Consider the following 56552-nt stretch of genomic DNA (forward strand, 5'->3'; position numbering starts at 1 on the left):
ACTCGCGCACGCGCGCGATCGTGGCCGAGGCCCTGCGCCGCACCGGCGCCCGCTTCGACGTCGTCGCCGAGTCCGGCCAGCCCGAGGTGCTCGCCGCGATGGTGCGCCTGGGCGTCGGCTGGAGCGTCCTGCCCGTCGCGCAGGCGCAGCGCGGCCCGGAGCCGCTGACGCCGCTCCCGGGCGAGGCGCTCGCCCGCCGCACGCTCGCGGCGGTCCAGCGGGCCGGGCACGCGACCACCCCCGCGGCGCAGGCGCTGCTGGCCGGGCTGACGGACACGTAGGGGGCCGGCCGGGGCGCGGGCGTCAGTCCATGGCCGGGACGCTCAGCGCCGCAGCACGACCGTGGTGCTGACGTCGGCGCCGGCGACCGTCAGCGGGACGCGGCGCATGCGGGAGAGGCGACGGGCGGCCGCCCGCGTGAACCGCAGCCGCACCGTCAGGGCACCGGCGGCCGACGCGCGGCCGCTCCCGATCGCCACCGTCCGCCGTCCCTGGAGCGCCCGGAGCGTGACGCGTGCCCCCGGGGTCGTGCGCGTCACGCGGACCACGAGCCCGCGCCGCAGCGCCTGCCGCAGACCGGTACCGGCGACCCGCAGGGCGACGGCCGCCGGACGCGACGGCGCAGGCACCGGGCCCGGGGCGCCGACCGCGCCGCCACCGGTCCCGCCTGCTGCGCCGTTCCCGCCCGCAGGCGGGCTCGGGAGCGGGACGTCGGCGGGTCCCCAGTCGGGCTCCGAGCCTCCCGGGATCAGCAGCCGCGACAGCGACGCACCGGTCTGGGTGCAGCCTGCGGCGAAGCTCGGGACGTCGACGACGTGGATGCCGTCGCCCGCCGCGAACGCGAGCCGTGCGCCGTCCGGGGAGAACGTCGGCCCCCGGAAGCGGCCACCGACCGCGTCGCCGTAGCGATAGCAGACGTCCGGGCGTGAGTCCGCGGGCGCCTCTCCGTCCTTGAACGTCGTCGGGAAGCGGCCCACCCGGTAGACGGTCAGGGTGGTTCCGTCCTGGCCGGTCACGAGCGCGAGCTTGTCCTTGGCGCGGGTGAGATCGCCCGCCCCGACGCCGGGGTTGCCCCCGAGCTGGTCGGTGAACCAGTTCTGCACGAGGAACGCGGCCTCGGTCCGACTGCCGGGCTGGTCGACGACGACGTCCGCGTTCGGCAGGTGGGTGGGATCGGTGAGGACCGTGGTCGCGTCATCGGCCCAGATCGGGTTGCGCCAGCCACTGTGCTTGCGGAAGCCCGGCTCGTCCCAGGAGGTCTGGCGATCGGCGCGGGAGTAGCCGGTGCCGCCCTCGTTGACGGCGACCGTGCACTCGGGCGGGTAGCAGTTCGGGTTCTGCGTCTGTGTCGTGTAGAACCAGGTGTAGGCCACCTTGCTGCCGTCCGGGGAGAGCGCCGGATCGAACGGGCCCCAGAACACCTTCGAGCCCGGGGGACGCGTGTCGCTGACGGGCGTGTCGAAGTCCGCGAGGACGCGGCCCTCGCGGTCCAGGCGGCGCAGCCGCACGCCGTGCAGGGCGATCATCGTGCCGTCGTCGGCCTGCGACACGTCGGCGTAGCCACCGGTCGTCGTGACGCGGTGCTGGCGGCTGCCGTCCGCCGTCGAGAGCCAGACGTCCGCGTCCTTGATGTACGCGATCGAGTCGGCGTGGGCGGCGGGGGCGCCGAGCGCGCTCAGCGCCAGCGCCGCGACTGCCGCCGGGGCGGCGCGATGCCGGAATGCCATGGTGGTTGCTCCTGTCCGTGGGATCCGCACGCCGGATGGGTGCGGTGGATGGAGCTTGCGCGGCGCGCACCGCCGCCACATCGGGGACACCCCCAGACGGGACCCTGATCCTGTCCGGGGCGCGCCACCCCGCCGTCGCCCGACGGTCGGGAACCCCCTTGACCACGACATGACACTCTCGTCGCCGCTGCGGCATGTCCGCACCACCGTCACCGTCGACGACATCCGACCCGTCCCAGAACGCCGCGTGGTTGCGGGCGTGGTCGTCGGTGTTGCCGCACCTGGAACACGTGACCTCGGCCACCCCGTCACCGAGCGCGCCCCCGCACCTGCAGGTTGCGCTGCTGCTGCACGAGGACGCGTCCGTCGGGGCCCCGGTCCGTGAGACCCTTCCCGCTGGCCTAGCATCCCGCCGGTGCCCGCCCCGCGCAATCCCGGCCGCACCCGCGAGCAGATCCTCGACGCCGCGCTCGGGGTGATCGCGGACCGGGGCCACGCGGGCACCACGATGCAGCGGGTCGCAGACACGGCCGGCGTCGACAAGGCGCTCCTGCACTACTACTTCACGAGCAAGGCCGGATTGCTTGCGGCGGCGATCGTCCACCTCGGCGACCGGCTGCTCGCGGACGTCGAGGCGGCGGTCGCGGGGCTCGACGATCCGGCGGAGGTCGTGGAGGTCGGGTTCGGGACCATGTGGGACCACGTGGTCGGCGACCCCCGGCTGCACGCCGCGTGGCTGAGCTTGTACGCCGCCGCCATCACCGATCCGGCGCTCGCCGAGCCGGTGAGGAAGGTGCGTGCTCGCTACCGCGAGATGGTGCGCGCGCGGCTCTCGGCGATGCTCGCCGCAGGGTGGCGCGCGTCGCTGCCGGACGCGGCGATGGTGACGCTCGTGCTCGCGTCGATCGACGGCTTCACGGTCGCCCTGCTCGAGGACGGCCGTACGCCCGCGCTGGACGAGGCGATCGCCGCGACCCAGGAGATGGTGCGCGCACTCTTCGGCCGCGCGTAGCTTGACACCCCGTCAGGTCTTCTTCACCATCTGGTGAATGAGGAGGGGCACGGTCCTGTGGGCGCGCTGAGCGGGCTGGCGCTTCGCCGGCCGCGACTCGTGCTCGTCGTGTGGCTCGTGCTGACCGCCGCGCTCGCCTACAACGGGACGCAGCTCGAGTCGCACATCGCCCCGACGTCCATCGAGGTCCCGGGGACGCGCGCACAGGCCGCGCAGGATCTGGCCGACGCGGAGATCGGCAGCCGCGGGCAGGCGCCGGTCCTGCTCCAAGGGCCGGCGCCGGCCGTCCGCGCGCAGACCGCGCGGCTGGCGGCGCGACTGCGAGCGGATCCGCGCAACACGGTGCTGTCCGCCTTCGACAAGGGGGCGCCGCCGCAGCTGCGGCCGGCCGGCGGGGCGGTGGTCCTCGTGGAGCGCCCGACCGACGAGACGTTCGGCCCGGAGGTCGCCGACGCGGTGCAGCCCGTCGTCGACGCGGTCGTGCGGCCGCCGGTGCGCGCATCGGTGACCGGCTTCTCGGCCATCGGAAGCGCGATCTCCGACGCGTCCGTCGAGCAGGCCCACGAGGCGGAGAAGCTCGCAGTCCCGATCCTGCTGCTCGTCCTGCTGCTCGTGTTCCGCTCGCCGCTCGGCGCGGCGATCCCCGCGGTCCTCGGCGGGGCGACGGTCGCGAGCGCGCTCGGCGTCGCCGACCTCGTCGCCCGCACCCGCGACATCACCGACGTCTGCACGCCCATCGCCTCGATGATGGGGCTCGCGCTCGGCGTCGACTACTCGCTGCTGATGGTCTCGCGGTTCCGCGAGGCGCGCCGCGACGGCGCCAGCGTGGACGCGGCGGCGGCGACGGCGGCCCAGACCGCCGGCCGGACGGTCGTCGTCGCGGGCGCGACGATCCTGGTGACGATGGGCGTGGCGATCCTGCTCGCCCCGGGCACGTTCCTGCAGTCGGCCGCGGTCGGTGCGGCCGCGGCGGCCGTCGTCGGCGTCCTCTCCGCGCTCACCGCCGTCCCGGCCGCCCTCGTCCTCGTCGGCGGGCACCTCGAGCGGCTGCGGTTCGGCCGGGCGCCGGCAGACGGCGGCGGCCTCTGGGGCGGGCTCGCCGCCGGGCTGCTCCGGCGACCGGTGCTCACCGCACTGCCGGCGGTCGCCGTGCTCGGGGCGCTCGCCGTCCCAGGGGTCGGACTCGACGCCGGGCCGCCCGATGTCCGCGTCCTGCCGCCCGACGCACCCGTCCGCACCGACGCCGAGCGGGTCGTCCGCGCGCTGGGTCCCGGCTGGAGCGCGCCGCTCGAGGTGATCGCCGTCGACCGCCGCGCCACCCTCGACACCCCGGCCGGCCGGCGCGCGCTCGGCGTCCTCCGCGCCGGACTCGTGGACGACCGCGACGTCGCGCTCGTCCTCGGCCCCCGGCCAGTCGGCCGCTCGACGCTGCTGACCGTCGTCCCCCGCTCGGGCCCGAACGATCCCGCCACCGCCGGCCTCTACGACCGCGTCCGCCGCGCGGCCGACCGGCTGCACGCGAGCACGGGGGCGGACGCCCGCGTCGGCGGCGTCGCCGCGCAGTTGACCGACTACCGGCGCGCGTTCAACGCGCGCCTGCCGTGGCTCGTCGCCGCGCTGAGTGCCGTCGCCTTCGTCGCGCTCGTCCTCGTCCTCCGGGCGCTGCTGCTGCCGCTGGTCGCGGTCCTGCTGAACGCGCTCGTCGTGGCGGGGTCCTTCGGCGTGCTGTCGCTGCTCTCCACCGGGTCCGACCCGCTCCTCGGCGGGGCCGGCTTCGCCGACGCCCTCTCGCTCCTCGCACTGCTGTCACTCATCTTCGGGCTCTCGCTCGACTACCAGGTCTTCATCCTCACGCGGCTGCGCGAGAACTGGCTGCGGTCAGGCGACGTCGGCACCGCGATCCGCTCGGCCATCGTCCGGACCGGGCCCGTCATCATGGGCGCGGCGGCGATCATGTCCGGCGTCTTCCTCGCCTTCATGACGCCCGACCTGCAGACGATCCGCCAGACCGGCGCCGGCCTGGTCGCCACCGTCCTGCTCGCCGCGTCCGCCGTCTGCCTCATCGCGCTCCCCGCCGCCCTGCGCCTCGCCGGCCCGGCCGCCTTCTGGATCCCCGCGTGGCTCGACCGGCTGCTCCCGGTGGTCGACCTCGAGGGGGACGGGGCGGCCGCCGACCCGGCCGCCGGCGTGTCCGCGCCCCGCCCCACCGCCACGGGTGCGGCGGACGCCGCCGGCCGCTGGTCCGGCCAGCTGCTCGTCGGCCCCGAGCACGAGGGCCCGCCCGGCCGCGCCGACGGCACCATCCTCCCCTCGGCCCTGCACCACATCTTCCTTGAGCTCGCCGCCGACCACGGCCACGGGCAGGCGATCGACGTCGAGACCCGCATCACCCACCGCGCCCCGCTGCGCATCGACCGCGACGTCCACATCGAAGCCTGGTGCTCCCGCCACGACGGGCCCTGGCGCACGCTCGAGGCGACCGTCCGCGACGGGCCCGTCACGATCGCGCACGCGGAGACCACCGTCTACGTCCTGAACGGCGGCGCCGGGCACTCGAGCCGCGACGCCTGATCGCGGAGCCGCCTCGCGCGCCCGCGCGGCAATCGACGGCGCGCCGCGGTGCCGGCGGCGACGCGCCCCGCGACGAGTCATGACGAGCTCCGCCGACGTACCTGCGACGGTCGCGACATCAGCCGGACGGCTGCTGCCCGTCCGATGCGATCGTCCCGTCACCGCGGCAGCGAGTCTTGCCGGTCGAGCAGTGGTCGCGGTAGGTCAGGTGGTGCTGGCGAGCAGTCGGCGGAGGGTCACAGCGTTGGCGTAGCCGACGCGGTGCGCGATCTGATCCATCGAGAGGTCGGTGGTGCGGCGGAGGTGCTTGGCGCGCTCGGCGCGCAGGCGTCGGACCAGCTGGTTGGGGGTCGCTCCGGTCCGTAGGCGAACGTGGCGCTCGAGCGTGCGCCTGGTGACGCCGAGCGCGTCGGCGAGGTCGGTCACGGAGAGGTCGTCCGAGATGCGGCGTCGGACCTCGTCCTCGAGCCGTGTGACGAGCGTGTCGGTGACGGCGAGGTGTGCGTGTACCGCTTCCATCGATCGCGCGGGTCGCTCATCGATGAGGAGGTGGTGGACGACGGTCTCCGCGAGCCGCGGGGAGGTTTCGGAGACGAGGCTGACGGCGAGGTCGATGTGCGCGAAGGCCGCGCCTGCGGTCAGGACGCTGCTGCTCCGTACGACCATCCGCGAGGTGTCCAGATCGACCTTCGGGTATCGACGTCGGAAGGTCTCGCTGAGCCACCAGCTCGTGGCCGCCGTCACGCCGTCGAGCCGGCCGGCCTCGGCGAGCAGGAACGTCCCGGTGCACGCGCCCGCCAGGCGCGGCAGTTCGGCCTCCGGGCGGTCGTGCAGGACGGCGCGGAGCCGGCGTATCTCCGGCAGGGCGAGCGCATCTTCCACGGCCGGCGCAGACAGCGCCCCGAGGGCGGGAACCACAAGGACGTCATAGTCGTCGAGGCCGTCGTCGAGCGCGCGGTCGGCCTCGACGATCAGCCCGCCGGCGGTTCTCACGGACGGGCGCAGGCCGACGACCGTCGTTTCGAGCGGCGGGATGTCGCGGTCCACCGAGGGGCGCAGCATCTCGGCGACTCGCAGGATGTCGAGCACGCTGGTGAACGCCGAGTCGAAGGTACCGGGGATCGCGACGACGCCGATGCGCATGGCGCAAACGATACGTACAGCGTCGCGTTGGGTGCAGGCGGGTGCGGCACCGTCGGTGCCCCACTACCGAAGGAGCACCCTCATGGCCCGTCCCGGACTCGTCATCCAGTTCAAGACCAAGCCCGACACCGCCGAGCAGTTCAGCGACATCCTCGTCGCGGCGCTGGAGCACGTCGAGGCGGAGGCCGGCACCCGTCCGTGGCTGACGTTGCGAGCCGAGCAGGAGCCGACCGTCTTCTATCTCGTCGACCTCTTCGACGACGAGGACGCCCGCAACATCCACCTGAACGGCGCCGCCGCCGAGCTGATCCTCGGCACCGGAGGGGCGTTGCTCGCCGAGCAGCCGAGCCCGGTCCCGGTGACGCTCGTGATCGGCAAGGCCGTGTGACCGCGGGCGAGCGACGCATCGGCGACCGGGTCGCATGGTCCGTTCGGCAGTGTCCGGCGTGGCGGTACGCCGGTCGGGAACCACCGATGGGCTCAGCCGCTCGCTCGTCGTCGGGGAGGTGCGCGTCGGTGCCGGCAGGTCAGCGGCACGCCCTCCGCGTCGTCGCAGCCGAGAATCGACGGAAAGGAGCTCCGTTTGCTCCTTGCGGCTGCTACTCGCGGCGCGCGCGTTCTCCCTGCAAGCGAGCCCCGAAACGACAGAAGCCCAGCGCGTGCAGGGCTTCTTTTGTGACGGGAGCGACGGGACTCGAACCCGCGACCTCCGGCGTGACAGGCCGGCGCTCTAACCAACTGAGCTACGCCCCCAAACGGGACCGCAGTATGGCACGAAGTCGCGAAACGTGGCGTGCCGTGTGGCGACCGGCGCAACTCCCGGGCAGACTGGCGGTTGGAACCGTCGCCCGTGACCCGTCCGCGCTCCCGCATCCTCGCCGTCCTCGCGCTCCTCGCCGCCCTGCCCGCGGTGGCGTTCGCGACCGGGATCGAGGGCACGCCGCGCGACGACCTGCTCCGTGGCTCCCAGCAGGCGGACACGCTCACGGGCCTCGAGGGCGACGACGAGCTGCGCGCCTTCGACGGCGACGACACGCTCGACGGCGGACCGGGTGACGACCGCCTGCTCGCCGGCCGCGGGGCGGACACGCTGCTGGGCGGCCCCGGGGCCGACCGGCTGACCGCCGGCCCGGGACGGGACGTCCTGCGCGGCGGGCCGGGCAGCGACGTGCTGAACGCGCGCGACGGCGAGCCGGACACGATCCACTGCGGCCCGGGCGGCCGCGACCGCGCGACGCTCGACCTCGTCGACGTCATCGCCGACGCCACGCCGCAGCGGCCCGACGGGGCGTGCGAGCTGGTCGACCGCGCCCCGCCGAAGACCGGCTGACCGCCGGGCCGCCGGCGCGCGAGCTCAGAGCCCGGACGGCGCCTGGTCGGGGCGGGCGTGCCCCTCCTCCAGCGCGGCGGCGTGCACGGCCTCCGCCACGCGCGTGTGCACGGCGGCCTCCAGCGCGTCGGGCACGAGGTCGTCGCCCTCGGTCAGCTCGCTGATCGCGCGGGCGGCGGCGAGCTTCATCCCGGAGGTGATGCGGTCGGCGCCCGCCAGCAGCGCCCCGCGGAAGATGCCCGGGTAGCCGATCACGTTGTTGACCGAGCGCCCGTCGGCGGCGAAGCCCGCGCCCGCGGCGAGCGCGGCGTCCGGGTCGATCTCCGCGATCGGGTTCGTCAGCGCGAGGATCGCCTGGCCCGGCCGGACCATCGACGGGGTGATGAGGCCGGGACGACCGGTGGTGGCGACGACGATGTCCGCGCGCGCGAACACGTCGTCCATCGTCGTGACCTCGATGCCCGCCTCGCGCGCGCGACCGTGTGAGTCCTCGTTGGGGTCGAACGCGACGACCGCCGCGGCCCCGGCCTCGGCCACGAGCGCGGCGATGCCGTAGCCGGCGGCGCCGAGGCCGAGCTGGCCGACGGTCACCTCCCCGAGGTCGCGGCCGAGCGCGCGGCAGACCGTCAGCACGGCGGCGACCGACACGACCGCGGTGCCGTGGACGTCGTCGTGCATGACCGGCACGCCGAGCCGCTCGATCAGGCGCCGCTCGATCTCGAAGCACTCGGGCGCGCTGATGTCCTCGAGGTGGATGCCCCCGAACGACGGGGCGATCCGCACGACGGTCTCGACGAACTCGTCGACGTCCTTCGTGTCCACGAGCACCGGCACCGCGCTGATCCCCGCGAACTGCGAGTAGAAGACCGCCTTGCCCTCCATCACGGGCATCGAGGCGACCGGGCCGATGTCGCCGAGCCCGAGCACGCGCGAGCCGTTCGTGCAGATCGCGACGGTCCGCCCGATCGACGTGAACTTCGCGGCCAGCTGCGGGTTCTCCGCGATCGCGCTGCAGACGCGCGCCACCCCCGGGGTGTAGACGTCGCGCATCTCCTGCGGCGTGCGCACCGGGGTGACCGCCTCGGTGCGGAGCTTGCCGCCCTCGTGGCGCAGGAACGCGCGGTCGTGGTGCCAGACCAGCCGCACGCCCTCCAGGCCGGAGAGCGACGCGGCGAGCTCGGCGCCGTGCTGCGGGTCGCGGACCTCGACCGTGATCTCGCGGTCGGTCAGCTCGCGGCCGAGGTGGATCGTGACGATGTCGCCGATCAGCCCCTTGTGATCGGCGATGACCGCCGCGACCTTCTGGAGCTGGCCGGGCTTGTGCGGGACCTGCAGCTTGTACGTGACGTCGAGCGGCATAGGCGGCGAACGGTACGCCAGAACCCACCCCGGACCCCGACTGGCCAGCTGGCCAGTCGACGGGATAGGCTGGCGCCCATGTCGCTCGCGGGTCCCCGTCCCCTCGGTCCGATGGAGCGCACGCCGTTCGGGCGGATGGCGCTCGACCTGCGCTCCGAGGCCCGCACGCGCCGCGCGGGCGCGATCCCCTTCCCGCCCGGGGACACGCGCCCCAGCGCCCGCCGCACGCGCCGCTTCGCCACCGACCCGCTGCACGTCCTGCTCGACGGCTACGACCGCCACGGGCCGGTGTTCACGCAGCGGGTCTTCCACGGCAACGTCGTCTTCGTCCTCGGCCCGCAGGCCAACCACCACGTGCTCGTCTCCGGTGCCGCGAACTTCTCGTGGCGCAAGGGGCACTTCAGCGACCTCGTGCCGCTGCTGGGCGACGGGCTGCTGACCATCGACGGGGACTTCCACCGCCGCTCCCGGCGGATCATGCTCCCCGCCTTCCACAAGGAGCGCATCCGCGCCTCGGTCACCACGATGCAGCAGGAGACCGACCGCGCGGTCGCCGGCCTGCGCGCCGGCACGACGATCGACCTCGACCACTGGACGCGCGAGCTCGCGCTGCGGATCGCGATGCGCGCCCTGTTCGGCCTGGACCCGGACGCGGCCGCCCGCGACCTCGACGCCGCCCGCGAGTTCGAGCACGCCCTCGGCTTCTACGCGCGCGACTACACGCTGCAGATCCTGCGCGGCCCGCGCACGCCGTGGGCGCGGATGCAGCAGGCCCGCCGCCGCCTGGACGGCCTGATCCTCGGGGAGATCCAGCGGCGACGGCGCAGCGGCGAGCGCGGCCCGGACATCCTCTCGATGCTGCTCGACGCGCAGGACGAGGACGGCTCGCGACTGTCGGACCAGCACGTCCGCGACGAGGTCATGACGCTCCTGTTCGCCGGGCACGACACGACGACCTCGACCGTCTCGTTCCTCTTCCACGAGCTGTCACGCACCCCGCAGGCGCGCGAGCGGCTGCGCGCGAAGCTCGACGACGGGGACGGCGAGCTCGAGCGCGTGCTCGACGAGACGCTGCGCCTGTACCCGCCCGCGTGGATCGGGCCGCGCCGCTCGATCGAGCCGTTCGAGCTGTGCGGGCACCGCATCCCCGGGGACGTGCCCGTGAACTACTGCTCGTGGGCGAGCCACCGGCTGCCCGACGTGTGGGACGAGCCCGACACGTTCCGGCCCGACCGGTTCCTGCCCGGCGGCGAGGTCAGCCGGCTGCCCAAGGGCGCGTACGTGCCGTTCGGGGGCGGCTCGCGCACGTGCATCGGGATGCGGTTCGGCCAGGCGGAGATCGCGATCATCGTCCGCGAGCTCGTGCGGCGGTTCGACCTCGACCTGCCGCCCGGCTTCCGGCTGCGGATCCGGCAGATGCCGACGATCAGCCCGGCCGACGGGATGCCGATGACGCTGCGGGCCGTCTGACCCGCAGCGCCCCGGCGGTCCCTCCTACCGCTTCTTCTTCTTCGCGCTGACGACGACGTTCAGCAGCGGCGACCCGTCGCCGGCGCTGTCGAAGTCGCCCGCCCACTGGGCGACGAACAGGTTCGCGCCGCGCGTGACCGTCCAGCTCGTGGTGAACGCGCCGTTGGCCGCGACCTTGACGGTCTGGGCGATCCAGCGCGCGCTGCCCTCGGGACGCCGCGACACGGTCACCCGCTCGGTGCCCGTCGCGGGCGTGAGCTTGCCGGTGACGGTGATCTTCGTGACCTTCGTGTACCGCTTCTGCTTCGTCGTGATGCTCAGCGTCGACGCCGCGCCGGAGACGCCGCCCTTCGTCGTGGCGAAGAGGTCGGCGACGCCGGCCAGGAGGAAGTCGCTGCCGCCGCCGGGGGCGACGAGCCCGGTCGGCCCGATGACCGTCGGCGAGACGACCTGCGGCGCGAAGGTCTTCCCGCCGTCGGTCGTGCGGTAGAGGATGCCCGCCGACGGGACGTCCCCGAAGCCGCCCTGCGCGACGAGGTAGCCGCTGGTCGCGGAGGAGAACTGCAGGCCGTCGAAGCGGTTGGTGCCCGTGCCGGGCAGCTCCGTCCAGGTCCGGCCGCCGTTGGCGGTGCGCCACAGCCGCGAGGTCCCGTCCTGCACGTAGCCGACGCGCTGGTCGACGAAGTCGACGCGACCGACGACCAGGCGGTTGCGCAGCTTGCCCTTGACCCGCTTGTAGGTGCCGGGCTTGCGGATCGCCGTCCAGGTGCGGCCGCCGTCGGTGGTGCGCACGATGTCCTGACGGCCCCAGGCGACCACCGCCGACCCGGCGCGCTCGGCGTCGGTCAGCGCGGTGCGCGCGACCGCGTCGCTGCGGACGGCGTCGAAGACGTTGCCGCCGTCGGCGGAGCGGCGGACCCCGGTCGGGCCGAGCACCAGCACGGTGTCCGGGCTCGTCGCGACGACCGCGTTGGGCCGGGCGGTCGTGCCGGTGTCCAGCGTCTTCCAGGTCGCGCCGCCGTCCGCGGTGCGGAACAGGCCGCCCTGCACGTCGAGCGCGTAGCCGACCGTCGCGGTGGGGAACGCGACGTCCAGGACGTCCTCGCTGGTCGCGACGTTCGCGCGCGTCCAGGTCCTGCCGCCGTCGGTGGTCTTGCCGAGGGCGCCGTCGGCGCCCGGGGCGAACGCGGTGCCGGGCTGCAGGCCCGCCCGCAGCCGCGAGAACGTGCCGGTGAGGCGGCCGCCGACGGGCGCGAACGTCGTGCCGGCGTCGTCGCTGACGACGGTCGTGCCGCGCTCGCCGGCGGCGACGAGCCGCGTGGCCGAGGCGAACGAGGCGGCGAGGATCTTGTCGGTCGACGGCGTCAGCGCGTTCGCGGTGTCGCCGCCGTCGGTCGTGCGGACCACCACGTCGCCCTCGGCGGTCGAGACGACGCACTGCAGTGCCGTGGAGCACCGCACCCCGGTGTAGTTGCGGGCGACGCCGAGGTCCTTCGGCGTCCACGTCACGCCGCTGTCGGTGGTGCGCAGGAAGAGGCCGCCGTCCCCGACGGCGTAGCCGGTCGTCGCGTCGAAGAACGTGACGTCGCGGACGGCGCGGTTGGTGTCGCTCACGAGCTTCCACGAGTTGCCCGCGTCGACGGTGGAGAAGATCTTGCCGCCGGTCGTCGCGGCGAAGCCGGTGGTCGGGGAGGTGAACCACAGGGCGGTCGGCGTGTCGCGCCCGCCCGGCGCGCGGGTGCCGGGGATCGCGCTCTTCTGCGCGAACGCGGTGCCCCCGTCGGCGGTCTGCAGCACGGTCCCGTCGGCGAGCGCGAGGAACCCGACGGTCTTCTGCGGGAAGCTCAGCGCCGCGAGCGGCTCCTTGCAGCTGTTCTCCACCGGGGTGAAGGCGATCCGCGAGAACGTGCGGCCGCCGTCGTCGGAGCGCCGGGCGACGCAGCCGCCACCGGCGACGAGCGTCGTGTCGTCGACGGCCTGGACCTCGGTGAGGTTCGTGAACGTGCCGGTCTGCAGGCCGGCCCAGGTGAGACCGCCGTCGCTGCTCTTCAGCAGCGTGCCGAAGTCGCCGACGGCGTAGCCGGTGGCGCCGCGGAAGTCGGTCGCGCGCAGCGTGTTGCCCTGCGGCTGGGGGTTGCCCCACTCCCAGGCGGAGCTGCCGACCTGGACGTTCGCGCCGGCCGGCGCGGCGGCCGCGGCCGCGAGACCGGCCGCCGCGACTGCGACGGTGATCGTGGTTCTGGTGCTGCGCATGACTCCACCTCGGGGTCGTTCGGAGGGTGCTGCCGACGAGAACGACGGCCCGGACGGAAGGTTGCGCGGCTTGCTCGGATACGGTGCGCGTCGTGCCGTCCGCCCGTCCTGCCGTCGACGTCGTCGCACCGGTGGCGGGGGACGCCGCGCTCGTGCGCGCGGTCCTCGCGCGGCTGCGCGGGCTGGAGCGTCGCGACGGCGACACCGTGACCGTCGTGGACAACCGCGGGGTCGGCGTGGAGGACCCGGACGTGCTCGTGGCGACCGCGGTGCGGACCTCCTACCACGCGCGCAACCGTGGGGCGGCGCGCGGCACGGCGCCGTGGCTGCTGTTCCTCGACGCCGACGTGGACCCGCCCGCGGACCTCCTGGACCGCCTCTTCTCCCCCGTCCCCGGCGAGCACGTCGGGGTCCTCGCGGGCGCCGTGCGCGACAGCGACCCCGGGCCGCGCGGCACGGCGGCGGAGCGCTACGCCCACCTGAAGTCGTCGATGAGCCAGGAGACGACGCTCGCCCGGGACCGCGGGCGGTTCGCGTTCGCGCAGACCGCGAACGCCGCGGTGCGCCGGTCCGCGTTCGTCGTGGTCGGCGGGTTCCGCGAGGAGGTCCGCTCGGGCGGTGACGCCGACCTCTGCTTCCGCCTCGCCGCCGCCGGCTGGGCGCTGGAGCGCCGCCCCGACGCGGCGGTCGTGCACCGCAACCGCACGACGGTCCGCGCGATGCTCGGGCAGCGGTTCCGGCACGGGACCGGCGCCGCGTGGCTGGCCGCCGAGCACCCGGGGGCGCTGCCCGCCCGGCGCTGGCCGGGCCTGCTGGCGTGGGGCGTCCGTCGCGCCGGGGCGGGCGTGCGCGCGGGCCTGCGCGGCGACCGGGACGCGGCGCTCGTCGGCCTGCTCGACGGGCCTGCGGTGTGGGCGTTCGAGCTCGGCCGTCGGGTGCCCAACCGCGAGCTGCCCGCGGCCGGGCGCGCGCGGCGCGGCGGCCCGTCCGCCCCCGGCGGGCCCGGCGCGGCGCACCGCTCCGACGGGCCGCCGGACGCCCGGGACGGCGACGGCCCGCCCCTCGACCCCGGCCCGGACGGTCAGTAGGCGGGACCGCGCCCGACCCGGGCCCGCACGCCCGGCAGCGCAAGCGCCAGACGCCGCGCCCGCTCGCGCGCGGTGAGCGGGCGCTGACGGGCCACGCGCGCCCACGCCGCGCGCGCCGCGCGCGGGTCACCGGCGCGGGCCAAGCCGTCGGCGAGCGCCGCGAGGTCCGCGGCGCGCGCCCGGGCGACCGCGTCGGGCCCGGCGGCGAGTGCGGCGTGCCGCTCGCGGACCTCGAGCTGCGCGCGGGCGAGCGCGGCTACGTCGGCGGTCAGCCCGCCCGGGTGGCGGCGGTAGCGCACGACCGCGTCGGGCACGCAGAGCGCGTCGTGGCCCGCGGCGCACAGGCGCAGCCACAGCTCCCAGTCCTCGGCGACCCGCACCGGCGCGGCGAAGCCGCCGACCGCCGCCAGCGCCTCGCGGCGCAGCACGACGCTCGAGGTCGGCACCGGGTTGGCGGCGTGGAGCGCGCGGCCCAGCGCCGCGGCGTCGTGCCGGCCGGGCGCGGGCTCGTCCCAGCGCTCCCCGGTCGGCCGCCCGTCGACCCCGACGACGCGGGAGCGCCCGAAGCTCCAGCCCGCCCCCGGCGACGCGGCGTGCGCCCGCAGGTGCGCGGCGAGCGCGCCCGGCTCCCACGTGTCGTCGGCGTCGCAGAGCGCCACGAACGTCACCGCGGGGTCGAGCGCGCGCAGGCCCGTGTCGCGCGCGGCGGCCGGCCCGCCGGCGGTGGCCCGGCGCACGCGCCGCACGCCCGCGGCGAGGTGGTCCGGGTGCAGCGCGACCGGGACGGGGGAGCCGTCGTCGACCACGACGACCACGTCCGGCGGCGGGTCCTGGGCGAGGACCGCGTCGATCGCCTCGGCGAGGAACGGCGCGAAGCCGTGGACCGGGAGCAGCACGCCGACCGTCACGCCCCGCAACCTACCGGCCGTCGCGGCCCGTCCACGACGTGACGCGGCCCCGTGCGGGCGCTACCCTGCAGGGTCCCGCCCCGACGAGGAAGGCCTGCTCCTGCCGCATCTCCACACGCCGTTGACCGCCCTGGGACTCCGCCCGCGCACCGCCCGTGCGCTGCAGAAGCTGGAGCTCGGCGGCACGGCGAAGGCCGCGCGGGTCGTCTCCGTGGATCGCGGCCGCCTCCTCATGGTCGACGACGGCACGGGCCCGATCCCCGCCGTCGTCTCGGGCACCGTCCGTCACCGCGGTCGCGAGGCGACCGCGTTCCCCGTCACCGGCGACTGGGTCGCGCTCGACGGCGACCGCGTCCTCGCCGTGCTGCCGCGCGTCGGCCTGCTGCAGCGGCCCACCCCGACCGGCCCGGAGCCGCTCGTCGCGCACGTCGACCTCGTCCTCGTCGCCCACGCGCTGGCCGAGGACCGGGCCGTGGACCGGCTGCCGCGCTTCACCGCGCTGGCCGCCGCCGCGGGCGTCCCGGTCGTCGTGCTGCTGACGAAGGCCGACCTGCTCGACGACGTCGAGGCGGAGAAGGCGCAGCTGTCGTTCGAGCTGGGCGGCGCGAAGGTGCTCGCGGTCAGCTCCGCCACCGGCCTGGGCCTCGACGCGGTCCGGGCGCTGATCCCGATCGGCACGACCGCCGCGGTGCTCGGCGCGTCCGGCGCGGGCAAGTCGACGCTCGCCAACGCGCTGCTCGGCGAGGACCGCCAGAAGACCGGGGCCGTGCGCGAGGACGACGGTCGTGGCCGGCACATCACCGTCCGCCGCGACCTCCTGGCCCTGCCCGACGGTGGCCTGCTGATCGACACGCCGGGCCTGCGGACGGTCGGGGTGCGCGGCGACGTGCGCGCCGCGTTCCAGGACATCGCCGCGCTGGCGGGCGAGTGCCGGTTCGCGGACTGCGCGCACGAGCAGGAGCCCGGGTGCGCGGTGCAGGAGGCGATCGGGGACGGCCGTCTGGCCGCGTCGCGGTTCGCGACGTTCCTGAGCCTCGACGCGGAGGCCGCGAGCGTCGCGGCGCGCGAGACCGCCGGGCGGCGCAAGGCCGGCAGCGGCCGGCGCCCGCGCGACGGCGCCCCGGCGGGCGGCTGGCGCCACGCCGACTGACGGGCGCGCGCGTCAACGCGCGTCGTGCAGCTGGTCCACCGGCGCGTCGTCGTCGGTGAGGACGTCGGCCCCGGCGGCGAAGCGCACGACCGCGGGCCGGTCGAGCGTCCGTGCGCCCTGCGCGCTGGACCGCGCGGTCGCGGGCAGCGGCCGGTCGGAGGCGAGCAGCACCGCGTTGGCGCTGCCCGCCGTGCCCGGGGCGGCACGGACGAGCCGCACGTCGGCGAAGCGGTCGAGCACCGTCGCGGTGACCGCGCGCAGCAGGCCGAGGTCGCCGCGGTCGATGACGTTCAGCGCGTAGATCCCGCCGGGTCGCAGCACGCGACGCACGTCGTCGTGCCACTCCCGGGTCGTGAGGTGCCACGGCACCGCGACCTGCCCGAACGCGTCGCCGACGAGCACGTCGGCGGAGTCCGCCGGGCGGCCGCGCAGCGTCACGCGCGCGTCGCCGACGTCCACGCGCAGCGCGGCGGACCGGCGCAGCCCGAGCCGCTCGCGCGCGAGCTCCACGACCTTGCCGTCGACCTCCAGCACGCGGGCGCGCGAGCCGGGCCGGGTGGCGAGCAGGTAGCGGGGCAGCGTGAACCCGCCGCCGCCGACGAACACCGCGTCGAGCGGCCGGGCCGCGGGCGCCGCGGCGTCGAGCGCGTCCCCGATCCAGCGCGTGTACGCGAACGCGAGGCGCTGCGGGTCGTCGAGATCCACGTAGCTGTGCTGCAGGTCGTCGAGCAGGAGGATCCGGCCGGAGGCGCGCTGGGGGTCGATCTCCACGCGCGCGCAGTGGTAGGTCGACTCGACGTCGCACGGCGAGCCGGAGGCGAGCGCCAGCAGCGCGAGCACCGTCGCGCCCGCGGCGGGCCCGGCGGCCGCCCGCCGCGAGGAGGTGCGGGCGCGGACCGCGGCGAGCAGGCCGCACGCCACGAGCGCGCCGCCGACGAGCACGACCGCCGTGCTGACCGGGACGAGCGGCACGACGACGAATCCGGTGACGAACGTGCCGGCGAGGGCGCCCGCGGTCGCCCAGCCGGACAGCCGCCCGTACACGGTGCCGGTGCTCGCGAGGTCGGCGAGCTGCAGCCGCGCGACGGCGGGGGTGATCGCCGACAGCACGGTGGCGGCGGGCAGCAGCGCCACGGTGGTGAGCGCGAGCGCCCCGCCCCCGCCGGAGGAGGACGGACCGAGCCCGCGGACGATCGGCACGGTCAGCAGGGCGAGCACGCCGCCGGACGTGAGCAGCAGCGCGACGAGCCCGCGCGGGTCGGTGCGGTCGGCGAGGCGGCCGCCGACCGCGGAGCCCGCGGCGATCCCGCCGAGCACGACGCCGATGATCGACGTCGTCGTCTCCAGCGTCAGCCCGACGTAGGGGGCGAGCAGCCGCACCCCGAGGATCTCCAGCACGAGCACCGCGCCCGACGCCCCGGCCACCAGCGCGGCGGCGAGCGCCGGGGGCAGCGGCCGGGCGCGGTCGGCGGGCGGAGGGGACGCGTCGCCGGTCACCCTCCGCACGATAGTCAGCCGGACTCGCCGTCCTGCCGGGCCAGGCGCGACGGCCACCACACGCGGCGGCCGAGGTCGTGGATGAGGGCCGGGACGAGCACGGACCGCACGAGCGTGGCGTCGAGCAGGACGCCGAACGCGACGACCGTGCCGATCTGCGTGAGCAGGACGAGCGGCAGGACCGCGAGGACGGAGAACGTCCCCGCGAGCACGACGCCCGCGGCCGTGATGACCCCGCCGGTGACCGCGAGGGCGGCGAGGACGCCGCGCCGGGTGCCGATGCGCTCCGCCTCCTCCCGCGCGCGGGACGCGAGGAAGATGTTGTAGTCGACGCCGAGCGCGACGAGGAACACGAACGCCAGCAGCGGCAGCGTCGGGTCGGCCGCCGGGAAGCCGAACAGGACGTCCCAGGCGACGGTCGCGACGCCGAGCGACGCGAGGAACGACACCACGACCGTGGCCAGCAGCAGCAGCGACGCGGCGATCGAGCGCAGCAGCACGACGAGCACGAGCGCGACGACGAGCAGCGCGATCGGCGGCACCACGAGGTTGTCGCGCTCGGCGGCGTCCCGGAGGTCGTAGGCCTCGGCGGTGGCCCCGCCGACGAGCGCCTGCGGGTCGGCGGACCGCACGACGCGCCGGAGCTCCGGGACCGCGGCGACCGCCGCCTCCCCGTACGGATCGCGGGCGAGCACGACCGACAGCCGGTTCGGGTCGCCGGTCGGGCGCGCGGACGCGACGAGGTCGTCGGCGCGGCCGAGCGCGGCCTGCACGGCCTCGGCGCGACCGGGGTCGCCGAGCACGACGTCGGCGGGCGCGGTGAGCCCGGGCGGGAAGCTCTCGCTGAGCAGCTTCTGCCCCTCGACCGCCTCGACCGTCGAGGTGAACTGGTCCTGCTGGGTGAGCGTCGTGTCGAGGCCGAGCGTGCCGGCCGCGAGGACGACGAGCACCGCGGTCGCCCCGACCCAGGCGCGGCGCGGGCGCCGCGCGATGCGGTCCCCGAGGCGCTCCCAGACGCTGCGCCGCGCGGCGACCTCCTCGCCGGGCCGCGGGATGAACGGCCAGAACGCCCGGCGGCCGACGACGGCCAGCGAGGCGGGCAGCAGCGTGAGCGACAGCACCATCGCGAGCGCGACGCCGGCGGCGCCCAGCGGGCCGATCGCGCGTGTGGAGCCGACGTCGGCGAGCAGCAGGGTCAGCAGGCCGACGACGACGGTGCCGCCGCTGGCGAGGATCGCGGGCGCGGCGCCGCGCAGCGCGGCGCGCATGGCGTCGTGCACGTCGTCGTGGGCGCGCAGCTCCTCCCGGTAGCGGGCCACGAGCAGCAGGGCGTAGTCGGTCGCGGCGCCGAAGACGAGGACGGAGAGGATGCCGCTGGACTGGCCGGTGACGGTCAGCCCGGCCTCCCCGAGCAGGGCGCCCGCACCGCGGCTCGCGCCCTCGGCGAAGATCACGGTCACGAACGGCACGAGCCAGAAGATCGGCGACCGGTAGATCAGGATCAGCAGGAGCAGCACGAGCGATCCGGTGATCGCCAGCAGGCGTCCGTCGAGCCCGTCGAAGACCGCGCTGAGGTCGGCGCTGAACGCGGCGCCGCCGGTGACCTGGACGTCGAGCCCGTCGCGCTCGCGCAGCGGCGCGAGCCGGTCGCGGAGGGTCTCGACGGTCTCGTTGAAAGCCTCCTCGTCGCCGTTGTCGGTGATCGGGACGGCGAGGACGGCCGCCGCCCCGCCGGGCGCCTGCTCGGGCTCGCGCAGGGCGCGGGTGTCGACGAGCCCGGGCGGCTGCCGGCGCAGGTCGGCGACGACGTCGCGCAGGGCGTCGAGGTCGCCGTCGCGCAGGCCGCCGTCGCGGGCGACCACGACGACGGCGGGCACGTCGCGCTCGGTCGGGTCGGCGACGGGCCGCTGGGCGACGTCGCGCGACTCCGAGCCGGACGGCAGCGACGCGACGGGGTCGTTGTCGACGACACCCTCGAGCTTGCCGGCCTGGGAGGCGAGCCCGCCGGCGGCGAGGATCGCGAGGACGAGGACGAGGACCTTCGAGCGGCGGCCGGCGGCGAGGAGGAGCGCGGTCATGTGGGAGCGGGGGGTCGGGGTCGAAAGCGGAAGAAACTGCCTGCGCGGCACATACTGCCACATCGGCGGGATCTGCTTTGCCAGGAGATACGATCGGGGCATGGCAACCGGTTCCCGACCCTCCGTGCGCGAGCGCAACCGGGAGCGCGTCCGGGACGAGATCGGCAGCGCCGCGCGGCGCCTCTTCCTCCGCCAGGGCTACGCGGCCACGACGATCGAGGAGGTCGCCGAGGAGGCCGGCGTCTCCCCCGCACCGTCTACCGGCAGTTCCCCCGCAAGGAGGACCTCCCCTTCCACCGCCACGAGACGATCGCCCGCCGCCTCGCCGAGCTGCTCGACGAGGACGACGGCGAGCGGCACGCCCTCGACGTCCTCGCCGACGCCCTCTGGCGCGCGATCGACGTCGAGCAGCCGCCCGCCGGACCCACCGACCCCGACGCCGGGACGTTCCTCGAGCTGCTCGCGCGCGAGCCCGAGCTGCGCCGCCACGAGGCGTCGCTCATGGGCGAGAACCACGAGACCGTCCGGCGCTTCCTGGACCGCCGCCTCCGCGCCGCCGGGGACCCCGCGCCCGAGATCCGCGCCGAGATCCTCGCGGGCGCCTTCCTCGGGACGATGATGGCCGCGCGCACCCTCGTCCCCAGCCTCGGCGACGCCCCGCCCTCCACCGCCATCCGCCGGGCCGTCGAGGAGCTGCGCCCGCTCGCCTGGCCGTAGCCCGCCACGCCGACGCGCCCGGGCCTCGCGGCCGGGGCCCTGCCCGGCGTAGGATCCGTCCATGAGCGAGGACCGCGTCCGCATCGACATCGCCGACCACGTCGCCACCGTGACGATGGTCCGCACCGACAAGCACAACGCGCTCGACGAGCACATGGTCCGCGCGCTGCACGCCGCCGCCGACCAGCTCGCGACCGACGGCACCGTCCGCGCCGTCGTCCTGCGCGGTGAGGGCAAGAGCTTCTGCTCCGGCCTCGACGTCCCGAGCTTCTACGCGGAGGGCGCGATGCCGATGGAGCAGGTCCTCGAGCGGGACGCCGACCGGCTCGCGAACTTCGCCCAGCGCGTCGCCACCGACTGGCAGGACCTGCCCGTCCCCGTCATCGCCGCGCTGCACGGCAACGTCTTCGGCGGCGGCGCGCAGATCGCGCTCGGCGCCGACATCCGGATCGCCGCACCCGACATCCGCATGTCGATCATGGAGATCAAGTGGGGCCTCATCCCCGACATGGGGATCACGCAGTCGCTCCCGCGGCTCGTGCCGATCGACGTCGCCAAGGAGCTCACCTACACCGGCCGGATCGTCGACGGCGCCGCGGCCAAGGAGTACGGCCTCGTCACGCGCGTCGACGCCGACCCGCACGGCGCGGCCGACGCGCTCGCCCGCGAGATCGCGTCGAAGTCCCCGGACGCCACGCGGCGCACCAAGGCGCTCTACAACGCCGCCTGGGAGGGCGGGCTCTCGCCGCGCGACGGGCTCGTGCTCGAGACCGAGCTGCAGCGCGAGATCATCATGAAGCCCAACCAGATGGCGGCGATCCAGGCCGGCTTCACCGGCGAGCCCGCGACGTTCGCCGACGCCACGCCCTCGACGTTCTCGCTCGCCGAGAGCTGAGCGGCCACCACCGGGGACCACCGTGACCGAGATCCCGCAGCACCTGATCGACCAGATCACCGCCGGCCGCTGCGTCGCGTTCGTCGGGGCGGGCTTCTCCGCCCCCGCGGTGCCCGCGTGGAAGGCCCTGCTCGACGGGCTCGCCGAGAAGGCGGCGCTCGACGCCGACCAGGCCGCCTGGCTGGACCAGCTCATCCACCAGGGCGGCCACCGCGACCTCGAGGCCGCCGCCCAGGTGCTCCAGGTCGCGATGGGCGACCAGTTCGACCCGGCGCTGGCCGAGGTCCTCGTCGAGCGCGGCCACCCGGAGCGGATCGCCGAGCGCCGCCGGCTGCTCGCCGGGATCCCGTTCGACGCGATCCTCACCACGAACTTCGACCACTTCCTGATCGGGGACGTGCCCGGGCCGCAGGCCTACCAGCGGATCCTGCGCGACCCGCCGCACCGCTGGTGGGAGCCGCGCTTCTGGGAGGGCGAGGAGGGCGCCCCGGTCATCAAGCTCCACGGCGAGGTCGGCCCGATCGGGGACGCCGTCGTCTTCACGCAGCGCGACTACCGCGAGCGGCTCTACTCGAGCCCCGCCTACATGACGTTCCTGCGGTCGCTGTTCGCGACGAACACGGTCCTCTACATCGGCGTGTCGTTCACGGACGCCTACCTCAACGAGCTGCGCAGCGAGGTGCTCGCGATGCTCGACCACGAGGCCGACGACGACCCGGTCGCCTACGCGCTGCTCGCCGACGTGCAGCCCCACCAGGAGCGCTACCTGCGCAGCCACGAGGGCCTCGGGGTCCTGGGCTTCGACACCGCGGGGATGACCGACTGGAGCGGGTTCGAGGACCACCTGCGCGCGATCCACGCCGCGACGAACCCGCGGGCGATCCTCGGTCGAGCCCTCGCCGACCGCACGATCCTGTGGGTCGACGGCGAGCCCGACGACACCTCCTACGGGGCGGCGCTCCTGCGCGACGCGGCCGCGGACGCGGGCGGCCGCACGACGATCGAGTCGGTGCGCACGGTCGACGAGGCGCTCGCGCGGATGCGGGCGGCGGTGCCGGACCTCGTGCTGCTCGACGGCCCGCTCGCGGAGGCGACGCTGACGGCGATGCGCGCGGAGGACCTGCGCGCCCCCGCGGTCGTGTTCTCGCGGACCGGCGGCACGGGCGGGATCGTCGACCGGCGCGCGGCGATGGCGCTCGGCGCCACCGACGCGCTGACCGAGTGGGGCGACCTCTTCCGCGAGGTCGCCCGGATCCTCAGCTGACGGCGTACCGCTCGGCGACCTCGGACGGCACGGGCGCCGACGGCGGGTAGACGATCGTCCCCTGGTCGTGGCCGAGCTCGGCGTACAGCTCGCGCGGGGTCGGCACGTCGTGGCGGCGGAACGTCTCCTGCGGCGTGAGGATCTCGGTGCTGCGCGGCGGCAGGCCGAGCAGCACCGGGCCGACGACGGGCACGGTCGACGGCGACAGCGCCGCGACGATCGCCAGCTGGACGCGGGGCGAGCGGGCGACGATCCGCATGCCCAGGCGCATGATCGGGGTGACGAGCGCGTCGACGACCTTCGGCTGGCGGAGGTTGGCGAGGTCGCGCTGGTACTGCGGCAGCGTCGCGATCACCGCGGCGCGGAACAGCTTGGCGTACGCCCAGAGGGCGGGCCGCGCGACGGCGGGCACCGGCGGGTACAGGCCGTCCGGGTCCATCAGGTGGCTCATCGCCTCCTGGGTCGCCTCGCTAGCGGCGAGCCGCGGGCGCATGAGACGGAAGTACTCGCGGACCTCGTCGCGGGAGCGCGGGACGCGGTCCGGGTCGATCGTCTGGGCCTGCGCGGCGATCGCGCACTCCGCCCAGTAGCGGGTCTCCTCCTCGGCGGTCAGCCGGCCGGGGCCGAACTGCTCGTAGGTGTAGAGGATCGAGTGCCAGGCGGTCATGTGGATCCACAGCTGCTCGTCCGGGTTGTTCGGGTCGGAGAGCAGGCCCGAGACCGGGTCGGGGCTCGCGGCCTTGTGGTGGACCTTCATCAGCACCTGGGTGGCGTGCGCGATCTTCCTGGAGTCCGCGAACAGGTAGGTCGCGAAGTAGCGGAGCGTGCGGTCGTAGCGGACGCTGGTCTGGCTGTAGATCTTGCTGCTGTTCTTCACCGGCGCGATGAGGAACGGGTCGAGCTCCTCGACGACGACGGCGCGGCTGAAGCCGACGGTCGGGGCGGTCGGGTAGGACCAGACCTTCCAGGTGACGGAGTCGGGGCCGAACCAGCCGTAGTCCTCCATCGGCTCGATGCGGTCGGGGTCCGCGCGCCGCAGCCGGTCGCGCAGCTGCCGGGTGGCCGAGCGCTCCTGCGGGGCGCTGGCGGACGGGGCCGGGCGGACGGGCGCCTCGGTCGCGGGAGACGGCGTGGTGGTGGCCATGTGCACGACTGTACATACACGGATGTAGCTTTTGCAAGTGGCGTCTCGCCGCTCGGTCCGGGCGTCGCGGGCAGCTAGCGTCGCGGGCGTGGCCGGGACCGATCCAGCGAGCGTCCGCACCTGGGACCGGCTGGCCCGCTCCTACGGGCGGCAGGAGCGACGCGAGCAGCATGCCGTCGACACCGCCCTGCGCCTCGCCGCCCCCGGCCCGCGCGAGACGCTCGTCGACCTCGCCAGCGGCACCGGCCTCGTGCTGCGCCGGCTCGGCGCCCGGCCCGCGCAGGCGGTCGGGGTCGACCGGTCGGCGGCGATGCTCGCGCACGTCGGCCCCCTCCCCGACGACACCCGGCTGCTGCGCGCGGACGCCCGCGACGTGCCGCTGCCCGACGGGCATGCCGACGTCGTCACCATCTCCTACCTGCTGCATCTCCTGTCCCCCGCCGACCGTGCCGCCGTGCTCGCCGAGGCCCGACGGCTGCTGCGCCCCGACCCGGCGTCCCGGCTCGTGACCGTCACCGTCTGGACCGGGCGCGCCCCGCCGGCCCGGCTCGTCGGTCGCGTGCTCGCCGCCGCCGCGGCCGCGCGGCCCGCCGCCCTCGGCGGCCTGCGCCCGCTCGACCCCACCGCCGACCTGCGGGCCGCCGGCCTGCAGGTGGACCGTCGCGTCGAGCTGCCCCGCCGCGGCTACCCCTCCCTCGTCCTGCGCGCCCGGCTCCCCGCCGGCCGCACCCCCGACCTCCGGACCCCATGACCGCACCCCGCCTCCTGTCCCTGCTCGCCGCGATCGCCGCCGCGCTGATCCTCGCCGCGTGCGGCGACGACCCCCGGCCCCCTCGACCGCCGCGTCGGCCGGCGGCTTCGCGGAGGTGCAGCGCCAGGCCCGCGGGCAGACCGTGCGCTGGTGGCTCTTCGGCGGCGACGAGGGCGTCAACCGCTACGTCGACGACGTCGTCGCCCCGGCCGCGCGACGGCTGGGCGTGACCGTGCGCCGCGTCCCCGTCGCCGACACCGCCGACGCCGTGCAGCGCGTCGTGTCCGAGCGACGGGCCGGTCGACGCACGGGCGGCGCGGTCGACCTCATCTGGATCAACGGCGAGAACTTCGCCTCCGGCAAGCGCGCCGGCCTGTGGCTCGAGGACTGGGCGACGCGGCTCCCCAACGCGCGGCTGCTCGACCCGGACGACCCGTCCCTGCGCGAGGACTTCCGCGTCCCGGTCGACGGGCAAGAGTCCCCGTGGCAGCGGGCGGCGTTCGTGTTCGCCCACGACCGCGCCCGCACGCCGCGCCCGCCGCGCAGCTTCGACGAGCTGCTCGCGTTCGCCCGCGCGAACCCGGGCCGTGTGACCTACCCGGCACCGCCCGACTTCACCGGGTCGGCGTTCGTGCGGCAGGTCGTCGCGGCGAAGGGCGCCGATGCCGCGATGCGCTACCTGCGCGAGCTCGCGCCGCTGCTCTACCGCGGCGGCCGCTCCTACCCGAAGTCCGAGGCGGAGCTGACCCGCCTCTTCGGGGACGGCGAGGTCGACCTCGCGATGTCCTACGACGCCGCGTTCGTGCGGTCCGCGGTCCGGCGCGGCATCGTGCCGCGCAGCGCCCGGCCGTTCGTGCTCGGCGACGGCACGCTGCAGAACGTGAGCTTCGTCGCGATCCCCGCCAACGCGGCCAACGCGGCGGGCGCCCAGGTCGTCGCGAACCTGCTGCTCGACCCGCGGCTGCAGGCGGCCAAGGCCGACCCCGCCGGGCTGGGCAACCCGACCGTCCTGCAGCTCGACCGGCTCGACCCCGCGCAGCGTTCCGCGTTCACGCGCGCGGCCCGCAGCCCGTACCTGCTCGACGACCTCGGCGAGGCGCTGCCCGAGCTCGCCGCCGACGAGGTCGCACCGCTGGAGCAGCGCTGGACGCGCGAGGTCCTGCGCGGCGCGGGGACGTGAGGACGGCGGGCGCACGGGGCCGCGTCGCGGTCCTGCCCGCCGCGGCGCTCGTCGCGCTGCTGCTCGGCGGCGCGCTCGCCGGGGCGGTGCGCGCGAGCGTCACGCCGCTGGGCGGGGAGCCGACCCTCGTCGCCTGGCGGGACCTGCTCGCGGCACCCGAGTTCCGGGACGCGGTCGTCTTCACGGTCCGCACCGCGGTGCTGACGACGGTGCTCGCCGCGGCGCTCGCCACCGCGCTGGCGCTGCGGGTGCGGCGGGCCGGGACCGTCGTGCGCACGCTGCTGGCCCTGCCGGTCCCGGTGCCGCACCTGCTCGTCGCCACGGTCGCCGTCCTGTGGCTCGCCCCGGGCGGGCTCGCGGAGCGGGCGATCGGCGCGCTGCCCGTGACGCTCGTGCGCGACGAGCACGGCGTCGGGATCGTGCTCGTCTACCTCTACAAGGAGGTCCCGTTCCTGCTCGTGCTGCTGCTCGCCGCCCTGGGCCGCGGGCATGCGGAGCGCGACGAGGCCGCCGCAGCGCTGGGGCTGTCGCCGCTGCAGCGGCTGCGCTGGGTGACGTGGCCGACGATCCGCGGACCGCTGCTGCTCGGGTGCGTCGTGGTGTTCGCGTTCGTGCTCGGCGCGTTCGACGTGCCGCTCGCGGTCGGCCCGACCTACCCGCAGACGATCGCCGAGTACGCGCTCGGCGCCACGCAGGGCGACGTCGTCACCGGCCAGTCCACCGCGGCCGCGGCGCTGCTGCTCGCCGCCGCCGTGTCGGTGGTGCTCGCGGCGCTCGCGGTCCGTGCCGCGCGGGGACTGCGCGATGCGTAGGCCCCCGGCGGGGACCGTGCCCGCCGCCCTCGTCGCGCTGCCGCTGCTGGCGCTCGTCGTCCGCGCCGTCGCCGACGCGTGGCGCGCGCCCGACCTGCTGCCGACCGACCTCGGCCTGCGCGGGGTGCGCGCCGCGCTCTCCGGGGAGGCGGCGACCGCCACCGGCAACTCGGCGCTCGTCGCCGCCGCGACGACCGCGCTCGCGCTGCTGGTCGCGTGGCCCGCGGCCCGCGTGCTCGCCGAGCGGCGGCTGCGCCGGCCCGGGCCGGTGCTGGTGCTCCTCGCCGCCCCGCTGCTCGTCCCCGGCTACGCGATCGGCACCGGGCTGAACGAGTGGCTCATCCGCCTCGGCGTCGACGGGACGCTCCCCGCGATCGTGCTGGCGCACCTGACCTTCGCGGTCCCGTACGCGACGCTCGTGCTGCTCGGCGGCTTCGGGCCGCGGCTCACCGCCCTGGAGGAGATGGCCCACACCGCGGGGCTCGCGCCGCGCCGCCGGCTGCTGCTCGTGACGCTCCCGGCCGCCGCCCCGACCGTCGCCGCCGCCGCGCTGCTGGCGTTCCTCGTCTCGTGGAGCGACTACGGGACGAGCCTCGCGGTCGGTGCGGGCCGGCCGATGCTGCCGCTGGTGCTGCTGCCGTTCGTCGGCACCGACCCGCAGATCGCGGCGAGCCTCGCGCTCGTGTTCCTCGCGCCCGCGCTCGTCGCGCTGGCCGTCGCCGTCCGCGCCGGGAGACGCCCGCTGTGAGCGGCCTGGACTGCGCGGACCTCACCGTCACCGCAGGGGCGACCACGGTCCTGCAGGACCTGTCGCTGACCGTGCCCGCGGGCGGTCGCGTCGCGCTCGTCGGCCCGTCGGGTGCCGGGAAGACGACGCTGCTGCGCGCGATCGCCGGGCTGACCCCGACCGCCGCGGGCCGGGTCGTCCTCGACGGCGTGCCCCTCGACGGGCTCCCGCCGCACCGGCGCGACCTCGCCGTCGTCTTCCAGGAGCCGCGCCTGCTCCCCCACCTCGACGTCCGCGACAACGTCGCGCTGCCGCTGCGCGCCGCCGGGATGCGGCGGCCCGAGCGCCGGGCGCGCGCCGACGCGGCGCTGCGCGAGGTCGGGCTCGACGGCTTCGGCGACCGGCGCACGACCGGGCTCTCCGGGGGCGAGCAGCAGCGCGTCGCGCTGGCCCGCGCGCTCACCGCCCGGCCGCGGCTGCTGCTGCTCGACGAGCCCCTCGCCGCGCTGGACCCGGCGCGCCGCGGCGCACTGCGCCGGCTGCTGGTGACGCTGCAGGAGGCGCACGGGCTGACCACGCTCGTGGTGACGCACGACCGTGCGGAGGCGGCGGAGCTCGGCCGCACGATCGCGCTGCTGCTCGACGGGCGGATCGTCCAGCACGACGAGCCGCGCGCGCTGTTCGAGCGGCCGTGCTCGGCCGCGGTCGCGCGGTTCTTCGGCGTCGGCAACCTCGTGCCGGACGGCGACGGGCTGCTGGCGATCCGTCCCGAGCACCTGCGCCTGGACGACGCGGCGCCGCTGCGCGCCCGGGTCGTCGAGGCCACCTATCTCGGCGACCACGTCCGGGTCGTCCTCGACGCCGGTGGCCTCGAGCTGTCGGCGCACCGTCCGCCCGGCGACGCCCCCGCGTTGGGCGCGGAGGTCGGCGTCGACCTGGCCGCGAGCCCGAGCTGGAGGATCCCCGCATGACCTACGACCTGCTCGTCCTCGGCGGCGGCACCGGTGGCCTCGTCAGCGCGATGATCGCTGCGGGTGCCGGTGCGCGGGTGGCGCTCGTCGAGCGCGACCGGACCGGCGGCGACTGCCTGTGGACGGGCTGCGTGCCGTCCAAGAGCCTGCTCGCGGCGGCCGGCCTCGCGCACGCGATGCGCCACGCCGACCGGGTCGGCCTGCCGCCCGCCACCCCGACGGTCGACCTCGCCGCGGTCCTCGACCACGTGCGGGCCGCGCAGGCGACGATCGCCCCGCACGACTCGGTGGAGCGGCTGACCGCCGCGGGGGTCGACGTGCTGGTCGGCGAGGGGCGCTTCACCGGGCCGCGGACGCTGACCGTCGACGGTCGGCCGGTGCGGTTCCGTCGGGCGATCGTCGCGACCGGCTCGCGCGCCGTGGTGCCGCCGGTCCCCGGGCTGGCCGCGCTCGCGCCGCTGACGCACGAGACCGTGTGGGAGCTGCGCGCGCTCCCCACCCGGCTGGCGGTGCTCGGCGCGGGCCCGATCGGCTGCGAGCTCGGGCAGGCGCTCGGACGGCTCGGGTCGCGGGTCACGCTGCTGGAGTCCGGCGACCGGCCGCTGCGCGGCGAGGAGCCCGAGGCGTCGGCGCTGCTGGCCGAGCAGCTGCGCGAGGACGGGATCGACCTGCGGCTCGGGGTCCGGGTCACCGCCGCCGCGCGCGGGGACGACGGCGCGATCCGCCTGACGCTCGGCGACGCGCAGGAGCTCGTCGTCGACGCGGTGCTCGTGGCCGCGGGCCGGGCCCCGCGCAGCGACGGAATCGGGCTCGACGCCGCGGGGGTGCGCTGCGACGCGGGCGGCGCGATCGTCGTCGACCCGACGATGCGCACGAGCGCCGCGGGGATCTTCGCGGTCGGGGACGTCGTGGGGCCTCCCGCGTTCACGCACGTCGCCGCGCACCACGCGCGGCAGGCCGCGGTGAACGCGCTGTTCGGCCTGCGCCGGCGGGCCGACCGCACGCCGCTGCCGTGGGTGACCTTCACCGACCCGGAGGTCGCGCACGTCGGGCTGACGGTCGCGCAGGCCCGGGAGCGGCACGGGGAGCGCGTCGTGGTCGCCCGGTCGACCTACGCGGGCCTGGACCGGGCGATCGCCGCGGGCGAGCACCGCGGCGGCGCGATCCTCGTCGGCGATCCGCGCGGACGGCTCGTCGGCGCGACGCTCGTCGGGCGCGGCGCGGGCGAGTCGATCGCCGAGCTCACCGCCTGGATCGCGACCGGCGCGAAGCTCGCCCGCGTCTCCGGGACCGTCCACGCGTACCCGACCTACGCGGACGCCGCCGTCCGCGCGGTCGACGACCACCTGCGTGACCGGTACGCCGGGCCCGGCCTGCGGCGCGCGCTGGCCCCGGTCCTCGCCGCGCGGCGGCTCGTGCGCTAGGTGCGGGCCGGGCCGAGCACGACGACCGCCAGGCGGACGCGCTGCGCGACGGTGATCGCGACGAGCGCCGCGAACACCCACATGATCGTCCCGGCGTGCTCGGGCAGCAGGCAGAGCAGGACGTAGGCGGCGATCGTCTCGGTCCCCCTCCGTCAGCCCGGCGGTGAACCGCAGGGAGCGCTCGTCCCCGAGGTCCAGCCCGCGCTTCTCGATCAGCGACGCGAAGCTCAGGAGCGCGACGTTGTTCAGCAGGTAGACGGCGAGGAGGACGCAGGCGGCGACCCGGGCGTCGGGCACGGCGATCGCCGCTGCGACGACGAACCCCCCGTAGACGACGAAGTCCGCGAGGAAGTCGAGCATCCCGCCGAGGTCGGTCGGGCCGCGGCGGCGCGCGAGCGCCCCGTCGACGCCGTCGAGCGAGCGGTTGGCGAGCCACAGCGCGAGCGCTGCGATCCAGGCGCCCGTGGCGGCCAGCACGCACGCCGCGACACCGACGGCGAGGCCGACCGCGGTGACCGCACCGGGACCGACGCCGACCCGGTCCAGGCGGGCGGCCACGCCGTCGACCGCGGGTCCGACGAGGCGCCGGGTGCGCGCGTCGAGCATCAGGCGACCCGCCGTCGCTGCTGCGTCGCCCCGAGCAGGAGCAGCAGGACGACGGCCCCGAGCGACAGCACGAACCCGGTCGAGCCGGGGTCGGCCAGGGAGTCCCCGAGCGCGACGAACGCGACCGTCCCCGGGACGATGCCGACGAGCGTGCCGAGCGCGTGCGCGCGGCGCGTCACGCCCGACAGCCCGAACGCGTAGTTGAGCGCGTTGAACGGCAGCACCGGGATCAGCCGCAGCGCGACGACGCCGCGCAGCCCGCGCGCGCTCAGCCACGCGTCGGCGGCCGCGCCGCGGCCGCCGAGCAGGCGGCGGGTGCGCTCGCGGCCCAGGCGCCGGGCGATCTCGAACGCCGCGACGGCCCCGAGCGTCGCGCCGAGCACGGTCAGCAGCGAGCCCCACACCGGCCCGAACAGCACGCCCGCGGCGAGCGAGGGGATCGTGCCGGGCACGAGCGCCACGGTCAGCAGCACGTACAGCACGACGAACGCGACCGGCCCGGCCGCCCCGGCGGACGACACGAGCGCCTCGAGGTCCTCCCGCACACCTGCCTCCCCTCCACGCGTCGCTCCGGCCGTCACGGCCCCGTCGTCTGGTTCTGCGGACCGGCGGGCGCGCGGGATCAGCGGCGGGGGGACGGGAGTGGGCGCGAGAGGTTCGAACACCCGCGCCCGCCGGCCGTGGTGCCGAGTTGCTCCCGCGATCGCGGGAGAGTCGAGTGCAGTGCTGCCGGACTCAGGCAGCCGCGCTTCGCAGGACATCGGCCACGACTTCTCCGATGTCTCGGCCCTCGCGTGTGGCGCGCTCGGTGAGGCCCTCGAGCGTGGCCGCATCGACGGACACTTCCAGGCGTACGTCGATGTCGCGCGGGGCGAGGAGGTCGCCCGCGCCGGGGTCGTCCGCGAGGATGCGGTCGAGGTCGTCGCTGTCCGGGAGGTCGTTCATGGCTCTGCTTCGGATGATGGTGGTTCAGCGTCTCGATTGGAAGGCACGCACCTGGCGAGGCGAGGCGTCCCAGCCGGTCATGACATGCCAGGTCGTCGCGCTCGCCTCATCGGGTTGGAGCACGATGGTGAGGATGCGCGCCGCGTCGGTGGGGCCGATCGCGAACAGGCTGCCGGGCACGCGCGCCGCGGGGTTCGGTACGACGAGCGGGCCGTTCGCGACGATCTGCTCGGCCTCTGCACTGGTGATCTGACGCGCCGCGAGCTTTCGCCTCGCCAGCGCGTTGATGACCAGGTGGAGGATCAGCACGACGGCGACGCTATGCCGGAGAGCGGACGCTCCGACGGCGTGAGCGCGCGCTGGTGCGGCATTCGGACCGGAGCCGCCGGGTACGCCTCCGTTCGGGCATGGGCGCGGAGGGACTCGAACCCCCGACTCCCTCGGTGTAAACGAGGTGCTCTGACCAACTGAGCTACGCGCCCGGACCGCGGGAAGGATCGCACGGTTGCGGGCGGCGCGTAGGGTTGCGCGCATGGATCTCGGCATCGGCGGCAGGGTCGCGCTCGTCACGGGCGCGTCGGGTGGACTGGGGCGCGCGATCGCCGCGGCGCTCGCGGCGGAGGGCGCGACGGTCGCGATCAGCTCGCGCTCGCAGGAGCGGATCGACGCGACCGCCGCGGAGATCGGCGCGACCGGGTTCGTGTGGGACAGCGCCGACGTGGACGGCGGCCCGGCACTGCTCGACACGGTCGCCGCGCAGCTCGGCGCGCCGGTGTCGATCCTCGTGACGAACACCGGCGGACCGCCCGCCGGCATGCCGCTGGAGTTCACCGGCGAGCAGTGGGAGGACGCGTACCGCACGCTCGTGCGCGCCCCGATGGCGCTCGTGCAGGCCGCTCTGCCCGCGATGCGCGCGGCCGGCTGGGGGCGGGTCCTGAACGTCGTGTCGACGACCGTGCGCGAGCCGACCCCGCCGCTGATGCTGTCCAACACGCACCGCGCGTCGATGATCACCGCGTTCAAGACGGTCGCGGCGCACGTCGCCGCCGACGGCGTGACGCTCAACAGCCTCCTCCCCGGGCGGATCGGCACCGCGCGGCTCGAGTCCCCTCTACGGGTCGCGGGAGAACGTCGAGACGATGGCGTCCGCCGAGATCCCCGCCGGCCGCGTCGGCACGCCGGAGGAGTTCGCGGCGGCGGCCGCGTTCCTCTGCTCGGCGCCCGCCTCGTACATCACCGGGGAGACCCTCGCCGTCGACGGCGGCCTCACCCGGTCCGTGTTCTAGGAGCCGTCGCTCGTCGGGAAGGCGACGAAGCCCGAGCGCTTGAAGTCGCCCAGCGACCCGACGCCGACCCCGCGGTCGGAGATCGTGACGAGCCGGCCGCCGAAGACGAGGGTGCGGGTGATGCCGCCGGAGAAGGAGCGGCCGTCGCCCGGGTCGCTCATCCGTCCGAGCGCGCCGATCCCGTTCGCGCGCGTGACGCGGTAGCCGAGCACCCCGGCGAACGGCGGCCTCGGCGCGGGCGCGATCGACGGCGCGGGCGCGGTCGTCGCCTGACGGAAGCCCGCGCCGTCGTCGAGCGTCACCGGCAGGACCGCCGTGCGCCGCGGCGCCCACCACAGGAACGCCCGGTGGTCGTACTCGACGCTCGAGGAGGACGAGCCGCCGACCTTCGCCTGGTGCAGCAGCCGCGGATTGCGCAGGTCGGACACGTCGAACAGCGACAACTGGGTCCCCTGCCGGCGGCCCTGCGGCGAGGCGTCCTGGCCGACGCCGAGGATCGTGTCCTCCCCCACCGGGTGCAGGTACGCGGAGTAGCCGAGGATCTTCAGCTCCCCGAGGACCTTCGGCGCGCGCGGGTCGCGCAGGTCGACCGTGTAGAGCGGGTCGACCTGACGGAACGTGACGACGTACGCGACGTCGTCGACGAACCGCGCCGAGTAGATCCGCTCGCCCCGGCCGAGGCCGCCGACCCGACCGATCGGGGTGAGCACGCCGTCGCGCTCGTCCAGCACGGTGAGCGTGGAGGACGACTCCGTCTGCGCGTCCCCGAAGGAGACCGGGTCCTCCGTCGTCGCGACGCGCAGGACTCCTCGGTGCTCGCTGAGCGAGAACTGGTTGAGCAGGTAGCCCCGGACGCTGCCGCTCGCGCGGTAGGTGGTCGACGTCCGCTCGCCCGTCGCGAAGCGGTGCAGCTGGGTCGTCGTCGTGCCGAAGCCGGGGCGGCCGGTCGTCTCGAACTGCTCGTCCCAGCGGTTGGACGCGACGTACAGGCCGCTCGTCGACGCGTACACCGTGTCGCCGCCGCCGAGCACCGCGTCGACCTCCGCCTCCGGCAGGCCCTTGTCGAGGTCGATCGTGAAGACGCTCGTGGTGTCGAGGCCCGAGAAGACCCGCGGGTGCCGGATCGCGCTGCACGGCAGCGCACCCCGGACCGTCGTCTGCCCGTTGCGGGTGATCGCGACCTTCGGGCGGAAGCCGTCGACCGGGGCGTTGCGGATCGCCTCGCGCCGGCGCGTCTCGAACTCCTCCTGCGAGCTCGCGGGCTGGATCTCCACGGGCGCCGGCGGCGAGGTGATGACGACGCGGGCGACGTCGCCGGTCGCGCGGGCGGACACGTAGCTGCCGTCGACGGTGAGCGAGCGGACGACCGTCATCGCCGCCGGATCACGAACGTCGACCTCGAGGATCACCGCGCTGCTGCGGTACGTGCCGGGGAAGGCGACGCTCCTTCGCGCGGCCGTGGGCTTCGCGGCGTCCTGCGCGGAGAAGCCGGACCGCGTCCCGAGGACCAGCAGCCGGTTGCCGTGGAGGAGCAGCTCGCCGCCGTAGGCGATCCCGGCGTCCCCGAGGTCGAGGCTGCCGCGGATCGACGGCCTGCCATCGGCGCTCACCGCGACCGCCTGGAGCCGCCCGCCGCCGAGCGTGAAGATCCGCCGGCCGTCGGTCTTGACCCTGTCCGGCTCGTCGACGCCCGCCTCCTGGTTGTTCGTGCCGCTGAAGTCCGGCTCGGCCGTGGTGCCGGCCTCGGGCGTCGCCGCGGTGGGCGCGGCGGCCGGCAGCGGGCGCGCGGCACCGTCCTCGGCGACCCCGCCGCCGGGCGTCGGGGCGGACGACGGGAACGTCACGGCCACCGTCGACGGGTGGGCCAGCGCGTTCGCGCGCGCGTAGGCCGCGAGATCGGCGCAGGAGTCGAACGGCGCGAGCCGCGCGGTCGCGGGGCGCTTCTTCGTGGCCGCCTCGGCCACCGCGTGGGGCGCGATGCCCAGGGCCGTGACCGCGAGCAACGCGGCGGTCAGGGCCCGGCGGCCGGTGTGCGCTCGACCCATGCCATCCATAGGGGTGGCACGGTACCCGCGAGGGCTCCGTCACGCCAGGCACGGGGCTACACTGCGTGCACGCGCCCCCGTAGGCTAGCGGTCCAAGCCGCCTCCCTTTCAAGGAGGAGATCTCGCGGGTTCGAATCCCGTCGGGGGTACTGAAGGTTCGAGATCGGACGTGCGACGTCCGACCCCCATGGGAACATGTGTTCTCATGGCACGCCCGCAGACTCGACTCGAAGCACGAGCCCTGCGGACCCAGGGCGTCGGCGTCCGGGAGATCGCTCGGCGGCTCGGTGCCGCGCAGTCGAGCGTGAGTGTGTGGACGCGCGACGTGGCGCCCCGCAGTCGTCCCGAAGACGCGGTCCCCCCTGTCCGCCAGCCGCCGACTGGTCGTCTGGCGGAGCGGGCGGACCGTGCAGTGCACGCGCTGCCGGCTCGTTCAGCCGATCGAGCTGCACGGCAGGACCGTCCGGGGCCGCCAGGCCTGGTGTCGACCGTGCTTCCGCGCGCACGCCAAGAGCCGGGGCGCGGCGCACGGCGAGCAGGTCCGGCGCTCCACGGTCAGGCGGCGTGAGGTCGCCCGGGTGTGGGTCCTGAGCTACCTCGCCTCACACCCGTGCAGCGACTGCGGCGAGGCGGACGTCGTCGTGCTCGACTTCGACCACGTGGGGACGAAGACGGCTGACGTGTCGACTCTCGTCGCGAACGGTCGGTCGCTGGCACGGGTGATCGCGGAGGTGGAGCAGTGCGAGGTCGTCTGCGCCAATTGCCACCGCGCCCGCACGGCGCGCCGCGGCGACTGGGCTCGTGCCTCGCCGGACTGGCGCTCGCGGATCGCCTCGCGCAGCGCTCCGCGAGCGCGCAACCAGCGTGTCGTCCTCGAACACCTCGAGAAGACTGGGTGCGTGGACTGCGGACAACGGGACATGGCGGCACTCGACTTCGATCACCGGCCCGGCACGGCCAAGCGTGGCGACGTGACGCGTCTCGCCGCGCACGGCTGCAGCCTCGCCATCGTCACCGAGGAGATCGCCAAGTGCGACGTGCGCTGCGCGAACTGCCACCGCCGACGTACCGCGGAGCGCGCCCGGTCGTTCCGGACACGCGTTGCCGAGATCGATGTAGGCGCCGTCGACCTCGCCGCACGCGCGCCACGGGCGCGGGCGCTGCGCGCTGAGGGATGGAGCCTCGACGAAATCGCCCACGCGGTCGGAGCTGCGCGCGACACCGTGGGTCACTGGGTCCGGGACGTCACGCTCACCAACGAGCAGCGCGCCTCGATCCACGATCGGCGCCGAGCGGCGCGGATCGCAGTTGAGGCCGCGGAATCCGACGAGCCGCCGCGGCCGTGCCGGACCTGCGGCGAGGAGCAGCCGGCCGCAGCGTTCTCTCGGAACGGCTCGCTTCGGCGCAAGCAGTGCAAGGCGTGCGACGCGGCGCGCGGCCGTGCCCGGACCGACGAGCAGCGGGCCGAGGCGGCGGCGAAGCAGCGCGAGCGCCGGCGACGCTCGCGCAATGCGGACCGAACCTCGGTGCGCGACCCGGGCGATCCTGCGGCATGATGCTCGGGCCCCCGTAGCTCAGCGGCAGAGCAGCGGACTTTTAATCCGTCGCGCGTCGGTTCGAATCCGACCGGGGGCACTCAGCGCCGCGCGCGCGAGCCCTTCGTCAGCGCCTGCATGAGCAGCTCGATCGACTTCTCGAGCTGCTCGATCGACGCGTCGCCGACCTTCGCGACGCCGGTCTCGCGGTTGAGCCAGGCGTTGATCTCCTGCGGGCCGCCGTAGCGGCCGCGGCGCTTGAGGTCGTTCACCAGGCCGTGGCGCTTCTCGCGCAGGATGCGGCGCTTCTGGTAGGCGGGCAGCTCGGCGGCGGGCTCGGGCAGGCCGGGCAGGTCGTCGGTCATGCCGGGCGTGACCGGCACGCTGACCGGCCGCACCGGCTCGGCGGGCGCGGGCCCGCCGAACAGCGTCATCTGCGGCGCGACGTCGGCGACGAGCGGCACGAACTCGACGGCCTCGCCGCGCTCGGTCTCCTTGCGCTGGGAGACCTCGTCCCACTCGCCGAGGTCCTCGTCCTCGTCCTTGCGGCGCACGAACGGGCGCACCTCGGTCTCGACCTCGGAGGCGTGGATGCGCAGGATCGGGTCGGCGGGGAGGTACAGCCAGCTCATCTCCGGCGGCCGCCCCGGGATCGTGCGGACGAACCGGCCGACGATCTGCCGGAAGATCATCGCGGTCTTCGCGGCGCTCGCGTACACGCCGACGCGCAGGCGCGGGATGTCGACGCCCTCGCTGACCATGTTCACCGCGACGATCCACTCGTCCTTGGAGGCGGTGAACCGCTGAAGCTTCTCGGCCGCGCGCGCCTCGGTGTGCAGGACGACGGTCGGCGGCTTGCCGGTCACCTCGCGCAGGAGCTTGGCGACCTTCTTCGCGTGCTCGCCATCGGCGGCGATGACGAGCCCGCCCGCGTCGCGCTGGCCGCCCTCGGCGGAGCGGACGCCCAGCAGCTTGGCGTGCGCCTCGCGGAGGATCCGCGGCAGGCCGTCGGGCAGCTCGGTGGAGATCGCGGTGCGGTACCGGCGTGACGCCTCGCGCCCGGTGAGGACGGTGTCGAACCCGGCCTCGATCACGTCGTCGCCCGAGCGCCACGACAGCGATCCGTCGTAGGTGATGAACGCGACCGGCCGGCAGACGCCGTCGCGGACCGCGTCCGCGTACCCGTAGGAGATGTCGGGCTCGGCGAGGCCCTCGCCGTCGTAGCGGACGCCCGGGATCGCGGAGGCGTCGGAGCGGAACGGGGTGCCCGACAGCAGCAGCCAGCGCTGGGCCTTCGAGAACGCGGCGGAGAAGCCCAGGCCCCAGGCGAGGTCCTCGCCGAGGTGGTGCGCCTCGTCGGCGACGATCAGCGTGTCCGGGGTGCAGGCGGCCGCCCAGCGCACGCCGGCCATCGCGACGCGCGCGTAGGTGACGGCGATCCCGTGGAAGCCCTTCGGGGGGACGAGCTCGTCGGAGTCCGGCTCGATCTGCAGGCCGCTGCGGGCCGCGGCCTCCGCCCACTGGCGGGTCAGCGGCCCGGTCGGGCAGACGACGACGACGCGCCGGGCACGCCCGGCGGCGATCTCGCGGCGCGCGAACTCGAGCGCCGGACGGGTCTTCCCGGCACCGGGGGCGGCGTTGACGAGGAAGGAGCCCTCGGTCCACGACGCCATCGCGTCGAGTGCCCGGACCTGCCAGTCGCGCAGGCCGCCGGCGGGGGTGGTCTGTCGTGCGGCGGAGCTCACCGAGCGGGGAAGGCTGGCAGCCCGATCGGACGGCACCGAACGATTCCCGCACGCAGCGGGAATCCGTCGGTCACGCCCGCGGCGACCAGGCGTCGGCCTCGATCTCGACGAGCAGCCGCGGGTCCAGCAGCGCGGCGACCTCGAGCATCGTGTTCGCCGGCCGGATCTCGCCGAAGACCTCGCCGTGGGCGCGGCCCGCGTCCTCCCAGCGGCTCGCGTCCAGCAGGTACACGCGGGTGCGCACGACGTCCTGCAGCGTCGCGCCCGCCTGGGCGAGCGCGCGCTCGATGTTGCGCAGGCACTGCTGCGCCTGCAGGTACACGTCCCCGGGACCGACGACCTGGCCGTCCTCCCCGATCGCCGTGCAGCCCGACACGTGCACGCCGTCACCGGCGCGCACGACGCGCGAGTAGCCGACGCGCGCCTCCCAGGGCCCGCCGGACCCGAACCGCTCGATCCCCGACATCGCGCTAGTGCCGGAAGTGGCGTCGGCGGGTCATGACCATCGCGACGCCGTCCGCGTTGGCGGCGGCGATGACCTCGTCGTCGCGGATCGACCCGCCGGGCTGGATGACCGCGCGGACCCCCGCCTCGATCGCCAGGGCGGGACCGTCGGCGAACGGGAAGAACGCGTCGGAGGCGAGCACGGCGCCCTGCACGCTGTCGAGCCGGCACTTCTCCAGCGCCAGGCGCACGGAGTCGACGCGGCTCATCTGCCCGGCGCCGATGCCGACGGTCCGGTCGCCCTGCGCGAGGATGATCGCGTTGGACTTCACGTGCTTGCAGACCCGCCACGCGAACAGCAGGTCCGACCACTCCTGCTCGGTCGGCTGGCGCTCGGTGACGACCTCCATCGTGTCCCGGTCGAGCACGATCGTGTCGCGGTCCTGCACGAGGATGCCGCCCTGCACCTGCCGGCCCTGCAGCTCGCCGAGCGGGACGCGGCGGCGCTCCTGGTCCTCGAGGATGCGGATGTTCTGCTTCTGGGTGAGGATCTCGAGCGCCTCGTCGGTGTACCCGGGCGCGTAGAGGACCTCGATGAACTGCTGGTGCAGCGCCTGCGCCAGCTCGGCGTCGACCTCGCGGTTGATCGCGATGACGCCGCCGAACGCGCTGAGCGGGTCGCACTCGAAGGCGGCCCGGTAGGCCTCCAGCGCGGTCGCGCCGGTCGCCGCGCCGCACGGGTTGTTGTGCTTGACGATCGTGCAGCTCGGCTCGTCGAAGTCGCGCGCGAGCGCGGTCGCCGAGTCGAGGTCGAGGAGGTTGTTGAACGACAGCTGCTTGCCGTGGTGCTGCTTGACCATCGACAGCAGGTGCCGGCGCTCGCCGACCGCCGAGTAGTAGGCGGCGCGTTGGTGCGGGTTCTCGCCGTAGGAGAGGTCCGTGACCTTCTCGTAGGCGCGCACGAGCAGCGGCGGGTGGTCGTCGCTGCGCTCCGCGAACCAGCGGGCGATCGCCGTGTCGTAGCGGGCGGTGTCGTGGAACGCCTGGGCGGCGAGCTCCTGCCGGGTGCGGAACGACAGCGCGCCGTCGTTCTGGGCGAGCTCCTCGAGGATCGCGTCGTAGCTCTCCGGCTTCACGACGACCGCGGCGTACGCGTGGTTCTTCGCCGCCGCCCGGATCATCGTCGGGCCGCCGATGTCGATGTTCTCGATCGCGTCGCGGTCGCTGACGTTCATCCGCGCGACGGTGCGCTCGAACGGGTACAGGTTCACGCACACGAGGTCGACGACCTCGATCCCGTGCTCCTCGAGCGCCGCCTGGTGCTCGGGGTTGTCGCGCACGGCCAGCAGGCCCGCGTAGAGCTTCGGGTTCAGCGTCTTGACGCGGCCGTCCATGATCTCGGGGAAGCCCGTGAAGTCGTCGATCGCGCGGACCGGCAGCCCGGCGGCCTCGAGCTCCTTCGCGGTGCCCCCGGTGGAGATCAGCTCGACGCCCTGCTCGGCGAGCCCGCGCGCGAAGTCGACGATCCCGCGCTTGTCGCTGACGGACAGCAGCGCGCGGCGGACCGGGACGAGGTCGGGCGGGTCGACGGGGTTCAGCTCAGGCACGGACGGCATGGGCCTGAGCCTAGAGAACGCCCGGGAAACGCGGACTCAGGTCACCCGCATCCTGCGGGGATTGTCCGGGTCGACGGACACCCCGCCGGCCGCGAACGCGCGGACCGCCCGGCACAGCAGCGCGTGCTCCAGCGGCCGCAGCCGGTCGTGCAGGCTCGCGGCGGTCTCGTCGTCGGCGACCGCGACCGCGTCCTGCAGCAGGATCGCGCCCGTGTCGATCCCGTCATCGACGAGGTGGACGGTGACGCCCGCGACCTTGACGCCGTAGGCGATCGCCTGCTCGATCGCGCGCAGCCCGGGGAACACGGGCAGCAGCGACGGGTGCACGTTGACGATGCGTCCGGCGAACCGGCGCGTGAAGCCCGGGTCCAGCAGCGCCATGTAGCCGGCGAGCACGACGAGGTCGGCCTCCCACGCCTGGACCTGCGCGGCGAGCGCCGCGTCGCGCGCGGCCCGGTCGGGGAACGCGTCGCGCGGGAACACGGCGGTCGCGACGCCCGCCGCAGCGGCGCGCTCCAGGGCGGGCGCGCCGGGCCGGTCGCCCGCGACCCCGACGACCACGACGCCCTCAGGCCCGCCGTGCAGCTCGTCGAGGATCGCCTGCAGGTTCGTCCCGGCACCCGACGCGAGGACGACGACGCGCAGGCTCATCGGGCGCCCACCGCCTCGCCGAGCAGCGCCAGCACCTCGGCGGCCGACAGGTCGGCGAACGCCCCGTACTCCGGGAGCCCGTCCCAGGAGCGGCGGGCGATCTCGCGGCTGCGCCGGCCGCGGAGGATCCGCACGAGCGTCTCCTCGTCCGCCTCGTCGCCGAGCCGCTGCACGAGCGCCCGGCAGGCGTCCACCGCGGAGCGCTCGACCAGCGGCCGCACCGGGCCGTCGAGCGTCGCCCGGATGACGCGGGCGCGGTCGGCGCCGCTGAGCGTCGCCGCGGGCCCCGCGGGCAGCACGGTCGGGTCGCAGACGTCGCAGCACGGGACGGTCGGCGCGCCCGGGGCGGGGTCGCCGAAGTGCCGCAGCAGCGCCGCGCGGCGGCAGCCGCGGCCCTCCGCGTACGCCCACACCGCCCGGTACTGCGCCCAGCGCGCGCGCTGCGCCCCTCCCCGGCCGCGGTCCGGCACGCGTCGCGGGTGTCGGCGTCGTGCGGGCGGCCCAGGCGCGCCCGCACGCGGTCGGCGCGCCCAGGCTCGAGGGCCAGGACGCCCGCCCGGTCGAGGTGCCCGACGATCGCGCGGACCTGGTCGGGCCGGTCGGTCCCGGCGAGCGCGGCGACCGGGGCGTCGACGAGCCCGTCGGCGTCGGCGGCAGCGAGCACGCGCCCGGCGACCCGGTCCAGCAGCGCGTCGTCGATCTCGCTGCGCTGCATGAAGAACACGTGCAGGCCCTTGTCCTTCGCGCAGGCGAACAGGAGCGCCCGCGCCGGACGGCCGTCGCGGCCCGCCCGCCCGGCCTCCTGGTAGTAGGCCTCCAGGGACGCCGGGACGCCGTCGTGCGCAACGGTCCGCACGTCGGCCTTGTCGACGCCCATGCCGAACGCGTTGGTCGCGACAACGATCTCCAGCTCGCCCGCCATGAAGCGGCGCTGCACCTCGCTGCGACGCGGCGCGGGCAGGCCCGCGTGGTACGCGGCGCAGGTGACGCCGAGGTCGGCGCCGATGCGGGCGGCGAGCGTCTCGGCCGCCTGCCGCGTGCCCGCGTAGACGATCGCCGGTCGCGCCTGCGCGGTGGCGAGCGCGTGCACGATCCGTCGCGCACGGTCGTTGGGCGAGCTGCACGGCACGACCCCGAAGCTCAGCGCGGGCCGGTCGAACCCGGTCTGCACGCGCACCGGGTCGCGCAGGCCCAGCCGCGCGGCGATGTCCTGCGCGACCTGCGGCGTGGCGGTCGCGGTCGACGCGACGATCGCGCGCGCCCCGAGCGCGCGGGCGACGTCCCCGAGCCGGAAGTAGTCGGGGCGGAAGTCGTGCCCCCACTGCGAGACGCAGTGCGCCTCGTCGACGACGAACAGCCCGACGCGGGCGCCCGCGAGCGCCGCGAGCACGTCCGGGGAGGAGAACCGCTCGGGCGCGACGTGCAGCAGCCGCAGCTCGCCGGCGACGGCGCGCGCGAGGACCGCCCGGTTCGTCGCCGTGTCCTGCTGGCCGTTGATCGCCCCGACGAGCGCGCCGCGCGCCCCGAGCCGCGCGCGCAGCCCGTCGACCTGGTCCTGCATCAGCGACACGAGCGGCGAGACGACGACGGTCAGGTCGTCGCGCAGCAGGGCGGGCAGCTGGTAGCACAGCGACTTGCCCGCGCCGGTCGGCATCACGACGAGCACGTCGCGGTCGTCGAGCGCGGCCGCGACCGCCTCCGCCTGCCCGGGCCGGAAGGCGGTGTGGCCGTAGTACCGCTGCAGGGCGTCGAGAGGGAGCGTGCGCATCGACGGCGGCGGACCATAACGACGGGACCGGTCGCCTCCGGCCCGTCGTGACAGGACCGGCACGGGTTCGTGACGGAGACGGCGCGAACGGCGCGTCTAGCGCGCGGAGGACTGCACGAGCGGCAGCTCGAGGTCGAACTTGCCCTGCGTGGCGACGGTGCCGTCCAGCGGGTACTCGCCGCTGAAGCACGCGTCGCAGTGGCGGGCGCGGTCGGCGTTGCCGACGGCCTCGTAGACGCCCTCCAGCGAGATGTACGCCAGCGAGTCGGTGCCGAGGTGCGCGGAGATCTCCTCGACGGTGCGCTGGTGGGCGACCATCTCCTCGCGCGTGGACATGTCGACCCCGTAATAGCAGGGGTTCTTGATCGGCGGGGCGGAGGACCGCATGTGGACCTCGCGCGCCCCGGCGTCGCGCAGCATCTGGACGATCTGCCGCGTCGTGTTGCCGCGCACGATCGAGTCGTCGACGACGACGAGCGACTTGCCGGCGACGACCTCGGGCAGCGGGTTGAACTTCAGCCGCAGGCCGTGCTTGCGCAGCTCCTGGCCGGGCTGGATGAACGTCCGCGCGATGTAGCGGTTCTTGACGAACCCCTCGCCCTGCGGGATGCCGGACGCGCGCGCGAAGCCGCGGGCCGCCGGGTTGCCGGAGTCCGGCACCGCGATCACGAGGTCCGCACCGGGGACCGGGGCCTCGCGGGCGAGGACCTCGCCCATCCGCTCGCGGGCGATCTGCAGCGCGCCGCCGCCCATGCGCGAGTCGGGCCGCGCGAAGTAGATGTACTCGAAGACGCAGAACGCCTCGCGGGCGGCGGGGTCGCCGACCTGCTCGGAGGTGACGCCGCGCGCGTCGAGCACGACCATCTCCCCGGGCTTGACCTCGCGCACGTACTCGGCGCCGATCGTCAGGAACGCGCAGGACTCGCTGGCCACGCAGTACGCGTCGCCGAAGCGGCCGAGCACGAGCGGTCGGACACCGGCGGGGTCGCGGAACGCGATGACCTTGTCGTTGGTCATCACGACGGTCGAGAACGCGCCCTTCAGCTGCGGGATGACGTCCTTGACGGCCTCCTCGATCGTCTCCGCGGGGTGCGACGCGAGCGCCGCCGCGATGATCTCCGAGTCGGAGGTCGAGGAGAACGTGACGCCCTGCGAGCGCAGCTTCGCGTGCATCTCGACGGCGTTGATGAGGTTGCCGTTGTGCGCGAGTGCGAGCTCGCGACGGTTGCCGCCCGAGCCGGCCGAACGGTGCACCGGCTGGGAGTTCTCCCACTCGTTGGAGCCGGTCGTCGAGTACCGGGTGTGGCCGATCGCGAGGTCGCCGCCGAGCGCCTTGAGGTCGTGCTCCTTGAAGACCTGGCTCACCAGGCCCAGCGCACGCTGGGTGATGATGTAGCCGTCGACGTCGGCGGCGGCGATGCCGGCCGACTCCTGGCCGCGGTGCTGGAGCGCGAACAGCGAGAAGTACGCGAGGCGCGAGACGTCGTGGCCGGGACCGTAGATCCCGAAGACGCCGCACTCGTCGCGTGGACCCTCGCGTCCGTCGGGGTCCGCCATGGGAAGGGGAGCGCTGACACTCATGAGAGGAGCTGCCGGGGCAGCCCGGTCAGGGTAGCAGCGTGCCGGGGCGCGTCCATGGACCGGATGTCCGCAGGATGCGGGGTCGTCCCCCGCCGACCGCCGCTCGTCAGGGTGGCCTGCCATCGTGTCGGGCGCATGTCCTCGCTCCCCGCCCCCACCGCCGCCGCGGACGCCTCGCCCCTGCGGCGGCTGTGGCACTACGCCTCCCCGCACCGGCGCGCGATCCGCCGCGCGACGACGTTCAGCGTCCTGAACAAGGTCTTCGACATCGCGCCGGAGCTGCTGATCGGCGTCGCGGTCGACGTCGTCGTCCGCGGGCAGGGCTCGATCGTCTCCGACCTCGTCGGCGTCGAGGACCGCTTCCACCAGCTGCTCGTGCTCGCCGCCGCGAACCTGTTCGTGTGGGTGATGGAGTCGGTCACCGACTACCTCGCCGACATCTCCTGGCGAACGCTCGCGCAGACGATCGAGCACGAGGCGCGCATGGACGCGTACGCGCACGTGCAGCGGCTGGAGCTCGGCGCGCTGGAGGACCGGGAGACCGGCGACCTGCTCGCCGTCCTCAACGACGACGTCAACCAGCTCGAGCGGTTCCTCGACGTCGGCGCCAACGAGATCATCCTCACCGTCATGAACGTGCTCCTCGTCGGCACGGTCTTCGTCGTCATCTCGCCGCTCCTGGCGCTGCTGGCGTTCCTGCCGATCCCCGTGATCGTGCTCGGATCGCTGGCGTTCCAGCGGCGGCTGACCCCGCTGTACCGGTCGGTGCGCGAGCGGGCGGGCGCGGTCGGTGGCGTGCTGGCGAACAACCTCGCCGGGCTCGCGACGATCAAGGCGTTCACGGCGGAGGAGCGGGAGGTCAACCGGATCGCCGCCGCCTCGCAGGCCTACCGGGAGGCCAACCGCGACGCGATCCGCGTGTCGAGCGCGTTCGTGCCGCTGATCCGGATGGCGATCCTCGCCGGGTTCACGATGACGCTCGTCATCGGCGGCAACGCGGCGCTCGACGGCGACCTCGAGGTCGGGGCGTTCAGCGTCCTCGTGTTCATGACCCAGCGGCTGCTGTGGCCGCTGACCCGCCTGGGCGAGGTGCTCGACCTCTACCAGCGCGGCATGGCGTCCACACGGCGGATCCTCGACCTGCTCGACGTGCCGCCGCGGATCATCGGCGGCACGGACACGCTCGTGACGCCGGTCCGCGGCGGGGTCCGCCTCGACGGAGTGGAGTTCGCGTATCGGCACCTCGGGGACGACGCGCCGCCGGTGCTGCGCGGGATCGACCTGCACGTCCCCGCCGGCGAGACGCACGCGATCGTCGGCCCGACCGGCGCGGGCAAGTCCACGCTGGTGAAGCTCCTGCTGCGCCTGGAGGACCCGACCGCCGGCACGATCACGCTCGACGGTGCCGCGCTGCCGTCGCTGCGCTTCGAGTCGCTGCGCGGGTCGCTCGGGTACGTCGCGCAGGACGTCTTCCTGTTCAGCGGCACCGTGCGGGAGAACGTCGCCTACGGGCGCCCGGACGCCGACGACACGCAGATCGAGGGCGCGCTGCGCGCCGCCGAGGCGCTGGCGTTCGTGGAGGCGATGCCCGAGGGGCTCGACACGATGGTCGGCGAGCGCGGCATGCGGATGAGCGGCGGCCAGCGCCAGCGGCTGTCGCTCGCCCGCGCGATCCTGCGCGACCCCGCGGTGCTGCTGCTCGACGAGGCGACCGCCGCCGTCGACACCGAGACCGAGGCCGCGATCCAGCGGTCGCTGCGCACGGTCAGCGCGAACCGCACGACGATCGTCATCGCCCACCGCCTGTCGACCGTCCGCCACGCGCACCGCATCCACGTGCTGGAGGCGGGGCGCATCACCGAGTCCGGCACCCACGACGAGCTGCTCGCGCTCGACGGGCGCTACGCGGGCCTGTGGCGCGTGCAGATCGGCGAGGCCGTGACGACCTGAGCCGCGCGCCCCGCGGTCACGTCCGCTCGATCCGCCGCAGGCCGCGCGCAGGCGTCCACACCTCGACGACCAGCACGTCGTCCTCGACGTGCACGGTCGAGACCTCGCGCAGGTCCAGGCGGAAGACGTGCGCGTCGGCGTCGGGCGTCCCGGCGAGGATCGCCAGCCGGACCGCCTCGTCGTCGGTGACCTCGTGCGCGACCCCGGCGAGCTTCGCGTCCCCCGGCCACGCCGGCGGGTCCTCGGAGCCGGAGTGCAGCGCGAACCGCGGGTCGCGACGGAGGTCGAGCGCCTTGCGGGCGCCGGGCATCGACCCGACGTAGAGGTCGCCCTCCAGCCAGCGGGTCTCGATGCCACTGATGCGCGGGGAGCCGTCCGCGCGCACCGTCGCGAGGGTCTTGTGGACGTGCGCGTCGAGGCGGGCGCGAGCGCGCTGCGCGAGCGCGGGGGCGGCGTCGGCGAACGTGGACCAGGAGGGCATGCCCCGCACCGTGCCGGACGGTCGCACCGGCGACGGGCGACGCGTCGAATGCGATCAAATGGACGGCGTGTCCGATCGGCTGCGCGACCTGCTCGACCTCGTCGTCGGCTCCCTCGACGAGCCCGACGTCGACGGCCGGACGCTCGCCGCGCGCGCGTCGTTCTCCCGCGACCACCTCGACCGGCTCGTGCGCGCCGCGACCGGCGAGACCCCGGTGGCGCTGCGCCGGCGGCTGCTGCTGGAGCGCGCCGCGTGGCGGCTGCGCCGTGGGGCGACGAGCGGCACGGAGGCGGCCGCGGCCGGCTACGGGTCCCCGGAGGCGTTCAGCCGCGCGTTCGCGCGCGCGTACGGCGTGCCGCCCCGCGCGTTCGCGGCGTCGGACCTGCCGGTCGCGCTCCCCGCGCGCAACGGCATCCACTTCCTCGGCCCCGCCGGCCTCACCGTCCCCGGCCCGCGCGCCGGCGGCCGCGACGTGACCGACCGGCTGCTGCACCACCACCTCGACCGCACCCGCGAGCTGCTGCGGATCGTCGCCCGACTGTCCGCGGAGGACCGCGACCGCGCCGTGCGTCCCGGGCTCGTGATCGTCTGGTTCGAGGGCCCGGAGGAGACGGCCGGACTGCTGGCGGAGCGGTCGGTCCGCACGCTCGAGGTCTGGACCGCGGCGATCGCCGGGGAGGAGCCGCCGCCCGCGGAGTCCGGGGAGCTCCTGCGCCGCTTCGACCACGTCGCCCCGCGCTTCCGGGCGCTCGTGGACGACGTGCGCGCGCGGGGCGCCTGGGACGACGCGTTCGTCGACGCGCTCTGCGAGCCGCCCCAGGCGTTTACCTACGGCGGCGTGCTCGCGCACGTGCTGAGCTACGGGGCGGTGCGCCGCGAGACGCTCGCGGGCCTGCTGCGCGAGCTCGGCCACCCGCCGGCCGGCAGCGGCGACCCGATCGAGTGGGAGCAGGCGCGCCGCTGAGTCCCGTCCCGGTATCGCCCGGGCCTCAGAAACCGCGTCAGCGGTCGCACTCGCGGCGGGAATCCGATAGAAGGCGGCGCATGGTCCAGCACACATCCGGCCGTCGTGCGGCGGTCGCCCTCCTCGCCGCGCTCGCCGCGCTCCTCGTCACCGTCCGCCCCGCCGGCGCGGGAGATCGGCGGCGCCACCACCGCCACGACGCAGGCCGGCGCCGCGAAGATCGCGTCGGGCACGCTCGGGAGCTGCGCGATCACCCCGCAGGCGACCGTCCACTGCTGGGGCGAGGGCGACCAGGGCCAGCTCGCCACCGGCTCCACCGCGAACGTCGGGGACGTCCCGGGGTCCACGACCGTCCAGGTGTGGCTCGGTCGCGGCGTCGTGCCCGTGCAGGTGAGCTCCGGCTCCTCCCACTCGTGCGCGCTGGCGCAGGGCGGCGCCGTGTACTGCTGGGGACGCAACATCGTCGGCCAGACCGGGGACGGGACCGCGGCCGAGAACCGCGGCGACGATCCGGGCGAGCGCCCGTTCCGGGTGGCGCTGCCGGACGGGCTCGGGGCCAAGCAGGTCGCCACGGGCGCGAACCACAGCTGCGCGATCCTCACCGACACCTCGGTCGCCTGCTGGGGCGGGAACGCCAACGGGGTCCTGGGACTCGGGCAGCCGGACGACGGCGCGTCCCACCTCCCGGCGCGCGTCGACCTCGGCGAGGCGGGCGCGTTCTCGATCAGCTCGCGGGACCGCCACACCTGTGTCGTGACGCTGCAGCGCAAGCTCCTGTGCTGGGGCGCGAACTCGCGCAGCCAGATCGGGGACGGCGCGTTCAGCGGCCCGAAGGCCGCGATCGGCGACGACCCGGGCGAGAAGCCGATCCAGCCCCCGACCGTGCAGGCGTCGGAGAACTACCTGGCGGTCGTGACGCTCGACCAGTCCACGTGCGCGATCGAGGTCCCGTCCGACAGCGTGCACTGCTGGGGCGAGGGCGCGCGCGGCCAGCTGTCCCAGGGCAACACGAACGCCGCCACGCTCAACGACGTCACCGTCGACCTCGACGGCCAGCGCGCCCGCGCGATCAGCGCCGGGAGCGAGGCGGTGTGCGCGCTGACCGACGGGACGGACGCCGACACCGAGCCGGAGACGGTCCGCTGCTGGGGCGACAACCAGTCCGGGATGCTCGGCGGCGGCTTCATCGGCAACAACTGGGGCGACTCGCTCGGGGAGACCAAGCCGGTCACCACCGACATCGGTGCGGGCCGCACGGCGATCGGCATCGCGGTCGGCGACGACCACACGTGCGCGATGCTGACCTCCGGGCAGGCGCTCTGCTGGGGCGAGGGCTCCAACGGCCGGCTCGCCAGCGGCAGCACCGCCGACACGGGGACGACGAAGCCGGCGGGCGTCGCGACGGTGACGTTCGGCACCGACCTCCCTGACGGTGACGGCGACGGCCTCCCGGACCGCTTCGACGGCTGCCCGGCCGCGGCGGCCCAGACCGACGACGGCTGCCCGCCGCCGACGGTCCCGCCGGCGCAGCCGCCGGTGGCCCAGCCGCCGGTCGCCCAGCCGCCGACGACCGTCGCGAAGAAGGTCAAGGTCGCGGTGACGCTGACGGCCAAGAGCACGAAGACGAAGAGCTGCCCGAAGACGGTGACCGCGGCGATCGTCGGCGCGAAGCCCGCGGTGTCGCGTGCGCTCAAGGCGAAGAAGGCGAAGAAGAAGTCCGCGGGCGGCAAGGTCCGCTGCGTCGTCTCCTCGACCTTCACCTGGAAGACCGCCCCGGCCGCCGCGAAGAGCACCAAGGTGAAGGTGTCCGGGAAGGGCCTGACCACCCGCACGATCACCGTGAAGCTGTAGCGGGATCGGCACACCCTGGTGGTTGTGCCGTGACGCGCCCCCGGGTGGACTCCGGGGCATGGCCGACGGCGACGAGTGGACACCAGGACCTTCGGGGAAGGACGTGGTGTCCACGGCGCGGCGCGGCGACCCCGCCGCGGCCCCCGACCGCGCCGGCGCCGGGTCGCGCCGCCGCCGCGCCCGCCCGCGCCCGACGGCGACGCTGATCGCCACCACCGTCACCGCGCACGGCGGCATCGCGACGACGGGGCAGCTCGCGCAGGCCGGCGTCTGCCGCAACGCGCTGACGCTGCGCGTGCGCGACGGCCGGCTGGTGGAGGAGTTCCCCGGCGTGTTCCGGCTGCCGGGCGCGCCCCTGCCGCCCGCCCTGCGCCGGCACGCCGCCGTGGTCTCCTGCGGCGCGGGGGCGGCGCTCGACCGCTGGTCGGCCGCGGAGGCGTGGGGCCTCGTCACCCACCAGGCGGGGCCGGACGACCTGATCCACGTCTGCGTCCCCGGCGGGCGCCGGCCGCGCCGGCCCGGCGTCGCCGTGCACCGCCTCGCGACGCTGGACCCGCGCGACCTCACCGTGCGGGACGGCACCGCGTGCCTCGCGCTCCCGCGCGCGCTGCTGCACATCGCCGCCGGGCATCCGCAACGGCTGGTCGAGCGGTTCGTGGACGAGGCCGCCTACCGCGGGCATCTGCGTCCGTGGGAGCTGCGCGAGCTGCTCGCCCGGTCGCGCGGGCGCCGGGGCGCCGACGTCCTCGCCGCCGTGATCGAGCAGCACGTGCCCGGCACGACCCGGACCGCCAACGACGTCGAGGAGGCGTTCCTCGCGATCGCCGACGCGCGCGGCTGGCCGCGGCCGATCTGCCAGCAGCCCGCCACGCTGACCGACGGCACGCGCATCCGCCACGACTTCTGGTGGCCGGACCTCCGCGTCGCCGGGGAGACCGACGGCGGCCGGGGCCACGCCGGCCCGGTCCGCCAGGCGCGGGACGCGCACCGCGACCGGCTGCTCGCCGCGGCCGGGATCGCGACCGTCCGCGCCGCCTGGGACGAGGTCCTGCACCGCCCGCGCACCGTCGCCGCACGGGTCGAGCCGGTGCTCCTCGCGCGCGGCGCCCGGCTCGGCCGCCCGCGTCGTGGACGGCTGATCCTTCCCTGAAGGATCACGCGTCCACTCGACGCGGTGCGGGTGCCGGTGGTTTCCGCAACTCCGCGCCGGTCGCCGACGTTACGGCGCCATGATCCGCTCCACGTGTCGCATCGCCGTCGTCGGCCTGCTCGTCTGCGTCCCGGGCGCGCACGCGGCTCCCGGCGTCGGCGTGCTCGACCGGCCCTTCGGTGACGACGGGATCTCGGTGCTCACCGGCGCCACGATGGACCAGGTGTACGACGCGACCGTCGACGCCGCAGGCCGGACACTCGTTCTCGGCAACGACAGCACCGTCCGCGCCCTCACCCGGCGCGGGCGCGTGGACCGCGGATGGGGCGGCGGCGGATACGCCCCGCCCCTGTTCGGCGACCTGAACCAGCAGGAAGCGCTGACGCTGATCCCGCGGCCCGACGGCGGGACGCTCGTGGTCGGCGGCGACGTCGGCGGCACGCCCGCGGTCGCGCGGCTCACGGTCGCTGGTCGCCAGGACGCGGCGTTCGGGACCCGTGGCCCGTGGAGCTCAGCTGGTGGGGGGGATCGCGCGGATGGACCTGCCGTTCCCGACCTCTCCGGTCGCGACCCGTGCGGTCGACGACCAAGCCGTCTACGCGGGCGCCGCGGCCGGATCACTCCTCGTCGTCGCCGCCTTCTCCACTGTCTCCGGCCGCCCGCACCGCTCGTTCGGGCAGGACGGACTGCTCGGCGTCTCGACGCGCCTGGCGGCATCGCCGTTCTCCGCCCTCTGGCCGTCGGGCTCGCAGCTGACGCTCGCTCGCGACGGACGGTTCACGCTGCTTGGCCCGGCGGTGGACACTCGTATTACCGGTGAGAGGCAGCCGCTCCGACTCGTCCGCTTCACGAAGGCCGGGACCACCACCACGGCGACGGTCCCGTTCCGTGCAGCGTCCGTGCTCCACGACGGCGCCGGCTTCGTGGCGGTCGACGGCCCTCGTCTCCTCCGCCTGAAGGACGACGGGACACCACAGCCGCCCGCCGTGACCCTCCCCGGGGTCACGTCGATCTCCGCGGCGCGTCGAGCCGCCGACGGCTCGCTGCTGCTCGCGGGGCTCGTCCAACGCTCGCAGCCGCGGCGCAACCGCCTGTTCGTCGCCCGCCTGACGCCCGCGGGCGCTCTGGATCGCCGCTTCTGGTCCGGCGGCCTTCGCCTGCTCTCGTTCCCGCGCGCGCAGATCGGTCAGCGGCTCGGAGCGCTGCTCGGGCCCGTCGGTCCGGGCGGCCTGGTGACCGCGGTCGGTACGAGCGGCGACGGCGGCAACGACATCCGCGAGGACCTCGGCCCGACGTACCTCGCCGCGCTGCGCCTCCGCACGGCCGCGCCGACCGTCGGCCTGCGCTCGACCGTGGCACGCGTCGACCCGCGTGGCCGCTCGACGCTCGTCGTCCGCTGCCGGGCCGCGACCGCCGCCGCGTGCCCGACCGCCACCATCATCGTGCGTCACGGCGGGCGGCGCCTCGGCCGCGCCGTGGCCGTCGCCCCGCCGCCCCGGCAGGACGTCCGCGTGCCGGTGGCGCTCGGACCGACCGGCCGACGCATCGCGGGGCGGCGCGGGCGCGTCGTGGTCGAGGTGAGCGCCGGCGGCGACGCGGTGCGCGCGGAGGTGACGCTCCGGCGTCGGTGAGCCTCAGGCGAGCGCGGGCCGCCGCCGTCGCAGCCGCCTCGCCGGGCGCTCGACCAGCTCGAACGACAGGGCGCCCAGCGCGATCGAGGCGGCGATCGTGGCGGGCGCGAGGATCCAGAAGCGGTCGTCGGTCCCGACGCCCTGGTCGAGCAGCACGAGCACGACGATCGGGTGCCACAGGTACACGCCGTAGGAGACCTCTCCGAGCCGCACGAGCGGGCGCGAGGCGAGCACCCGGCCGACCGCGCTGCGCCCGTGCCCGTCCGTCGTGGTGAACGGCACGACCAGCAGCGCGGCGATCAGCGCCGGGACCCCGTGCAGCAGCAGGAAGCCGACGCCCGAGGGCCGGGCGGTCGAGCGCGGGAGCCCGGCCGCGTAGCTCAGCAGGAGGAAGACCACGAGCGCCGCCGCCCATGCCGCACCGGGCGCCGGCCACGCGCGGATCCAGGCCGGGCGGTGCACGCCGAGGACCGCGGCGGCCATCCCGACGCTGAACCACAGGAACGTCGCGCCCACGGTGAAGCCGAACGGGAACCACGACCCGAGCACCTGCGGCTCGACGTAGGTGAGCGTGCGCACGCCCCACGACGCGACGCCGAGACCGAGGAGCAGGACGACCTCGGCGACGCTGCGCCGGTCGTCGAGCGGCCGGCGCGACCAGACCGCGGCCCACAGCGGCAGCAGGAGGTAGAAGCTCAGCTCGACGCAGAGCGTCCACGCGTGCGGGAACCCCTGCCCGATGGCGTCCGCGGTGTAGACCTGCGTCAGCCCGAAGTACCGCCACCAGTCCCCCGACTGCACCGGGTCGATCGTCGGCGTGACGCTCGCCAGGTACGGCACGGCGGCCACCAGGCCGAGCGCCACCCAGTAGGCGGGCAGCAGGCGCAGCGCGCGGGTCCGGAGGTAGTCCGGGACGCGCACCGCCGGCCCACCGGCCGCCCGCGCGGCCACGAACGGGCGGTACAGCAGGAAGCCGGAGAGCGCGAAGAAGACCGGCACCCCGACGTCGAGGCGTCGCAGCACCTCCCCGCCCGCGATGTCCCCGTGGGCGCCGACGTAGAGCCCGACGTGATGGACGACGACGGCCAGCGCCGCGAGTCCGCGGACGCCGTCCAGGGCGGGGAACCGCGGCCCCCCGCCCGTGCCATGGGTGCGCATGGCATCTGCAACGCGTGTCGCGACCGGAAGTCGCGAAGGAGCCCGTTACGGGAACAGCGGGCGCAGCGACGCGTGCGCGTCGCGGAGCTCGTCGAGCGTCACGGAGAAGGTCTCCGAGCCCGCGACGACGTCGAGCGTGTCGCCGCCGACCTCGCCGAAGATGTCCAGCGGGATCTTCTCGGCGAGCGCCTCGAGCGCCTCCTCGGAGCCCGAGACGATGAACCCGCCCGGCCGCTCCCCGAAGAGGATGGCGTCGACGACCTCGCGCGGCGTGCGGTCGGTGGTCGGCTCGCCCAGGACCTTGGCGCCGATGCCGCCCGCCAGGCAGCACTCGGCGACCGCGACCGCGAAGCCGCCCTCGGCGACGTCGTGGGCGCTGGACAGCGCGCCGGAGCGGACCGCCTCGCGGATCGCCTCCTGCGTCGCGATCACGTGGTCGACGTCGAACTCGGGCAGGCCGTCGGGGAGCGCGTCGCCGCGGAGCTTCGCGAGCTCGCTCGCGTCGAGCGACGGCATGCCGGTCCAGCCGGCCAGGCCCCAGAGGTCGCCCTCCTTCGCGAACCCGAGCTGGCCGGCGCGGGTGACGTCGGGCAGCGCGCCGACCATGCCGACGACCGGGGTCGGGTAGATCGGGCCGGCGGCACCCTGGTTGTACAGGGAGACGTTGCCGCCGACGATCGGGGCGTCGAGCGCGCGGCACGCGTCGCCCAGGCCGCGGACGGCCTCGGTGAGCTGCCAGGCGATCTCCGGCTTCTCGGGGTTGCCGAAGTTCAGGTTGTTCGTCGTGCCCAGCGGCTTGGCGCCCGCGCACGCGAGGTTCGACGCGCACTCCAGCGCCGCCTCGATCGTGCCGCGGTACGGGTCGGCGGCGACCCGACGGCCGTTGCAGTCGATCGACACGCCGAGGCCGCTGCCGTCGGGCAGCTGCAGGACGGCGGCGTCGCACGTGTTCGGGCGGCGCACGGTGCGGGACTGCACGACCGGGTCGTACTGCTCGAACAGCGGCAGGCGCGACGCGATGTTCGGCGCGCCGACGAGCGCGAGCAGCGTGTCGCGCGGCGAGGCGTCGGCGGCGAGCGTCGCGACCGGCGCCGGGTACAGCGGCTGCTGCGGCTTGGCGGGCGCAAGGTCGTAGAGCGGGCAGTCGTCGACCAGCGCCTCGACGGGCATCTCGCCGACGAGCGTCTCGCCGTCGAAGATCCGCATCGCGCGCGTGTCGGTGACCGACCCGATGACCGTGCCGTGCACGAGCCACTTGTCGGTGATCGCGATGACCGCGTCGACGTTCTCGGGCGTGCAGACGCAGAGCATCCGCTCCTGCGACTCGGACACCATGATCTCGAAGGGCGCCATGCCCGGCTCGCGCAGCGGCACCTTGGAGATGTCGATGTCCATGCCGGTCTCGCCCTTGGAGGCCATCTCGGAGGCGCTGGACGTCAGGCCCGCGGCGCCGAGGTCCTGCAGCGCGACGAGCAGCCCCTTCTCGAGCAGCTCCAGCGAGCACTCCAGGAGCTTCTTCTCCTCGAACGGGTCGCCGACCTGGACGGTCGGGCGCTTGTCCCCGTCGGCGTCGTCGAGCTCGGCGGAGGCGAGGACGGACGCGCCGCCGATGCCGTCGCGGCCGGTGGAGGCGCCGAAGAGGATCAGCGGGTTGCCGATCCCGGTCGCGGCGGAGCGGATCATGTCGCCCGCGTTCGCGAGCCCGAGGGCCATCGCGTTGACGAGGCAGTTCGTCTCGTACGGGCCCTCGAAGTAGACCTCGCCACCGATCGTCGGGACGCCGATCGAGTTGCCGTAGTGCCCGATCCCGGCGACCGCGCGGTCGAGCAGGTAGCGGGAGCGCTCGGACGTCGGCTCGCCGAAGCGCAGCGCGTCGAGCACGGCGACCGGGCGGGCGCCGATCGCGAAGATGTCGCGCAGGATGCCGCCGACCCCGGTGGCGGCGCCCTGGAACGGCTCGACCGCGGACGGGTGGTTGTGCGACTCGACCTTGAACGCGCAGACGAGGTCGGAGTCCTCGGCGAGCCCGACGCGCACCGCGCCGGCGTTCTCCCCGGCCCCATGAAGACGGCGTCGCCCTCGGTGGGCAGCGTGCGCAGGATCTTCTTGGAGTGCTTGTAGGCGCAGTGCTCGCTCCACAGCAGCGAGAACATCGCGAGCTCGACCTCGTTGGGCTCGCGGCCGTCGAGCTTCTCGATGATCAGCGCGTACTCGTCGCGCGTGAGGCCGAGCGCGACCGCCTGCTCGACCCCGGGGACGGACTGGACGTCAGACATTGGCGACCGCCTGGGCCATCGAGGTGAACAGCGTCAGCCCGTCGACCGAGCCGGTGAGCGGGTCGACCGCGTGCTCGGGGTGGGGCATCAGGCCGAAGACGTTGCCGGCCTCGTTGGTCACGCCCGCGATGTCGCGCAGCGAGCCGTTGGGGTTCTGGCCGCGGGCGTAGCGCAGCAGCACCTGGCCGTTCGCCTCCATCGCGTCGAGCTGGTCCTCGGGCGCGTAGTAACGGCCGGTCGTGTGCTTGATCGGGATCGACAGCGAGGTCTGCCCGGCGGGCACGGCGCTCGTGAAGCGCGTGTCGGTGCGGACGACGTCGAGGTCGACCTGGCGGAAGATGAACCGCCGGCCCGTGTTGGGCAGCAGCGCCCCGGGCAGCAGGCCCGCCTCGCAGAGGATCTGGAAGCCGTTGCAGATGCCGAGCACGGTGCCGCCCTGGCGGGCGAACTCGATGACCTCGGTCATGACGGGCGCGAACCGGGCGATCGCGCCGACGCGCAGGTAGTCGCCGTAGGAGAAGCCGCCGGGGACGATGACGGCGTCGACGTCCTGCAGCGAGTGGTCGCCATGCCAGAGCAGCACGGCCTGCGCCCCGTCGACGCGCAGGGCGGCGTCGCGCGCGTCGAAGTCGTCGCAGGTGCCGGGGAAGCGGACGACGCCGAACTTCACGAGACGCTCACCACTTCGTAGTCCTCGATCAGCGTGTTCGCGAGGAGCTTCTGGCAGAGCGCGTCGAGCTGCGACTCGTCCTCGATCTCGAGCTCGACCATGCGGCCGACGCGGACCTCGCTGATGCCGCTGAACCCGAGGGCGGGGAGCGCCTGCTCCACCGCGACGCCCTGCGGGTCCAGGATGCCGGCCTTGGGCCGGATGAGCACTCGTGCCTTCATGCTGCTGTCCTCTCGAGCCAGGAGTCGAACGACTCCCCGGTGATCGTTTCGTACGCCTCGACGTACCGTGCGCGGGTACCCGCGACGATGTCCTCCGGGACCTCCGGCGCGGGCGGCGTCTTGTCCCAGCCGGTGCTGCGCGCCCAGTCCCGGACGTACTGCTTGTCGTAGCTCGGCTGCCCGTGCCCGACCTCGTAGCCGTCGGCCGGCCAGTACCGCGACGAGTCGGGCGTGAGCACCTCGTCGCCGACGACGAGCGTGCCGTCCGCGTCGAGGCCGAACTCGAACTTCGTGTCGGCGAGCAGGACCCCGCGTGAGGCGGCGTGCTCGGCGGCGGCGACGTAGAGCGCGATCGCGGTGTCGCGCACGCGCTCCGCGAGCGCGCGGTCGCCGATCGCGGCGACGGCCGCGTCGAAGTCGATCGCCTCGTCGTGGTCGCCCAGCGCGGCCTTCGTCGACGGCGTGAAGATCGGGTGCGGCAGCTGCTGGGACTCCTGCAGGCCGGGC

At 75.2% G+C, this 56552-nt stretch carries 49 protein-coding genes, 4 tRNA genes and 5 pseudogenes (2 of these 58 cut by a window edge); 28 read left to right on the forward strand and 30 right to left on the reverse strand.

Annotated elements, in window-relative coordinates; genetic code table 11:
- Positions 1–281 carry the final stretch of a LysR family transcriptional regulator gene (locus tag GKE82_RS13035; RefSeq protein ID WP_196189208.1) on the forward strand. The gene continues 592 nt to the left of window position 1, outside the view, so 281 of the gene's 873 nt are visible here — the last part of the coding sequence; the start codon falls outside the window, past its left edge; the stop codon is at positions 279–281.
- Positions 282–323: 42 nt separating this feature from the next.
- On the opposite strand, the gene GKE82_RS13040 is transcribed toward GKE82_RS13035, so the two are convergent.
- Positions 324–1727, reverse strand: coding sequence for a PD40 domain-containing protein (locus GKE82_RS13040; RefSeq protein ID WP_196189209.1), 1404 nt, complete (start codon positions 1725–1727; stop codon positions 324–326).
- 415 nt (positions 1728–2142) lie between these two features.
- Between GKE82_RS13040 and GKE82_RS30795 the strand changes: the two genes are divergently transcribed.
- Together GKE82_RS30795 and GKE82_RS13050 are read left to right on the forward strand one after the other, a co-directional pair.
- Complete coding sequence (locus GKE82_RS30795) at positions 2143–2739, forward strand: TetR family transcriptional regulator (RefSeq protein WP_154733594.1); 597 nt, start codon at positions 2143–2145, stop codon at positions 2737–2739.
- Positions 2740–2796: 57 nt separating this feature from the next.
- On the forward strand, positions 2797–5310 hold the full coding sequence (locus tag GKE82_RS13050) for an MMPL family transporter (RefSeq protein ID WP_154733595.1): 2514 nt from the start codon (positions 2797–2799) through the stop codon (positions 5308–5310).
- Between the two features lie 204 nt (positions 5311–5514).
- Here GKE82_RS13050 and GKE82_RS13055 read toward each other — a convergent pair whose 3' ends face one another.
- Positions 5515–6453, reverse strand: coding sequence for a GlxA family transcriptional regulator (locus GKE82_RS13055; RefSeq protein WP_196189210.1), 939 nt, complete (start codon positions 6451–6453; stop codon positions 5515–5517).
- Positions 6454–6535: 82 nt separating this feature from the next.
- Between GKE82_RS13055 and GKE82_RS27105 the strand changes: the two genes are divergently transcribed.
- Positions 6536–6841, forward strand: coding sequence for a putative quinol monooxygenase (locus GKE82_RS27105; protein WP_196189211.1), 306 nt, complete (start codon positions 6536–6538; stop codon positions 6839–6841).
- Between the two features lie 291 nt (positions 6842–7132).
- Here the strand turns inward: GKE82_RS27105 and GKE82_RS13065 are convergent.
- Positions 7133–7206, reverse strand: a tRNA-Asp gene (locus GKE82_RS13065).
- Positions 7207–7303: 97 nt separating this feature from the next.
- On the opposite strand from GKE82_RS13065, the gene GKE82_RS13070 reads away from it, so the two are divergent.
- A complete protein-coding gene (locus GKE82_RS13070; protein ID WP_196189212.1) occupies positions 7304–7783 on the forward strand; it encodes a calcium-binding protein in 480 nt (159 codons plus the stop codon).
- 24 nt (positions 7784–7807) lie between these two features.
- Here the strand turns inward: GKE82_RS13070 and GKE82_RS13075 are convergent, their stop codons facing one another.
- On the reverse strand, positions 7808–9142 hold the full coding sequence (locus tag GKE82_RS13075; protein WP_154733599.1) for an NAD-dependent malic enzyme: 1335 nt from the start codon (positions 9140–9142) through the stop codon (positions 7808–7810).
- A gap of 111 nt (positions 9143–9253) precedes the next feature.
- On the opposite strand from GKE82_RS13075, the gene GKE82_RS13080 reads away from it, so the two are divergent.
- Entirely contained in the window at positions 9254–10612 is a 1359-nt protein-coding gene (locus GKE82_RS13080) for a cytochrome P450 (protein ID WP_154733600.1), read from the forward strand.
- 24 nt (positions 10613–10636) lie between these two features.
- Here GKE82_RS13080 and GKE82_RS13085 read toward each other — a convergent pair whose 3' ends face one another.
- Positions 10637–12865: a YCF48-related protein gene (locus GKE82_RS13085; protein WP_154733601.1), complete on the reverse strand. Its 2229-nt coding sequence runs from the start codon at positions 12863–12865 to the stop codon at positions 10637–10639.
- Between the two features lie 92 nt (positions 12866–12957).
- Here GKE82_RS13085 and GKE82_RS13090 point away from each other — a divergent pair, with 92 nt between their 5' ends.
- Positions 12958–13953, forward strand: a complete 996-nt coding sequence (locus GKE82_RS13090) for a glycosyltransferase family 2 protein (protein WP_196189213.1) — start codon at positions 12958–12960, stop codon at positions 13951–13953.
- Here the strand turns inward: GKE82_RS13090 and GKE82_RS13095 are convergent.
- Entirely contained in the window at positions 13947–14861 is a 915-nt protein-coding gene (locus GKE82_RS13095) for a glycosyltransferase family 2 protein (protein WP_196189214.1), read from the reverse strand. The genes GKE82_RS13090 and GKE82_RS13095 overlap by 7 nt on opposite strands.
- 121 nt (positions 14862–14982) lie before the next feature.
- Between GKE82_RS13095 and rsgA the strand changes: the two genes are divergently transcribed.
- On the forward strand, positions 14983–16011 hold the full coding sequence (gene rsgA, locus GKE82_RS13100; protein WP_107567344.1) for a ribosome small subunit-dependent GTPase A: 1029 nt from the start codon (positions 14983–14985) through the stop codon (positions 16009–16011).
- A gap of 12 nt (positions 16012–16023) precedes the next feature.
- Here the strand turns inward: rsgA and GKE82_RS13105 are convergent, their stop codons facing one another.
- Both GKE82_RS13105 and GKE82_RS13110 read right to left on the reverse strand, forming a co-directional pair.
- A complete protein-coding gene (locus tag GKE82_RS13105) occupies positions 16024–17508 on the reverse strand; it encodes a fused MFS/spermidine synthase (protein ID WP_309233581.1) in 1485 nt (494 codons plus the stop codon).
- Positions 17509–17522: 14 nt separating this feature from the next.
- Positions 17523–19586, reverse strand: a complete 2064-nt coding sequence (locus GKE82_RS13110) for an MMPL family transporter (RefSeq protein WP_196189215.1) — start codon at positions 19584–19586, stop codon at positions 17523–17525.
- A 100-nt stretch (positions 19587–19686) separates the two neighbouring features.
- Between GKE82_RS13110 and GKE82_RS31440 the strand changes: the two are divergent.
- Positions 19687–19800: pseudogene (locus GKE82_RS31440) on the forward strand (TetR family transcriptional regulator); the annotation flags it as partial.
- On the opposite strand, the gene GKE82_RS28475 reads toward GKE82_RS31440, so the two are convergent.
- Positions 19785–20075 (reverse strand): hypothetical protein, encoded by a 291-nt coding sequence (locus GKE82_RS28475; RefSeq protein ID WP_230316163.1) that lies wholly within the window; start codon positions 20073–20075, stop codon positions 19785–19787. The pseudogene GKE82_RS31440 and the gene GKE82_RS28475 sit on opposite strands and share 16 nt — an antisense overlap.
- Before the next feature lie 12 nt (positions 20076–20087).
- On the opposite strand from GKE82_RS28475, the gene GKE82_RS28480 reads away from it, so the two are divergent.
- The 3 genes from GKE82_RS28480 (at position 20088) to GKE82_RS13125 (ending at position 22462) form a co-directional block, all read left to right on the forward strand.
- The gene (locus GKE82_RS28480; protein ID WP_230316164.1) at positions 20088–20303 is read left to right on the forward strand and encodes a hypothetical protein; all 216 of its coding nucleotides are present in this window, start codon (positions 20088–20090) and stop codon (positions 20301–20303) included.
- 61 nt (positions 20304–20364) lie between these two features.
- Positions 20365–21198, forward strand: a complete 834-nt coding sequence (locus GKE82_RS13120) for a crotonase/enoyl-CoA hydratase family protein (protein ID WP_107567347.1) — start codon at positions 20365–20367, stop codon at positions 21196–21198.
- Positions 21199–21220: 22 nt separating this feature from the next.
- Entirely contained in the window at positions 21221–22462 is a 1242-nt protein-coding gene (locus GKE82_RS13125; protein WP_154733605.1) for an SIR2 family protein, read from the forward strand.
- On the opposite strand, the gene GKE82_RS13130 is transcribed toward GKE82_RS13125, so the two are convergent.
- On the reverse strand, positions 22455–23606 hold the full coding sequence (locus tag GKE82_RS13130; RefSeq protein ID WP_154733606.1) for an oxygenase MpaB family protein: 1152 nt from the start codon (positions 23604–23606) through the stop codon (positions 22455–22457). The genes GKE82_RS13125 and GKE82_RS13130 overlap by 8 nt on opposite strands.
- Positions 23607–23694: 88 nt before the next feature.
- On the opposite strand from GKE82_RS13130, the gene GKE82_RS13135 reads away from it, so the two are divergent.
- From GKE82_RS13135 to GKE82_RS13160, 6 genes are read left to right on the forward strand one after another with little or no spacing between them, the layout of a single operon-like run.
- Complete coding sequence (locus GKE82_RS13135; RefSeq protein WP_196189217.1) at positions 23695–24357, forward strand: class I SAM-dependent methyltransferase; 663 nt, start codon at positions 23695–23697, stop codon at positions 24355–24357.
- A 58-nt stretch (positions 24358–24415) separates the two neighbouring features.
- Positions 24416–25537 carry an ABC transporter substrate-binding protein gene (locus tag GKE82_RS13140; RefSeq protein WP_309233582.1) on the forward strand — a complete coding sequence of 374 codons (1122 nt, stop codon included), beginning with the start codon at positions 24416–24418 and terminating at the stop codon, positions 25535–25537.
- A complete protein-coding gene (locus tag GKE82_RS28485; RefSeq protein ID WP_196189218.1) occupies positions 25534–26349 on the forward strand; it encodes an ABC transporter permease subunit in 816 nt (271 codons plus the stop codon). The genes GKE82_RS13140 and GKE82_RS28485 overlap by 4 nt, the downstream gene beginning before the upstream one ends.
- The gene (locus GKE82_RS13150) at positions 26342–27097 is read left to right on the forward strand and encodes a hypothetical protein (protein WP_154733609.1); all 756 of its coding nucleotides are present in this window, start codon (positions 26342–26344) and stop codon (positions 27095–27097) included. Before GKE82_RS28485 ends, GKE82_RS13150 begins: the two co-directional genes overlap by 8 nt.
- The gene (locus tag GKE82_RS13155; protein ID WP_154733610.1) at positions 27094–28047 is read left to right on the forward strand and encodes an ABC transporter ATP-binding protein; all 954 of its coding nucleotides are present in this window, start codon (positions 27094–27096) and stop codon (positions 28045–28047) included. The genes GKE82_RS13150 and GKE82_RS13155 overlap by 4 nt, the downstream gene beginning before the upstream one ends.
- Positions 28044–29471 carry an NAD(P)/FAD-dependent oxidoreductase gene (locus GKE82_RS13160; RefSeq protein WP_154733611.1) on the forward strand — a complete coding sequence of 476 codons (1428 nt, stop codon included), beginning with the start codon at positions 28044–28046 and terminating at the stop codon, positions 29469–29471. Before GKE82_RS13155 ends, GKE82_RS13160 begins: the two co-directional genes overlap by 4 nt.
- A gap of 255 nt (positions 29472–29726) precedes the next feature.
- Here the strand turns inward: GKE82_RS13160 and GKE82_RS31445 are convergent.
- From GKE82_RS31445 to GKE82_RS13185, 5 genes and pseudogenes are all read right to left on the reverse strand, one after another.
- Positions 29727–30077, reverse strand: a pseudogene (locus GKE82_RS31445) (CDP-alcohol phosphatidyltransferase family protein); the annotation flags it as partial.
- Positions 30077–30622: a TVP38/TMEM64 family protein gene (locus GKE82_RS13170; protein WP_196189219.1), complete on the reverse strand. Its 546-nt coding sequence runs from the start codon at positions 30620–30622 to the stop codon at positions 30077–30079. The gene GKE82_RS13170 and the pseudogene GKE82_RS31445, both read right to left, overlap by 1 nt.
- 190 nt (positions 30623–30812) lie before the next feature.
- Entirely contained in the window at positions 30813–31022 is a 210-nt protein-coding gene (locus GKE82_RS13175; protein ID WP_107567355.1) for a ribbon-helix-helix protein, CopG family, read from the reverse strand.
- Between the two features lie 24 nt (positions 31023–31046).
- Positions 31047–31331 carry a hypothetical protein gene (locus GKE82_RS13180; RefSeq protein WP_107567356.1) on the reverse strand — a complete coding sequence of 95 codons (285 nt, stop codon included), beginning with the start codon at positions 31329–31331 and terminating at the stop codon, positions 31047–31049.
- Between the two features lie 99 nt (positions 31332–31430).
- Positions 31431–31504: transfer RNA gene (locus tag GKE82_RS13185), tRNA-Val, on the reverse strand.
- Between the two features lie 50 nt (positions 31505–31554).
- On the opposite strand from GKE82_RS13185, the pseudogene GKE82_RS31450 reads away from it, so the two are divergent.
- Positions 31555–32061 (forward strand): annotated as a pseudogene (locus tag GKE82_RS31450) (SDR family NAD(P)-dependent oxidoreductase); the annotation flags it as partial.
- Positions 32062–32161: 100 nt separating this feature from the next.
- Positions 32162–32308 carry an SDR family oxidoreductase gene (locus GKE82_RS29940; protein ID WP_375336999.1) on the forward strand — a complete coding sequence of 49 codons (147 nt, stop codon included), beginning with the start codon at positions 32162–32164 and terminating at the stop codon, positions 32306–32308.
- Here GKE82_RS29940 and GKE82_RS13195 read toward each other — a convergent pair.
- Positions 32305–34353 carry a beta-propeller domain-containing protein gene (locus GKE82_RS13195; RefSeq protein WP_196189220.1) on the reverse strand — a complete coding sequence of 683 codons (2049 nt, stop codon included), beginning with the start codon at positions 34351–34353 and terminating at the stop codon, positions 32305–32307. The genes GKE82_RS29940 and GKE82_RS13195 overlap by 4 nt on opposite strands.
- 73 nt (positions 34354–34426) lie before the next feature.
- Between GKE82_RS13195 and GKE82_RS13200 the strand changes: the two genes are divergently transcribed.
- The 3 genes from GKE82_RS13200 to GKE82_RS13210 all read left to right on the forward strand — a co-directional run bounded on the left by GKE82_RS13200 (position 34427) and on the right by GKE82_RS13210 (position 35988).
- Positions 34427–34502, forward strand: a tRNA-Glu gene (locus GKE82_RS13200).
- Between the two features lie 258 nt (positions 34503–34760).
- A complete protein-coding gene (locus GKE82_RS13205; RefSeq protein WP_154733614.1) occupies positions 34761–35909 on the forward strand; it encodes a hypothetical protein in 1149 nt (382 codons plus the stop codon).
- A gap of 7 nt (positions 35910–35916) precedes the next feature.
- Positions 35917–35988 (forward strand) — tRNA-Lys (locus GKE82_RS13210).
- A 1-nt stretch (position 35989) separates the two neighbouring features.
- Here GKE82_RS13210 and GKE82_RS13215 read toward each other — a convergent pair.
- The 7 genes and pseudogenes from GKE82_RS13215 to purF all read right to left on the reverse strand — a co-directional run bounded on the left by GKE82_RS13215 (position 35990) and on the right by purF (position 43669).
- Positions 35990–37633 carry a DEAD/DEAH box helicase family protein gene (locus GKE82_RS13215; protein ID WP_154733615.1) on the reverse strand — a complete coding sequence of 548 codons (1644 nt, stop codon included), beginning with the start codon at positions 37631–37633 and terminating at the stop codon, positions 35990–35992.
- Positions 37634–37703: 70 nt separating this feature from the next.
- Entirely contained in the window at positions 37704–38099 is a 396-nt protein-coding gene (locus GKE82_RS13220) for a RidA family protein (RefSeq protein ID WP_107567361.1), read from the reverse strand.
- Positions 38100–38103: 4 nt separating this feature from the next.
- Positions 38104–39693 carry a bifunctional phosphoribosylaminoimidazolecarboxamide formyltransferase/IMP cyclohydrolase gene (gene purH / locus GKE82_RS13225; protein WP_154733616.1) on the reverse strand — a complete coding sequence of 530 codons (1590 nt, stop codon included), beginning with the start codon at positions 39691–39693 and terminating at the stop codon, positions 38104–38106.
- A gap of 36 nt (positions 39694–39729) precedes the next feature.
- Complete coding sequence (purN, locus tag GKE82_RS13230; protein ID WP_154733617.1) at positions 39730–40344, reverse strand: phosphoribosylglycinamide formyltransferase; 615 nt, start codon at positions 40342–40344, stop codon at positions 39730–39732.
- Positions 40341–40814, reverse strand: a complete 474-nt coding sequence (locus GKE82_RS30800; protein ID WP_309233806.1) for a RecQ family zinc-binding domain-containing protein — start codon at positions 40812–40814, stop codon at positions 40341–40343. The genes purN and GKE82_RS30800 overlap by 4 nt, the downstream gene beginning before the upstream one ends.
- Before the next feature lie 326 nt (positions 40815–41140).
- Positions 41141–42112, reverse strand: a pseudogene (locus tag GKE82_RS28495) (RecQ family ATP-dependent DNA helicase); the annotation flags it as partial.
- 96 nt (positions 42113–42208) lie between these two features.
- A complete protein-coding gene (gene purF, locus GKE82_RS13240; RefSeq protein WP_154733619.1) occupies positions 42209–43669 on the reverse strand; it encodes an amidophosphoribosyltransferase in 1461 nt (486 codons plus the stop codon).
- Positions 43670–43828: 159 nt separating this feature from the next.
- Here purF and GKE82_RS13245 point away from each other — a divergent pair, with 159 nt between their 5' ends.
- A complete protein-coding gene (locus GKE82_RS13245; RefSeq protein WP_154733620.1) occupies positions 43829–45643 on the forward strand; it encodes an ABC transporter ATP-binding protein in 1815 nt (604 codons plus the stop codon).
- 16 nt (positions 45644–45659) lie between these two features.
- Here the strand turns inward: GKE82_RS13245 and GKE82_RS13250 are convergent, their stop codons facing one another.
- A complete protein-coding gene (locus GKE82_RS13250) occupies positions 45660–46124 on the reverse strand; it encodes a pyridoxamine 5'-phosphate oxidase family protein (protein ID WP_154733621.1) in 465 nt (154 codons plus the stop codon).
- A 67-nt stretch (positions 46125–46191) separates the two neighbouring features.
- Between GKE82_RS13250 and GKE82_RS13255 the strand changes: the two genes are divergently transcribed.
- The 4 genes from GKE82_RS13255 to GKE82_RS13270 all read left to right on the forward strand — a co-directional run bounded on the left by GKE82_RS13255 (position 46192) and on the right by GKE82_RS13270 (position 51720).
- Positions 46192–47088: an AraC family transcriptional regulator gene (locus GKE82_RS13255; protein WP_309233583.1), complete on the forward strand. Its 897-nt coding sequence runs from the start codon at positions 46192–46194 to the stop codon at positions 47086–47088.
- Between the two features lie 105 nt (positions 47089–47193).
- The gene (locus GKE82_RS30805; protein ID WP_154733623.1) at positions 47194–48939 is read left to right on the forward strand and encodes a hypothetical protein; all 1746 of its coding nucleotides are present in this window, start codon (positions 47194–47196) and stop codon (positions 48937–48939) included.
- Between the two features lie 58 nt (positions 48940–48997).
- A complete protein-coding gene (locus GKE82_RS13265) occupies positions 48998–50089 on the forward strand; it encodes a type IV toxin-antitoxin system AbiEi family antitoxin domain-containing protein (RefSeq protein WP_154733624.1) in 1092 nt (363 codons plus the stop codon).
- Positions 50090–50625: 536 nt separating this feature from the next.
- Complete coding sequence (locus GKE82_RS13270; RefSeq protein WP_154733625.1) at positions 50626–51720, forward strand: hypothetical protein; 1095 nt, start codon at positions 50626–50628, stop codon at positions 51718–51720.
- A 3-nt stretch (positions 51721–51723) separates the two neighbouring features.
- Here the strand turns inward: GKE82_RS13270 and GKE82_RS13275 are convergent, their stop codons facing one another.
- The 6 genes and pseudogenes from GKE82_RS13275 to GKE82_RS13295 form a co-directional block, all read right to left on the reverse strand.
- Positions 51724–52878: an acyltransferase gene (locus GKE82_RS13275; protein WP_154733626.1), complete on the reverse strand. Its 1155-nt coding sequence runs from the start codon at positions 52876–52878 to the stop codon at positions 51724–51726.
- 45 nt (positions 52879–52923) lie between these two features.
- A complete protein-coding gene (gene purL / locus GKE82_RS13280; protein WP_309233584.1) occupies positions 52924–54915 on the reverse strand; it encodes a phosphoribosylformylglycinamidine synthase subunit PurL in 1992 nt (663 codons plus the stop codon).
- A 134-nt stretch (positions 54916–55049) separates the two neighbouring features.
- Positions 55050–55154: pseudogene (locus tag GKE82_RS28510) on the reverse strand (hypothetical protein); the annotation flags it as partial.
- Entirely contained in the window at positions 55147–55824 is a 678-nt protein-coding gene (purQ, locus tag GKE82_RS13285; protein ID WP_309233585.1) for a phosphoribosylformylglycinamidine synthase subunit PurQ, read from the reverse strand. The gene purQ and the pseudogene GKE82_RS28510, both read right to left, overlap by 8 nt.
- Entirely contained in the window at positions 55821–56045 is a 225-nt protein-coding gene (gene purS, locus GKE82_RS13290; protein ID WP_107567372.1) for a phosphoribosylformylglycinamidine synthase subunit PurS, read from the reverse strand. Before purS ends, purQ begins: the two co-directional genes overlap by 4 nt.
- Positions 56042–56552, reverse strand: the 3' portion of a protein-coding gene (locus tag GKE82_RS13295; protein ID WP_309233586.1) for a phosphoribosylaminoimidazolesuccinocarboxamide synthase. It continues 380 nt past the right edge of the window; only the last 511 of its 891 coding nucleotides appear in the window; the start codon falls outside the window, past its right edge — the gene reads right to left on this strand; it ends in the stop codon at positions 56042–56044. Before GKE82_RS13295 ends, purS begins: the two co-directional genes overlap by 4 nt.

The sequence above is a fragment of the Conexibacter sp. W3-3-2 genome, from assembly GCF_009707605.1.
GTDB classification, from domain to species: Bacteria; Actinomycetota; Thermoleophilia; order Solirubrobacterales; family Solirubrobacteraceae; genus Paraconexibacter; species Paraconexibacter algicola.

Coding starts and splice junctions, on each gene's coding strand:
- GKE82_RS13040 (WP_196189209.1), bottom strand. CDS start 1,727: ATGGCATTCCGGCATCGCGCCGCCCCGGCGGCAGTCGCGGCGCTGGCG.
- GKE82_RS13055 (WP_196189210.1), bottom strand. CDS start 6,453: ATGCGCATCGGCGTCGTCGCGATCCCCGGTACCTTCGACTCGGCGTTC.
- GKE82_RS27105 (WP_196189211.1), top strand. CDS start 6,536: ATGGCCCGTCCCGGACTCGTCATCCAGTTCAAGACCAAGCCCGACACC.
- GKE82_RS13075 (WP_154733599.1), bottom strand. CDS start 9,142: ATGCCGCTCGACGTCACGTACAAGCTGCAGGTCCCGCACAAGCCCGGC.
- GKE82_RS13080 (WP_154733600.1), top strand. CDS start 9,254: ATGGAGCGCACGCCGTTCGGGCGGATGGCGCTCGACCTGCGCTCCGAG.
- GKE82_RS13085 (WP_154733601.1), bottom strand. CDS start 12,865: ATGCGCAGCACCAGAACCACGATCACCGTCGCAGTCGCGGCGGCCGGT.
- GKE82_RS13110 (WP_196189215.1), bottom strand. CDS start 19,586: ATGACCGCGCTCCTCCTCGCCGCCGGCCGCCGCTCGAAGGTCCTCGTC.
- GKE82_RS28480 (WP_230316164.1), top strand. CDS start 20,088: ATGGGCGAGAACCACGAGACCGTCCGGCGCTTCCTGGACCGCCGCCTC.
- GKE82_RS13120 (WP_107567347.1), top strand. CDS start 20,365: ATGAGCGAGGACCGCGTCCGCATCGACATCGCCGACCACGTCGCCACC.
- GKE82_RS13130 (WP_154733606.1), bottom strand. CDS start 23,606: ATGGCCACCACCACGCCGTCTCCCGCGACCGAGGCGCCCGTCCGCCCG.
- GKE82_RS13150 (WP_154733609.1), top strand. CDS start 26,342: ATGCGTAGGCCCCCGGCGGGGACCGTGCCCGCCGCCCTCGTCGCGCTG.
- GKE82_RS13160 (WP_154733611.1), top strand. CDS start 28,044: ATGACCTACGACCTGCTCGTCCTCGGCGGCGGCACCGGTGGCCTCGTC.
- GKE82_RS13175 (WP_107567355.1), bottom strand. CDS start 31,022: ATGAACGACCTCCCGGACAGCGACGACCTCGACCGCATCCTCGCGGAC.
- GKE82_RS29940 (WP_375336999.1), top strand. CDS start 32,162: ATGGCGTCCGCCGAGATCCCCGCCGGCCGCGTCGGCACGCCGGAGGAG.
- GKE82_RS13195 (WP_196189220.1), bottom strand. CDS start 34,353: ATGGGTCGAGCGCACACCGGCCGCCGGGCCCTGACCGCCGCGTTGCTC.
- GKE82_RS13220 (WP_107567361.1), bottom strand. CDS start 38,099: ATGTCGGGGATCGAGCGGTTCGGGTCCGGCGGGCCCTGGGAGGCGCGC.
- purH (WP_154733616.1), bottom strand. CDS start 39,693: ATGCCGTCCGTGCCTGAGCTGAACCCCGTCGACCCGCCCGACCTCGTC.
- purN (WP_154733617.1), bottom strand. CDS start 40,344: ATGAGCCTGCGCGTCGTCGTCCTCGCGTCGGGTGCCGGGACGAACCTG.
- purF (WP_154733619.1), bottom strand. CDS start 43,669: ATGGCGGACCCCGACGGACGCGAGGGTCCACGCGACGAGTGCGGCGTC.
- GKE82_RS13245 (WP_154733620.1), top strand. CDS start 43,829: ATGTCCTCGCTCCCCGCCCCCACCGCCGCCGCGGACGCCTCGCCCCTG.
- GKE82_RS13250 (WP_154733621.1), bottom strand. CDS start 46,124: ATGCCCTCCTGGTCCACGTTCGCCGACGCCGCCCCCGCGCTCGCGCAG.
- GKE82_RS13265 (WP_154733624.1), top strand. CDS start 48,998: ATGGCCGACGGCGACGAGTGGACACCAGGACCTTCGGGGAAGGACGTG.
- GKE82_RS13270 (WP_154733625.1), top strand. CDS start 50,626: ATGGACCTGCCGTTCCCGACCTCTCCGGTCGCGACCCGTGCGGTCGAC.
- GKE82_RS13275 (WP_154733626.1), bottom strand. CDS start 52,878: ATGCGCACCCATGGCACGGGCGGGGGGCCGCGGTTCCCCGCCCTGGAC.
- purS (WP_107567372.1), bottom strand. CDS start 56,045: ATGAAGGCACGAGTGCTCATCCGGCCCAAGGCCGGCATCCTGGACCCG.